The sequence below is a fragment of the Pseudomonas sp. PA-6-3C genome (genome assembly GCF_021605825.1).
GTDB lineage: Bacteria > Pseudomonadota > Gammaproteobacteria > Pseudomonadales > Pseudomonadaceae > Aquipseudomonas > Aquipseudomonas edaphica.
Genome location: NZ_WKDV01000042.1, coordinates 1 through 56,535, shown reverse-complemented (window position 1 = coordinate 56,535; position 56,535 = coordinate 1). Strand labels below are relative to the sequence as shown.

53 protein-coding genes and 2 pseudogenes (1 of these 55 only partly in view) are annotated in these 56,535 nt (G+C 59.0%); 24 read left to right on the top strand and 31 right to left on the bottom strand.

Going from position 1 to position 56,535, the window contains the following annotated elements; all coding sequences use genetic code 11:
- A protein-coding gene (locus GIW48_RS23905; protein ID WP_169985094.1) for a gluconokinase crosses the window boundary here: on the bottom strand, window positions 1-417 show its 5' portion. The gene continues 117 nt to the left of window position 1, outside the view; the window shows 417 of its 534 coding nt (coding positions 1-417); the start codon lies at window positions 415-417; the stop codon falls past the left edge of the window.
- Window positions 418-628: 211 nt separating this feature from the next.
- Here GIW48_RS23905 and GIW48_RS23900 point away from each other — a divergent pair, with 211 nt between their 5' ends.
- The 6 genes from GIW48_RS23900 to GIW48_RS23875 all read left to right on the top strand — a co-directional run bounded on the left by GIW48_RS23900 (window position 629) and on the right by GIW48_RS23875 (window position 5,987).
- Window positions 629-1,660 carry a LacI family DNA-binding transcriptional regulator gene (locus GIW48_RS23900; protein WP_170039861.1) on the top strand — a complete coding sequence of 344 codons (1,032 nt, stop codon included), beginning with the start codon at window positions 629-631 and terminating at the stop codon, window positions 1,658-1,660.
- A 457-nt stretch (window positions 1,661-2,117) separates the two neighbouring features.
- Window positions 2,118-2,351: a DUF6124 family protein gene (locus GIW48_RS23895; protein ID WP_099486528.1), complete on the top strand. Its 234-nt coding sequence runs from the start codon at window positions 2,118-2,120 to the stop codon at window positions 2,349-2,351.
- 189 nt (window positions 2,352-2,540) lie between these two features.
- The gene (locus tag GIW48_RS23890; protein ID WP_236460919.1) at window positions 2,541-3,173 is read left to right on the top strand and encodes a glutathione S-transferase family protein; all 633 of its coding nucleotides are present in this window, start codon (window positions 2,541-2,543) and stop codon (window positions 3,171-3,173) included.
- A gap of 14 nt (window positions 3,174-3,187) precedes the next feature.
- The gene (locus GIW48_RS23885; RefSeq protein ID WP_017139212.1) at window positions 3,188-3,925 is read left to right on the top strand and encodes an NAD-dependent epimerase/dehydratase family protein; all 738 of its coding nucleotides are present in this window, start codon (window positions 3,188-3,190) and stop codon (window positions 3,923-3,925) included.
- 9 nt (window positions 3,926-3,934) lie between these two features.
- Window positions 3,935-5,344 carry an MFS transporter gene (locus GIW48_RS23880; protein WP_176991476.1) on the top strand — a complete coding sequence of 470 codons (1,410 nt, stop codon included), beginning with the start codon at window positions 3,935-3,937 and terminating at the stop codon, window positions 5,342-5,344.
- 133 nt (window positions 5,345-5,477) lie between these two features.
- Window positions 5,478-5,987: a hypothetical protein gene (locus tag GIW48_RS23875; protein WP_017139210.1), complete on the top strand. Its 510-nt coding sequence runs from the start codon at window positions 5,478-5,480 to the stop codon at window positions 5,985-5,987.
- A 133-nt stretch (window positions 5,988-6,120) separates the two neighbouring features.
- Here GIW48_RS23875 and GIW48_RS30000 read toward each other — a convergent pair.
- From GIW48_RS30000 to GIW48_RS23865, 3 genes and pseudogenes are all read right to left on the bottom strand, one after another.
- Window positions 6,121-6,537, bottom strand: a pseudogene (locus GIW48_RS30000) (methyl-accepting chemotaxis protein); the annotation flags it as partial.
- Window positions 6,538-6,663: 126 nt separating this feature from the next.
- Window positions 6,664-7,440: pseudogene (locus GIW48_RS29995) on the bottom strand (PAS domain-containing protein); the annotation flags it as partial.
- Between the two features lie 167 nt (window positions 7,441-7,607).
- On the bottom strand, window positions 7,608-8,477 hold the full coding sequence (locus GIW48_RS23865; RefSeq protein ID WP_169985101.1) for a LysR family transcriptional regulator: 870 nt from the start codon (window positions 8,475-8,477) through the stop codon (window positions 7,608-7,610).
- A gap of 96 nt (window positions 8,478-8,573) precedes the next feature.
- On the opposite strand from GIW48_RS23865, the gene gstA reads away from it, so the two are divergent.
- Complete coding sequence (gstA, locus tag GIW48_RS23860) at window positions 8,574-9,176, top strand: glutathione transferase GstA (RefSeq protein WP_176991477.1); 603 nt, start codon at window positions 8,574-8,576, stop codon at window positions 9,174-9,176.
- 114 nt (window positions 9,177-9,290) lie between these two features.
- On the opposite strand, the gene GIW48_RS23855 is transcribed toward gstA, so the two are convergent.
- From GIW48_RS23855 to GIW48_RS23835, 5 genes are all read right to left on the bottom strand, one after another.
- The gene (locus tag GIW48_RS23855; RefSeq protein WP_017139207.1) at window positions 9,291-10,226 is read right to left on the bottom strand and encodes an aliphatic sulfonate ABC transporter substrate-binding protein; all 936 of its coding nucleotides are present in this window, start codon (window positions 10,224-10,226) and stop codon (window positions 9,291-9,293) included.
- Window positions 10,227-10,354: 128 nt separating this feature from the next.
- Window positions 10,355-11,368: an ABC transporter substrate-binding protein gene (locus tag GIW48_RS23850; RefSeq protein ID WP_099550461.1), complete on the bottom strand. Its 1,014-nt coding sequence runs from the start codon at window positions 11,366-11,368 to the stop codon at window positions 10,355-10,357.
- Between the two features lie 133 nt (window positions 11,369-11,501).
- Window positions 11,502-12,047, bottom strand: a complete 546-nt coding sequence (locus GIW48_RS23845) for a sigma-70 family RNA polymerase sigma factor (protein ID WP_017139205.1) — start codon at window positions 12,045-12,047, stop codon at window positions 11,502-11,504.
- A 132-nt stretch (window positions 12,048-12,179) separates the two neighbouring features.
- Window positions 12,180-12,971, bottom strand: coding sequence for a phosphate/phosphite/phosphonate ABC transporter substrate-binding protein (locus tag GIW48_RS23840; protein ID WP_236460917.1), 792 nt, complete (start codon window positions 12,969-12,971; stop codon window positions 12,180-12,182).
- Between the two features lie 9 nt (window positions 12,972-12,980).
- The gene (locus tag GIW48_RS23835) at window positions 12,981-13,910 is read right to left on the bottom strand and encodes a fatty acid desaturase (protein WP_236460915.1); all 930 of its coding nucleotides are present in this window, start codon (window positions 13,908-13,910) and stop codon (window positions 12,981-12,983) included.
- A gap of 301 nt (window positions 13,911-14,211) precedes the next feature.
- Between GIW48_RS23835 and GIW48_RS23830 the strand changes: the two genes are divergently transcribed.
- Together GIW48_RS23830 and GIW48_RS23825 are read left to right on the top strand one after the other, a co-directional pair.
- Window positions 14,212-14,649, top strand: a complete 438-nt coding sequence (locus GIW48_RS23830) for a GNAT family N-acetyltransferase (RefSeq protein ID WP_138452722.1) — start codon at window positions 14,212-14,214, stop codon at window positions 14,647-14,649.
- A gap of 59 nt (window positions 14,650-14,708) precedes the next feature.
- Complete coding sequence (locus tag GIW48_RS23825; RefSeq protein WP_138452724.1) at window positions 14,709-15,527, top strand: class I SAM-dependent methyltransferase; 819 nt, start codon at window positions 14,709-14,711, stop codon at window positions 15,525-15,527.
- Between the two features lie 166 nt (window positions 15,528-15,693).
- Here GIW48_RS23825 and def read toward each other — a convergent pair whose 3' ends face one another.
- The 3 genes from def to GIW48_RS23810 all read right to left on the bottom strand — a co-directional run bounded on the left by def (window position 15,694) and on the right by GIW48_RS23810 (window position 17,552).
- Complete coding sequence (gene def, locus GIW48_RS23820) at window positions 15,694-16,233, bottom strand: peptide deformylase (RefSeq protein WP_138452726.1); 540 nt, start codon at window positions 16,231-16,233, stop codon at window positions 15,694-15,696.
- Between the two features lie 3 nt (window positions 16,234-16,236).
- Entirely contained in the window at window positions 16,237-17,187 is a 951-nt protein-coding gene (locus GIW48_RS23815; RefSeq protein ID WP_017139198.1) for a YihY/virulence factor BrkB family protein, read from the bottom strand.
- Window positions 17,188-17,366: 179 nt separating this feature from the next.
- Window positions 17,367-17,552, bottom strand: coding sequence for a CsbD family protein (locus tag GIW48_RS23810; RefSeq protein WP_017139197.1), 186 nt, complete (start codon window positions 17,550-17,552; stop codon window positions 17,367-17,369).
- 199 nt (window positions 17,553-17,751) lie between these two features.
- On the opposite strand from GIW48_RS23810, the gene GIW48_RS23805 reads away from it, so the two are divergent.
- On the top strand, window positions 17,752-18,129 hold the full coding sequence (locus GIW48_RS23805) for a hypothetical protein (protein WP_017139196.1): 378 nt from the start codon (window positions 17,752-17,754) through the stop codon (window positions 18,127-18,129).
- A gap of 164 nt (window positions 18,130-18,293) precedes the next feature.
- Here GIW48_RS23805 and fadD1 read toward each other — a convergent pair whose 3' ends face one another.
- Together fadD1 and fadD2 are read right to left on the bottom strand one after the other, a co-directional pair.
- Window positions 18,294-19,985 carry a long-chain-fatty-acid--CoA ligase FadD1 gene (gene fadD1, locus GIW48_RS23800; RefSeq protein WP_170039766.1) on the bottom strand — a complete coding sequence of 564 codons (1,692 nt, stop codon included), beginning with the start codon at window positions 19,983-19,985 and terminating at the stop codon, window positions 18,294-18,296.
- 383 nt (window positions 19,986-20,368) lie between these two features.
- Window positions 20,369-22,057, bottom strand: a complete 1,689-nt coding sequence (gene fadD2 / locus GIW48_RS23795; protein WP_236460914.1) for a long-chain-fatty-acid--CoA ligase FadD2 — start codon at window positions 22,055-22,057, stop codon at window positions 20,369-20,371.
- Window positions 22,058-22,267: 210 nt separating this feature from the next.
- Here fadD2 and GIW48_RS23790 point away from each other — a divergent pair, with 210 nt between their 5' ends.
- Together GIW48_RS23790 and GIW48_RS23785 are read left to right on the top strand one after the other, a co-directional pair.
- Window positions 22,268-23,212 (top strand): alpha/beta hydrolase, encoded by a 945-nt coding sequence (locus tag GIW48_RS23790; protein WP_099550453.1) that lies wholly within the window; start codon window positions 22,268-22,270, stop codon window positions 23,210-23,212.
- A gap of 58 nt (window positions 23,213-23,270) precedes the next feature.
- Window positions 23,271-23,741, top strand: coding sequence for a MaoC family dehydratase (locus GIW48_RS23785; RefSeq protein WP_003175719.1), 471 nt, complete (start codon window positions 23,271-23,273; stop codon window positions 23,739-23,741).
- Between the two features lie 148 nt (window positions 23,742-23,889).
- Here the strand turns inward: GIW48_RS23785 and GIW48_RS23780 are convergent, their stop codons facing one another.
- Complete coding sequence (locus tag GIW48_RS23780) at window positions 23,890-24,357, bottom strand: ferritin-like domain-containing protein (protein WP_017139192.1); 468 nt, start codon at window positions 24,355-24,357, stop codon at window positions 23,890-23,892.
- 204 nt (window positions 24,358-24,561) lie between these two features.
- Here GIW48_RS23780 and GIW48_RS23775 point away from each other — a divergent pair, with 204 nt between their 5' ends.
- The gene (locus tag GIW48_RS23775; RefSeq protein WP_017139191.1) at window positions 24,562-24,798 is read left to right on the top strand and encodes a DUF3820 family protein; all 237 of its coding nucleotides are present in this window, start codon (window positions 24,562-24,564) and stop codon (window positions 24,796-24,798) included.
- An 11-nt stretch (window positions 24,799-24,809) separates the two neighbouring features.
- On the top strand, window positions 24,810-25,985 hold the full coding sequence (locus GIW48_RS23770; protein ID WP_017139190.1) for an aminotransferase class V-fold PLP-dependent enzyme: 1,176 nt from the start codon (window positions 24,810-24,812) through the stop codon (window positions 25,983-25,985).
- Between the two features lie 202 nt (window positions 25,986-26,187).
- Here GIW48_RS23770 and GIW48_RS23765 read toward each other — a convergent pair whose 3' ends face one another.
- From GIW48_RS23765 to zwf, 3 genes are read right to left on the bottom strand one after another with little or no spacing between them, the layout of a single operon-like run.
- On the bottom strand, window positions 26,188-26,853 hold the full coding sequence (locus tag GIW48_RS23765; protein WP_026013852.1) for a bifunctional 4-hydroxy-2-oxoglutarate aldolase/2-dehydro-3-deoxy-phosphogluconate aldolase: 666 nt from the start codon (window positions 26,851-26,853) through the stop codon (window positions 26,188-26,190).
- Window positions 26,854-26,870: 17 nt separating this feature from the next.
- Window positions 26,871-27,584 (bottom strand): 6-phosphogluconolactonase, encoded by a 714-nt coding sequence (gene pgl, locus GIW48_RS23760; protein ID WP_170039760.1) that lies wholly within the window; start codon window positions 27,582-27,584, stop codon window positions 26,871-26,873.
- Window positions 27,571-29,037 carry a glucose-6-phosphate dehydrogenase gene (gene zwf / locus GIW48_RS23755; protein WP_236460913.1) on the bottom strand — a complete coding sequence of 489 codons (1,467 nt, stop codon included), beginning with the start codon at window positions 29,035-29,037 and terminating at the stop codon, window positions 27,571-27,573. Before zwf ends, pgl begins: the two co-directional genes overlap by 14 nt.
- A gap of 219 nt (window positions 29,038-29,256) precedes the next feature.
- Between zwf and GIW48_RS23750 the strand changes: the two genes are divergently transcribed.
- Entirely contained in the window at window positions 29,257-30,117 is an 861-nt protein-coding gene (locus tag GIW48_RS23750) for a MurR/RpiR family transcriptional regulator (RefSeq protein ID WP_169985276.1), read from the top strand.
- Window positions 30,118-30,247: 130 nt separating this feature from the next.
- Here the strand turns inward: GIW48_RS23750 and GIW48_RS23745 are convergent, their stop codons facing one another.
- The 10 genes from GIW48_RS23745 to GIW48_RS23700 all read right to left on the bottom strand — a co-directional run bounded on the left by GIW48_RS23745 (window position 30,248) and on the right by GIW48_RS23700 (window position 41,536).
- Entirely contained in the window at window positions 30,248-31,093 is an 846-nt protein-coding gene (locus GIW48_RS23745) for a D-hexose-6-phosphate mutarotase (protein ID WP_017139187.1), read from the bottom strand.
- Between the two features lie 218 nt (window positions 31,094-31,311).
- Window positions 31,312-32,658, bottom strand: a complete 1,347-nt coding sequence (locus GIW48_RS23740) for a carbohydrate porin (protein WP_017139186.1) — start codon at window positions 32,656-32,658, stop codon at window positions 31,312-31,314.
- A gap of 85 nt (window positions 32,659-32,743) precedes the next feature.
- The gene (locus tag GIW48_RS23735; RefSeq protein WP_017139185.1) at window positions 32,744-33,904 is read right to left on the bottom strand and encodes an ABC transporter ATP-binding protein; all 1,161 of its coding nucleotides are present in this window, start codon (window positions 33,902-33,904) and stop codon (window positions 32,744-32,746) included.
- A gap of 2 nt (window positions 33,905-33,906) precedes the next feature.
- Entirely contained in the window at window positions 33,907-34,752 is an 846-nt protein-coding gene (locus GIW48_RS23730; protein ID WP_017139184.1) for a carbohydrate ABC transporter permease, read from the bottom strand.
- Window positions 34,745-35,653: a carbohydrate ABC transporter permease gene (locus GIW48_RS23725; RefSeq protein WP_017139183.1), complete on the bottom strand. Its 909-nt coding sequence runs from the start codon at window positions 35,651-35,653 to the stop codon at window positions 34,745-34,747. Before GIW48_RS23725 ends, GIW48_RS23730 begins: the two co-directional genes overlap by 8 nt.
- A 92-nt stretch (window positions 35,654-35,745) precedes the next feature.
- Complete coding sequence (locus GIW48_RS23720) at window positions 35,746-37,032, bottom strand: ABC transporter substrate-binding protein (protein ID WP_017139182.1); 1,287 nt, start codon at window positions 37,030-37,032, stop codon at window positions 35,746-35,748.
- 104 nt (window positions 37,033-37,136) lie between these two features.
- Window positions 37,137-38,396, bottom strand: coding sequence for a D-mannose isomerase (locus GIW48_RS23715; RefSeq protein ID WP_236447101.1), 1,260 nt, complete (start codon window positions 38,394-38,396; stop codon window positions 37,137-37,139).
- A gap of 246 nt (window positions 38,397-38,642) precedes the next feature.
- Window positions 38,643-39,464 carry an ATPase gene (locus tag GIW48_RS23710; RefSeq protein ID WP_236460912.1) on the bottom strand — a complete coding sequence of 274 codons (822 nt, stop codon included), beginning with the start codon at window positions 39,462-39,464 and terminating at the stop codon, window positions 38,643-38,645.
- Window positions 39,465-39,591: 127 nt separating this feature from the next.
- Window positions 39,592-40,590 carry an NAD-dependent epimerase/dehydratase family protein gene (locus GIW48_RS23705; RefSeq protein ID WP_236460911.1) on the bottom strand — a complete coding sequence of 333 codons (999 nt, stop codon included), beginning with the start codon at window positions 40,588-40,590 and terminating at the stop codon, window positions 39,592-39,594.
- A 52-nt stretch (window positions 40,591-40,642) separates the two neighbouring features.
- On the bottom strand, window positions 40,643-41,536 hold the full coding sequence (locus GIW48_RS23700) for a LysR family transcriptional regulator ArgP (RefSeq protein WP_017139179.1): 894 nt from the start codon (window positions 41,534-41,536) through the stop codon (window positions 40,643-40,645).
- 99 nt (window positions 41,537-41,635) lie between these two features.
- Between GIW48_RS23700 and GIW48_RS23695 the strand changes: the two genes are divergently transcribed.
- From GIW48_RS23695 to GIW48_RS23675, 5 genes are all read left to right on the top strand, one after another.
- Window positions 41,636-42,037 carry an ACT domain-containing protein gene (locus GIW48_RS23695; protein WP_017139178.1) on the top strand — a complete coding sequence of 134 codons (402 nt, stop codon included), beginning with the start codon at window positions 41,636-41,638 and terminating at the stop codon, window positions 42,035-42,037.
- A gap of 5 nt (window positions 42,038-42,042) precedes the next feature.
- A complete protein-coding gene (locus GIW48_RS23690; protein WP_026013850.1) occupies window positions 42,043-42,645 on the top strand; it encodes a LysE/ArgO family amino acid transporter in 603 nt (200 codons plus the stop codon).
- A 175-nt stretch (window positions 42,646-42,820) separates the two neighbouring features.
- A complete protein-coding gene (locus GIW48_RS23685) occupies window positions 42,821-43,417 on the top strand; it encodes a superoxide dismutase (protein ID WP_003212997.1) in 597 nt (198 codons plus the stop codon).
- A 250-nt stretch (window positions 43,418-43,667) separates the two neighbouring features.
- The gene (locus GIW48_RS23680) at window positions 43,668-48,356 is read left to right on the top strand and encodes an RHS repeat domain-containing protein (RefSeq protein ID WP_236460910.1); all 4,689 of its coding nucleotides are present in this window, start codon (window positions 43,668-43,670) and stop codon (window positions 48,354-48,356) included.
- A gap of 182 nt (window positions 48,357-48,538) precedes the next feature.
- A complete protein-coding gene (locus GIW48_RS23675) occupies window positions 48,539-48,763 on the top strand; it encodes a hypothetical protein (protein ID WP_236460909.1) in 225 nt (74 codons plus the stop codon).
- 120 nt (window positions 48,764-48,883) lie between these two features.
- Here GIW48_RS23675 and GIW48_RS23670 read toward each other — a convergent pair whose 3' ends face one another.
- Complete coding sequence (locus tag GIW48_RS23670) at window positions 48,884-49,063, bottom strand: hypothetical protein (protein ID WP_236460908.1); 180 nt, start codon at window positions 49,061-49,063, stop codon at window positions 48,884-48,886.
- A gap of 185 nt (window positions 49,064-49,248) precedes the next feature.
- Here GIW48_RS23670 and GIW48_RS23665 point away from each other — a divergent pair, with 185 nt between their 5' ends.
- The 3 genes from GIW48_RS23665 (at window position 49,249) to GIW48_RS23655 (ending at window position 54,464) form a co-directional block, all read left to right on the top strand.
- Window positions 49,249-51,300, top strand: a complete 2,052-nt coding sequence (locus tag GIW48_RS23665) for a putative bifunctional diguanylate cyclase/phosphodiesterase (RefSeq protein ID WP_236460907.1) — start codon at window positions 49,249-49,251, stop codon at window positions 51,298-51,300.
- A 127-nt stretch (window positions 51,301-51,427) separates the two neighbouring features.
- Window positions 51,428-52,762 carry an imelysin family protein gene (locus GIW48_RS23660; protein ID WP_236460906.1) on the top strand — a complete coding sequence of 445 codons (1,335 nt, stop codon included), beginning with the start codon at window positions 51,428-51,430 and terminating at the stop codon, window positions 52,760-52,762.
- A gap of 247 nt (window positions 52,763-53,009) precedes the next feature.
- The gene (locus GIW48_RS23655) at window positions 53,010-54,464 is read left to right on the top strand and encodes a TrkH family potassium uptake protein (RefSeq protein ID WP_017139173.1); all 1,455 of its coding nucleotides are present in this window, start codon (window positions 53,010-53,012) and stop codon (window positions 54,462-54,464) included.
- On the opposite strand, the gene GIW48_RS23650 is transcribed toward GIW48_RS23655, so the two are convergent.
- Window positions 54,421-55,479: an AraC family transcriptional regulator gene (locus GIW48_RS23650; protein WP_017139172.1), complete on the bottom strand. Its 1,059-nt coding sequence runs from the start codon at window positions 55,477-55,479 to the stop codon at window positions 54,421-54,423. The two genes, GIW48_RS23655 and GIW48_RS23650, sit on opposite strands and share 44 nt — an antisense overlap.
- A gap of 161 nt (window positions 55,480-55,640) precedes the next feature.
- Here GIW48_RS23650 and GIW48_RS23645 point away from each other — a divergent pair, with 161 nt between their 5' ends.
- Window positions 55,641-55,952, top strand: coding sequence for an Mpo1-like protein (locus tag GIW48_RS23645; protein ID WP_236460923.1), 312 nt, complete (start codon window positions 55,641-55,643; stop codon window positions 55,950-55,952).
- Window positions 55,953-55,996: 44 nt separating this feature from the next.
- Here GIW48_RS23645 and GIW48_RS23640 read toward each other — a convergent pair whose 3' ends face one another.
- Window positions 55,997-56,341 (bottom strand): hypothetical protein, encoded by a 345-nt coding sequence (locus tag GIW48_RS23640; protein ID WP_217858167.1) that lies wholly within the window; start codon window positions 56,339-56,341, stop codon window positions 55,997-55,999.
- Between the last annotated feature and the right edge of the window lie 194 nt (window positions 56,342-56,535).

Sequence of the window (56,535 nt, the reverse complement as noted above, 5' to 3'; positions counted from 1 at the left end):
TTCGAGGGTGGCGAACTGGCTGTCGATCAGGCTTGCCGGCATGAAATGGCCGGGGCGATGGGACACGCGGTCAGCAGCCACGGCGCGGGTCAGCTCCAGGAACACAAACCCCAGGCCCGGCGCGGCTTCGCGCAGGTGGTCACGGTATTTCTTTTTGAGGGCTGAGCAGGTGAGCACCGGATGCTCGCCCGCTTTGAGCGAGCGGCGCAGTTCATCGCAGAGGATATCGAGCCAGCCGGCGCGGTCGTCGTCGTTAAGGGGGTGGCCGGCGCTCATCTTTTCGATATTGGCGGCGGGGTGAAAGCTGTCGCCTTCAATGGCGGTGGCGCCGTTCAGGCGGCACAGGGCTTCGCTGACGCTGGACTTGCCACAGCCGGAAACACCCATGATGACCAGGGCGGTAACAGGTTGACTCATGAAACACCTCAGGACGCAGATAGCGCTACCTTTGCACGCTGTAAGGCTAGTGCAAAAACAGGCTTTTCCCGCGCCGACTTGTCATTTTTATGGAGTGACGCGTGCATCCTCTCCAACTGTTTGAACAGGATCAGGCAACCCAACGTTCAATAATTTGCAGCCATTTGGAGACAGCGCTACCTTAGTGCCTCGATTTTTGTTTGGCAACAGCCTGATGACCTCCAAGAACGATAAAAAATTGCGCACCACCGGTCGCCCGACCCTCAATGAAGTGGCCCGCCTGGCGGGTGTCAGCCCCATTACCGCCTCCCGCGCACTGCGTGGCGTCAGCACGGTTGCTACCGAGCTGGTGGAAAAAGTGCAACTGGCCGCTGCCGAACTGAATTACGTCGTCAACCCCGCCGCTCGCGCCCTGGCCTCGGCGCAAAGCCATTCGGTGGTGGTCATCGTGCCGTCGCTGTCCAACCTGTTGTTTATCGAAACCCTCGAAGCCATCCACGCAGTGCTGCGGCCCAAGGGCTTTGAAGTACTGATCGGCAACTCGCACTATTCGCGTGATGAAGAAGAAAACCTGCTGCGCAACTACATGGCCTACCAGCCACGCGGTTTGCTGCTGACCGGGTTTGATCGCACCGAAAGCGCACGACGGATGGTCGAGGCCAGCAATGTGCCCTGTGTGTACATGATGGATCTGGACCCGAACGCGGGCGTGAATTGCGTGGGGTTTTCGCAATTGAGCGCAGGCGAAACAGCCGCAGCGCATTTGCTCTCCCGTGGGCGCAAGCGCCTGGCGTATATCGGCGCGCAGTTGGACCAGCGCACGTTGCTGCGCGGTGAAGGGTTCCGCCGTGCCCTGCAGCAGGCGGGTATGTACGACCCGGCGCTGGAACTGCTGACGCCACGCCCCTCCTCCGTGGGCTTGGGTGGTGAGTTGTTTTTGCAGCTGCTGGCGGCGCATCCGGACGTGGATGCGATTTTCTTCGGTAACGACGACCTGGCCCAGGGTGCACTGCTGGAGGCCATGCGCCACGGCATCAACGTGCCGGAGCGCGTGGCAGTGCTGGGCTTTAACGATTTGCCGGCATCGTCTTTTATGGTGCCGCGTTTGAGCAGCATCAGCACGCCACGGGAAGCGATCGGGCGGCGCTCGGCGGAGCATTTGTTGACGATCATGGCGGGCAACAAGATTGCCAAGCCGGTGGTGGACATGGGGTTTGCGTTGCAGGTGCGCGAAAGTACTTAACCTTTCAAAGCCCAAACACAATCAAACTGTGGGAGCTGGCTTGCCTGCGATGGCGGTAGACCTGTCGGCACATCGTTGCCTGACACACCGCTATCGCAGGCAAGCCAGCTCCCACATTTTTTTACCGTGCTCGCTTGAGATGTGGGACGCCTGTAGGACGCGGCTGACATTGCCGTAAGCGCCTTGCCCGGTTGCCTACGCTTACGTCAGAATCCGCCGGCTTGTGCGCTTGGGGGGTGGTCTCTAAGGTGGGTCGGTCACTGAATTTCTCGGTGATCGGGTTTAGTAGCCCGAACTTCCCAACACAATATGCACAAGCCAATTATGGCGGCTGTGCGTAGGGCGCCTTCGGGCGCGCCGGGTTTGTGTGGGATTACCGGTCTACTAACCTGCGCACAGCTGCCACCCAACTTGTTTAGTAGCGATGCGGGTGTGGCACAAACCAGGTACTTCAACCATGCAAAGCGTCAATCCCCCAACTACGCTCTTCACTCTCACACCCGACACACCCCTCGAATCCCTACTGATCAACAGCTACGAAACCGTGTGCTCCGTCAGCACCTTGCTGCTCGACCTGTCCAATGACCTCACCGGCAAACACCGCGACGTGGCCCTCGCCATTCATCAACTGAGCGAGTTGTCAGTGCTGATGGTCGGCAAAGCCATGGACCAGCAAACACCACGCACCTAAAGCCTAACTCGGTTAACCCTGTGGGAGCTGGCTTGCCTGCGATGGCGGTAGACCTGTCGGCACATCATTGCCTGACACACCGCTATCGCAGGCAAGCCAGCTCCCACATGTTGTCCGTGCCCACTTAAGATATCGCCGTAAAGTCCTGCCCCTGCTAGATTGACCGCTCGCCATCGTCAGGGAAGCACCATGGGACACTCACTGAAAATCCTCGGCCGCACGTCCTCCATCAACGTGCGCAAAGTGCTCTGGACCTGCCAGGAACTGGGCATCGACTACGTGCGTGAAGACTGGGGCATCGGCTTCAAGCCCACCCAGTCAGCCGAATTCCTGGCCCTGAACCCCAACGCCCAGGTACCAGTGCTGATCGACGACCACGGTGTGTTGTGGGAATCCAACACCATCTGCCGCTACCTGATCGGCCTCTACCAACGCACCGACCTGCTACCCGCCGAACCCGCGCCACGTGCGCGGGTCGAGCAATGGGTGGACTGGCAAGCCGTGGAACTCAACCGCGCCTGGGGCGATGCCTTCACCGCGCTGGTGCGCAATAACCCCGACAACCTCGACACGGCGCAGATTGCCGCCGCCGTGCAGGTGTGGAATGACAAGATGGGCCTGCTGGAACAACAGCTGGCTAAAACCTGCGCCTATGTGGCCGGAGATGAATTCACTCTCGCCGATATTCTGATCGGCCTTTCGGTGCACCGTTGGCAGAACACGCCCATGCAGCGCCCGCCCTACCCTGCCATTGCGGCGTATTACCAACGCCTGAGCCAACGCCAGGGCTTCAAGACCTTCGCCCTCGACGGCCATCACTAAAACAAGGACTCACTGTGAAAGGACTCAACGTACTGCTTACCGGCGCCTGCGGCAGAATCGGCAAGACATTTTTCGAAGCCTCGAAAGACCGCTACCGCTTCACCCTCACAGACCGCATCGCGCCGGCGTTCGACCTGGGCGAGCACCGTTTCGTCCACGCTGACCTGAGTGACAAAGCCAGCCTGGCCGCGCTGCTCGACGGCATCGATGTAGTCGTGCACCTGTCGGGCATCCCCCACGCCAGCGCGTCGTTCGACGAATTGCTGCCGAACAATATCCTCGCCACCACTTACCTGTTCGAAGCCGCCGTAGCCGCCGGCGTGAAACGTTTGGTGTTCGCCAGCAGCGCACAGACGATTGAAGGCTACCCGGTGGACCGGCAGATCACGCCCGGCATGCAGGTAATGCCCGCCAACCTGTATGGCGTGAGCAAATGCTACGGCGAGGCGTTGTGCGGCTACTACGCAGCCAAGACGCCACTGTCGACCATTGCCCTGCGCATCGGCGCCTTTGAGTTCCCCGAAACCCACGACCTCAACAACGCCCGCGACCTCAGCGCCTGGCTCAGCCCACGGGACGCGGTGCAATTGCTGCAACGCTCGGTGGAGGCCGAGGGCGTGAAGCACCTGATCGCCCATGGCATTTCCAATAACCGTTTCAAGCGCCTGGACCTGAGCGAAACCACGCGGGTGTTGGGTTACCATCCGGTCGATGATGCATTCCAAGCATTTGAAATCCCGATTACTTATTGAGTTCTGCCCATGCCTGCACTCTCCACCGCCGACGGCATCGACCCGATCCGTGCTGCCCACATCAGCGCGCGCATTGACCGCCTGCCCGCCGTCGCCACCGTCTGGCGCCTGGTGGCGCTGCTGTCGATCGGTGGTTTTTTTGAGCTGTATGACCTGTTCCAGACCGCCTATATCAGCCCCGGCTTGATCAGCGACGGTATTTTCCACACCGGCAGCGAGGGCGTGTTCGGCTTCTCGGACCAGGCCGCGTTCGCCTCGGCAACCTTTCTGGGCCTATTCCTCGGCGCCAGCCTGCTCAGCCCTATCGCCGACCGTTTCGGGCGCCGGGCGATCTTTACCTTTGCGTTGATCTGGTACACGGTCGCCACGGTGTTGATGGGCATTCAAACCTCGGCGCTGGGCATTATCGGCATGCGTTTTCTGGTGGGCATTGGCCTGGGGATCGAGCTGGTAACCATCGACGCCTACCTGTCGGAACTGGTGCCCAAGCGCATGCGCAGTTCAGCGTTCGCCTTTGCGTTTTTCATCCAGTTTCTGTCGGTGCCGGCGGTAGCATTGATGTCGTGGTGGCTGGTGCCCCAGGCGCCATTCGGGGTCTCTGGCTGGCGCTGGGTGGTGCTCAGCAGTGCAGTGTTTGCGCTGTTTATCTGGCAACTGCGCAAGCGCCTGCCGGAATCACCGCGCTGGCTGGCGCAAAAAGGTCGCTTTGATGAAGCCGGGCAGATCATGGACAACCTGGAGGCGCGCTGCCAAAAGGATCACGGCAAACCGCTGGATGAACCCGAACTGCAGGCCGTCGGCGTGCAAGGCAGCGGCCGTTTTGCCGATATCTGGCAACCGCCGTACCGGCGTCGCGCACTGATGCTGATTGTGTTTCACGTGTTCCAGGCCATCGGCTTTTTCGGCTTCGGCAATTGGTTGCCGGCGTTGCTGTCGGGTCAGGGCGTGAGCGTGACCCACAGCCTGATGTACGCCTTCATCATCACCCTCGCCTACCCGCTGGGGCCGTTGCTGTTTGTAAAAGTGGCCAATCGCTTTGAAAACAAATGGCAGATTGTCGGCTCAGCCATGGGCGCGATGATCTTCGGCAGCCTGTTTGCCCTGCAAACCACGGCCGTGGGGCTGGTGATCTGCGGGGTGATGATCACCTTCTGCAACGCCTGGCTGAGCTTCAGTTATCACTCGTACCAGAGCGAGTTGTTCCCGACCAATATCCGCGCACGGGCGGTGGGGTTCTGCTATTCGTTCAGCCGCTTGTCCACAGTGTTCAGCAGCTTGTTGATCGGTTTTATTCTGGAGCACCTGGGCACGCCGGGCGTGCTGGCGTTTATTGCCAGCAGCATGTTGATTGTGATGATCACCATCAGCTGGTTCGGGCCGCGCACGCGCAATTTGGCGTTGGAGAATATTGCGCACTGACGGCAACAGTTGGCCGCCTGCGGGACAATGATTGCCGCGACGCCCGCGCCATCCCCAACAAAACCGGGGGTGGTGCACTCGGCATGCTATTTGCTCCAGCTGTCGCACCGAACATTTCCACAGGTGACCGATCATGCTGGTTAATAACAACGCCCAAGCCGTATCGACCGTGCAACAGCTCAAGCGTCCCGACATGGACCCGGCCAACGCTGCCGCCAGCACGCTGTACAGCGGCGCCCTGCAAGCGGCGCAACAAAGCGTGACCGTGCCGGCCGCGCAAAAGGATTTGGACAAGGCCAACGATCGCATCGACGAAGCCTTCGCCAAGACCCGTGTGCAGCTGCAAGCCACCACCGCCGCCCCTACCGCATCGACGGATGTGCCGGCAGCCGGTTCGAGCACCAGCACCGCACGCGCCGACTTCACCGACTACATGAACAAGTCCCCCGCCGAACGCATCCGCGAGCAGTTGCTCAAGGAACAGGGTTTGACCGAGGCGCAAGTGCAAGCAATGCCGCAGGAAAAACAGGACGCGATTGCCAAGCAAGTGGCTGAACGCGTGAAGCAGCAGCAAGATCAGCAGGTAGCGGCGAAGGCCACTGATCCGGCGCAGGCGGTTAAAGAAACCCTGGCCGCGATCTGACCGACACCGCTGATGATCGGATGATCGTTCCCACGCTCCGCAGCCAAGGACGCTCCGCGTCCCAAGAGCGGACGCGGAGAGTCCAGTGAGGCATTCCCACGCGGAGCGTGGGAACGATCTTGAGCCCCCAGCCTTACTGCAGTTGCAACGTCGAATTGAACTGGCTGATCGCATCCACCACATGCCGCGAGCCTTCCTGAATCTCCAGGATCACCTGCCCCGCTTCATTCGCCAATTCCACACCCAGCCCCGTACGGCTCAGGCTCGACTGCATGCTCGACACCGCACTCAGCGACAGGTCGTGGTTCTTGCGCACTACATCCACAATCTCCACTGTCGCCTGACTGGTGCGTGCGGCAAGGCTGCGCACTTCATCGGCCACCACCGCAAAACCACGCCCATGCTCACCCGCCCGCGCCGCTTCAATGGCTGCGTTAAGCGCGAGCATATTGGTCTGCTCGGCAATGCTGCGGATGGTCTGCACGATGGAGCCGATGATGTCCGATTGCTTGCTCACCGCATCGATACTCTGGGCCGCCTGATTCAAGTCGCTGGAAATCTCTTCAATGATCTGCACGGTTTGCTGCACCACCTCCGAACCTTTGCGCGCACAGGCATCGTTTTGTACCGAGGTGGCATGCGCCGAATCGGCGGCGGTGCGCAGGGTGGTGACCTGGTCGGTGATGTCACTGGCGAATTTCACCACTTTGTACAGGCGCCCGTTGGTGTCGAAAATCGGGTTGTAGGACGCTTCCAGAAACAGGGTCTTGCCGTATTTGTTCTTACGCTCGAAGCGATGGGAATGATATTCCCCACGGTTGAGCGAGGCCCAGAACGCCTTGTAGGCCGGCGACTCAACCTCGGCACGGTGGCAGAACATGCTGTGGTGCTGGCCGATGATTTCTTCGCGTGAGTACTGCACGGTGCGCAGGAAATTGTCGTTGGCGTTGAGAATCTGGCCCTGGGGCGTGAACTCGATCACCGCCATTGAACGGCTGATGGCGTCGATCAGGCTCTGGTTCTCATGTTCATGGTGGACCCGCGCCGAAATATCCGAAGCCACTTTGATCACGCTCTGCACCTGGTTGTTGCTGTCGAGCACCGGCATATAACTGGCTTCGAGCCACACTTCTTCGCCACGCTTGTTCAGGCGCATAAAGGTGCCGCTGAGGGCTTCGCCCCGCGCCAGGTCACGCCATAGCTTGGTGTAGGCCTCGGTGTGGGTGTAGGCATCCTCGCAAAAAATGCGGTGATGCTTGCCGCGAATTTCCTCCACGTTGTAGCCCATGGCTTGGCAGAAGTTGTCGTTGGCATCGAGGATGATGCCGTTGCGGTCGAACTCGATCATTGCCATGGAACGGCTGATGGCGGCGAGTTTGGCGTTGGCTTCGGTGAGGGCACAGGAGAAACGTTCGATTTCTTGCAGGTCGGATTTGTGATGGCGGTTGAACATGGTCAGATCACCCTTGATTCCCGGCGCCTGAAAGGCGCATTCCATTCATTTTTTGGATAGTGCTGGCTAACCTTCATGGGGAAATAACCATCCGAAACGCTTTATATGCCAAACGTCATCAACGGTTCTGGGTGAGCATAGACAGGGCTTGGCGCTATGCAAGGCCACTAGTCAGCCAGCATTTTTAACAATGCGCTTGCCGCGGCTGAAGGCGGCCGGGCGGGCGAGCCGACCAAGGCAAATTCGCGATACAGCGGGACGGTCAGCGGCATCACGCGCAAGCCATTGCGCTTTACCGGCAAGGCCATTTCAGGTACCAGCGTGACGCCGACGCCTTCGCGTACCAGGCTGTAGGCGCTGTTCCACTCGCGTACTTCCACGCGAATATCGCGCAGGGTAAGCCCCGCAGCGCCCGCCAAGCTGCGGGCACTGGCGGTGCAACCGCCGGTGGCAAGTACAAAGGGTTGCTCCAGCAGTTCCTCAAACGACACGCTGGCGTTGGCCGGGCGCTGCGCCAAGGGATGATCGGTCGGCAACACGGCCATCCAGCAATCTCGCCCCAATACGCTGGCGTTGCGCTCGGGCCTGGGGTTGAGCACCACGCCCAGGTCGATCAGGCCGGCGTCAAGCAAGGTGAGCACTTCACTGTCCGTGACATCCAGCGTGGTCACTTCAATACCGGGGTTCAGCTGACGAAAACGCTGCAGCAGCGGCGTCAGAAAAGTCGCCATCACCATCGGGAAACTGGCGATGCGAATACTCCCACGCAGCAGCGGCCGAGCGTCGTCGACCGTTGTACGAATCGCCTGCAACGCCCCCATCATCACGCGCGCTTGTTCGATCACACTCAACCCGAGCGCGGTGGGCAAGGTCTTGCGCGGCTCGCGCGTGAACAATTGCGCACCCAAAGTCGCCTCCATGTTGGCCATGGCCTGGCTGGCGGCGGACTGGGTCATGCCCACCTGCTCGGCAGCCGCCGTAATGCTGCCTTGATCGGCCACGGCCACCAGCAAGCGCCAGTGCATCAGGTTCATCATGGCAGTAGCTGTCCTTATGGGTGGGGTCTGAAGGTTTAATTTTACCCACGGTGCCATGCCCGCGAGACTGGCGCAAATTCAACCGAGTAGCCCCACATGAAATTGTATTTCTCCCCGAATGCCTGTTCCCTCGCCCCCCATATCGTGCTGCGCGAATTGGCGCTGCCGTTCGACTTGGTAAGGGTCGATAACAAGGCCAAAACCACTGCCGATGGCGCAGACTTCCTGCAAATAAACCCCAAGGGCTATGTGGCGGCGCTGCAACTGGATAACGGCCAGGTGCTGACCGAAGCCAGTGCGATCCTGCAATACCTGGCCGACCTGAAACCCGCCGTCCAGTTGGCCCCGGCCAATGGCAGTTGGGAGCGTGTGCGTTTGCAGGAATGGCTGAATTTCATCGCCAGCGAGATTCACGGCGGGCTGGGGATTTTCTTCAACCCGGCGATCCAAGGCGAAGTGCGAGCCACGTTTGTGGCCAAGTTGTTCAAGCGCTTTGAGTTTCTGGTGCAGACGCTGGAGCGTCAGGATTATTTGCTGGGCGAGCAGTACTCGGTAGCGGATGCGTATTTGTTTGTGCTGCTGCGCTGGGCGGCGGTTCATGACATTGATCTGCAGCCGTGGCCGGCACTGACGGCGTTTCAACAACGCGTTGGCGCACGGCCTGCCGTGACTGCGGCGCTGGCTGCTGAAAATCCATGACCTGAAATGCAATCCACCGTGGGAGCTGGCTTGCCTGCGATGACTGTGTGTCAGGCAATGATGTGCTGTCTGGGCCAGCGCTATCGCAGGCAAGCCAGCTCCCACAGTTGATGTTCATTGGTTTAGAGCCTTGAAGACTATTTGCTGCACATCGACCTTTTTCGGGATCAGGCCGTTGGCGAAGAACAGGTCGGCGGTGCGCTGCTGATTGGCGATGTCGATGGCCTGCAGCGGCCGAATCGGCTCCGGCGAGCGGTGTTCGAAGTAGCTTTTGACCACCGCCGGCTGCAGGCCCAGGGTCTTGGCCATCAAGGCGATGCTTTCTTCGGGCTGGTCCAGGGACAGGCGCTGGGCCTTGCCGAGCGTCTTGATGATGGTGGCGACGGCGTGCGGGTACTGTTTGGCAAATGGGCTGTTGACCACAAAGAAACTGCCGGCCGGGTTAAGGCCCTGGCCGTCGCCCAATACGCGGGCGGAGCCATCGACCACAGCCGCCGAGTAGTACGGGTCCCACACCACCCAGGCGTCGACTTTGCCTTGTTCAAACGCGGCGCGGCCGTCGGACGGCGACAGGTACACCACATTCACATCCTTCCACTGCAAGCCCGCGCGCAGCAGGCTTTTGAGGAACAGGTTGTGTGCGCTGGAGCCCTTGAGCAGCGCCACGCGCTTGCCCTTGAGTTCGGCCACGCTTTGGATGCTGCTGGCTGTGGGCACCAGCACCGCTTCGGTTTTGCCTTCATTGGGCTCGACAGCGAAGTACTGCAAGTCGATGCCGGCGGCCTGGGCGAAGATCGGCGGGATGTCGCCGATATTGCCAATGTCCAGGCTGCCGGCGTTCAGCGCTTCGATCAGTGGCGGGCCGCCGAGGAATTCAGTCCACTGCACCTGGGTGCCGGGCAGCGCCTCTTCGAACAGTTTGTGCTCACGGGCCAGTACCATGCTCACCGAGCTTTTCTGGTAGCCGATGCGCAAGGTGGACGGTTCGGCCGCAGACACCGCTGCCGAAAACACAAGTGAAGCCAGAACCACACTGAAAAACTTAACCATCATTGTTACCTCCGATCGTTCCCACGCTCTGCGTGGGAATGCCGCCAGGGACGCTCCGCGCCCCGCTCTAAAATCGTGACGCAGAGCGTCACGGGATGCACTCCCACGCGGAGCGTGGGAACGATCAGCTACAGGCCAGCTTTGACCTTGGCCGCGACATCCGCAGGCACCCATTGCTGCCACACTTGCGGCTGCTCTTTAAGGAACGCCAGCGCGACCTGGCGCGGCTGTTCACGTTTCTCGCTCATTTGCGCAAGGATGCCGTTGAGCAGGTCGATCGGCAGGTCGACTTTTTCAAAGAAGGTGACTAACTGTGGGTACTGCGCCTTGAACGGCGCCGACACACCAATCGCCAAGTGTGCAGGCATCGAACGGGTGCCAATGGGGTGCGGGTTGTTGGCGTCGGCCAGGGTTTTCCAGGCGTCGGCGTTGAACGGCGGTTCTTCGAGCTTGATCAGCTTGAAGCGGCCCAGCAGTGGCGTCGGCGACCAGTAGTAGAACAACACCGGTTTGCCACGGCGGATCGAGGAGGCCACTTCAGCATCCAGCGCCGCGCCGGAACCGGTGCGGAAGTTGACGAAGGTATCGGTCAGGCCATAGGCCTTGAGCTTCTGGCTGTTGACGATTTCCGAGGTCCAGCCGGTGGGGCTGTTGAGGAAGCGGCCTTTGCTCGGGTCCTCAGGGTCGCGAAATACGTCCTTGTAGCGCGCCAGGTCAGCCACTGACTTAAGCTGCGGCGCCAGCGGTTTGATGCCGCGCTCGGCCTCACCCTTGATCACGTATTCGGGCACCCACCAGCCTTCGGTGGCACCTTTGACCGTGTCGCCCAGGCCGAACACTTTGCCTTCGGCCTCGGCCTTGACCCACGCCGGACTGCGCCCGGCCCATTCTTCGCCGATCACCTGAATGTCGTCCTTGGCAAGGGCGGCTTCCAGGCTCACGGTGCTGCCTGGCAAGGTGTCGGTGGGCAGGCCGTAACCTTTCTCGACGATCAGGCGCAGCACTTCGGTGATAAGGCTGCCGCTTTCCCAGGTGATGTCGCCGAAGTGGATGGGTTTGATGGCCTCGGCGGCCTGGGTTGGCTGCGTCAGGACAGCAAGTGCCAGCAGCGAGCCACCGAGCAGGTTTTTAATTGTTTTCATGCAGAACCTCATTTTCCGGAACACAGGAGATCAACGGTGGGAGCTGGCTTGCCTGCGATGGCAATGGTGGCTTCAACATCGCTATCGCAGGCAAGCCAGCTCCCACACTGGATCGGTGTGCCACTCAAGTTGTTTAAAAGTCATAACTGAGCCGCGTGTAGCTGTATGGCTGGCCGGGCGTCTGGCGCAGGCAACGGTTGAGGGCGCGGGCCATGTAGCCGCTGACCGAGCGTTGGGAAATCCCCAGTTTGGCGGCGATCTCGGGATACGTCAGGCCATTGAGCTGCGAAAGCAAAAAGGTCGCCCTGACCTTGGCCGGCAAGCCGTCGAGCAATTGGTCGAGGGCCTGCAGGGCTTCGAGCATTTGCGCGAGGTCTTCAGGCGACGGTGCGTTGCAGGTTTCGTCGTTGTCCAGGGCGCCGAGATAAGCGCGTTCCAGGTCACGGCGACGCCACAGTTGGTACATCAAACGCTGAGCGATGGTGGTGAGCAAGGCGCGGGGCTGACGAATCGGCAGCACGCCGGGCGAACTCAGCAGTTGGACGAAGGTGTCGGCGGCGATGTCTTCGGCGTGTGCGCGGGAATCGAGGTGGCGGTGCAAACGGCTGCACAGCCAGTCGTAATGACTGCGGAACAATCCGCCCACGTAATCGCTGTGAGAAGTGTCGGCGCCGGACATAGTGGCTCCATCTGAGAAGGTTGCGCGTTATGTCCGGTGTTCCGGTGGAGCGATCCTAGCAAGGCCGCTTATTCTTTAATAATATTTAAAATTCATTCTTATATAGCCGATCGTTCGCACGATCAGCGTCGATCAGCGTAGGTGCGGGTAGCCGGCAGTGGCGGCGGCTTGTTGATAGTTCAGCAGGACTTGATAGTCGTCTTCGCTGGCAGGCAGAACTGCCTGGATGCCCAGGGTTGCGACCACGTGCGGTAAATCCTGCAACGCCTGATTCATCACCTCACGAATGTGCGCCACTTGCTCATCGCTCAAGTGCAGCGGGCCGATAAAGGGCAAGGTCGGGCTCGGCGCGCTGCGGGTGACGATGCGCAGCCCCGCCACTTCTTCGGGGGCGAAACGGGCGAGGTAGTCGTAGGTCACGCTGTCGACGGCGGCAAGGTCGGCGCGGCCTTCGCGCAGCCAGCGCAGGCTTTCGCGGTGGGCGCCGCTGATGCCGACGCTGGCGAAGAAACGGCCGTCGCGTTGCAGCGGTGCAAGGCGTTCGCGCAGCAGGTTCATGCCGCTGTTGGAGTCGTGGCCGTTGATCACGCCGCGACTGTCGTAGAAGTCCGCCAGTTCGTTAAGCGAGCTGTCCTCGCGGGTCAGCAGCAGGCTGCAATGTTCGCCCTGGCTGCTGTGGGCCAGCTCATAGCGCGGGCGGCCGATCACGCGCACTTTGCCGCGCAGTTGGGTCATCAGCGGGTAGCCACAGGTTTGCGTCACCAGCAGCTCGGGCGCGAGCCACAGGCCGTGCAGGTCGAGGTGGTCAGCGTTACGGCGCGTCAGGTTCAGGCGCTCAAAAATACGCGTCAGCCACGCTTGGTTGGCCTGTTGCACCGCTGCGGGCGCGACGTACATCCGCAGCTCGGCGTAGTGGTCACTCATGGTCGTCTCTCACGCAAAAGGGTGCCTTGGGCTGTCGATGGCCTTGAGGCCGTGGCGGCTGATCAACTGGCCATAACCCTGCACCAGAAAGCCGCCACTGCGCGCGACCCATTGTTCACGTCGCGCCCGGTAGACCGTTGGCAGCAGATACCAGGGCAACTGGGGCAAGTCGTGGTGCACCAGGTGCAGGTTGTTATTGAGGAACAGCCAGGTCCACGGCCAGGACGCTTCGTTGAGCACCGTACGCTGTTCCGGCTGCGGGTGCGGGCGGTGTTCATAGTAGGAACGGATCGACGCCAGGGACAAGGCTGGCGCGGTCACCAGCAGCAGGTAATGCCATACCGGGATGGCGCTGGAGTGGGCGATAACGCCGAGCATCAGGATTGTCACGCCGCCGTGGGCCAGCCACATTGGCCACACCTGGGGCAGGCATCGGAGTTGATGACGCGCCAATCGGGCGATGGCCAGCGGCGATGCCAGCAGAAAACGCCCCAGTAGGGTTTTGGTCAGCCAGTGAACGCCGCGCTTGAGAAACGAGCTGTTATCCCACTGGTGTTGATTGAGGTAGCGGCTTTCCGGGTCGATGCCCGGCAGGGTCAGGTCTTCGTCGTTATGGTGCAACAGGTGACTGTCGCGGTACAGCGTGTAGGGATACCACACGGCAAACGGCGCGTAGCCGAGCAGTTTGTTGATCAGGGGCGAACGGGTGGGATGGCCATGCAGCAATTCGTGTTGCACCGACAGCCAGAGTGTCACCAACGGGATCAGCAACACCGTGCTCAGCCACAGGCCCAGCCAGTGGCTGGCGAGGATCACGGCGAACCAGCCGGTATATACGCCGATCAGCAACAGCCAGGTCGGCCATTCGGTGACTGCGGTAAAACTGCGTGCCAGGGCTTCGATTTCCCGGCGTTGGGTCAGATCAAGGTAGTTGGCCATCGGTAGCTCAGAGCAGGTGTTTCCTGCTCTGTGCAGTGAGGCGCAAAAATCTTGCAGATCGTTTGGTTCTAAGCTTGTAACTCAGTGACCGAACAGGCCGGTTTCAGTCTTTTTGGCTTTTTTGTCGGCGCGTTTTTCATCGGCGGTCTTTGCCGGCTTTTTCTTCGCGGCTTTCTTTGAATCCATACCTTTGGCCATGATGCATGCTCCACGTGAAGGGGATGTAACACTGGGTATACCACCTATTGCCCGGCAGAAGGCGCTTATAATCGGCGGCCCTTGATTACGTTGCTCAAACACCATGCCCGAACTGCACATCCAACTGCTGGCAGAGCCACTGTGGCCGCTGCTGAACAAGTTTTACCGCCGCCATAATTCGCCGATGAAGGCCCTCAAGGGCGGCCGCTTGTGGGTGGCGCGTGACAGCGAGATTGTCGCCGGGTTGTGCCTTACGCCTGTGGTGGGAGGGCAATGGCTGACCGGCGTGTTTGTTGACCCGGCCTATCGCGGCCACGGGCTGGCGGCGCGGTTGATTGCTGCGGCAGTGGCCGATGTGGAAGGCACGGTGTGGTTGCTGTGTCATCCGCAGCTGGAAGGGCTCTATCAACATATGGGTTTCACCCAGGAAACCACCCTGCCCCAATCGCTGGGTGAGCGCCTGGCGCGCTACAAACGCAACAAGCCAATGATCGCCATGGGCTTAGACCTTTTAGTGAGGTCCACTGCGGATAATGTGTGATCGGCCCGTGCAAGGCCCGTGCTAGCCTCGACAGCACAGTGGCCCCTTACAGGATGATCATGAAAAACACGCTTGCAGTGCTGTCTCTTACCGCCCTCCTCGCTCCGGCTTTAAGCCAGGCAGCGAATGCGCCGATTACCGCCGAGCAATACGCCAGCGTGCTGGCCGGCAGTTGGCGCGACCCGGCCAATAGCGCGCGTGACGGTTACCGCCACCCGCAGCAAACCCTGGAGTTCTTCGGCCTGAGCGCCACACAGAGCGTGATCGAAATCACCCCGGGTGGCGGTTGGTTCAGCGAAATTCTCGCGCCGCTGCTCAAGGACCACGGGCATTACATCGCCGCCGTGCAAGCTGCCAGCAGCAGTGCTTATGCTGCGACGTCCGAACAGAACCTGAAAAACAAATTCGCCGCCGACCCTGCGCGCTATGCCAAGGCCGAAGTCGTCGAGTTCAACCCCAAGGCCCCGGTGCTCGGCAAACCGGCTTCGGTGGACGCCGTGCTGACCTTTCGCAATGTGCATAACTGGGTAGACGCAGGCACCGCGCCAGCGACCTTCAGCGCGTTCTACACCGTGCTCAAACCAGGCGGTGTGCTGGGCGTGGAAGATCACCGGGCCAAAGACGGCGCGGACCTGGAAGCGATCAAGGACAGCGGCTACCTGACCACGGCGCAAGTGGTGAAGCTGGCGACGGACGCCGGGTTCAAGCTGGCCGGGCAGAGCGAGGTGAATGCCAACCCCAAGGACACCAAGGATTACCCGGGTGGCGTGTGGACGTTGCCGCCATCGCTGCGCTATGGGGAGCAGGATAAGGCCAGGTATGTCGCGATTGGCGAGTCGGATCGGATGACGTTGCGGTTCGTTAAACCCGCCCGATAACTCTGTTTGGAATGCATTCCAAATGTGGGAGCTGGCTTGTGTGGGAGCTGGCTTGCCTGCGATGCAGGCACCTCGGTTTATCAGTGTCACCGAGGCGATGCTATCGCAGGCAAGCCAGCTCCCACATAAGCGCGCTCCGACATTTAGATATGAGCGTTCCTAAGGGTTACTCGTCAGCGTTTGGATCCATATCCGGGAACATCACTTCGATAAACCCGAACTTGCTGAAGTCGGTAATCCGCGAGGGATACAGCCGGCCGATCAGGTGATCGCATTCATGCTGCACCACCCGTGCATGGAAGCCGTCGGCAACGCGCACGATCGGCTCGCCCTTGGGATCGAAACCCTCGTAGCGAATCTGCTGGTAACGATCCACCGCGCCACGCAGGCCGGGCACCGACAGGCAACCTTCGTAACCTTCTTCGAGCAACGGGCTGAGCGGCGTGATCAGCGGGTTGATCAGGATGGTCTGCGGCACCGGCGGCGCATCCGGGTAGCGTTCGCTGGCCTCGAAACCAAAGATAACAAGCTGCAGGTCCACACCAATCTGCGGCGCGGCCAGGCCGACACCGCCGACGTGTTCCATGGTCTGGAACATGTCATCAATCAACTGCCACAGCTCAGGGCTGTCGAACATTTCCGGCGGAACCGGTGGCGCGATGCGCAGCAGGCGCTCGTCGCCCATTTTCAGGATTTCACGGATCATCGATCAGACTTCATCGGTAGTGGGCTTGGAGTGGTCCCGGCCCAGGCCTGAGACGTGCTGTTTTTCATTCGTGTGGCTGTCTTCATCAAATTCCTTTTCACCTGGGTCCTTGCCTTCGGCCGACATGTGCTCGATCACGGCATTCATCTCCGCGCCGAGCAACAACACAGCGGCGGAAATATAGAAGTACAGAAGCAGGACGATGATCGCACCGATACTGCCATACATCGCGTTGTAGTCAGCAAAGGTTTTGACGTAATAACCAAAGCCCAGCGAGGCGATGATCCACACCACCACGGCCAGCACTGAGCCTGGGGTGATAAAGCGGAATTTTTGCTCAACATCGGGCATCACGTAGTACATGAGGGCCACGGCGAACATCAGCAGAATCACGATCAAGGGCCAGCGCAGGATGGTCCATAAGGTGACCACGAATTCCTGCATGCCGATCTGCCCGGCGAGCCATTCCATGACTTGCGGGCCGAGCACCATCAGTGCGGCAGCAGCGAGCAACATGCCGGCGATGCCGACAGTGTAGAAAATCGACAGCGGGAAGCGCTTCCAGATCGGCCGGCCTTCGACCACGTCATAGGCGGCGTTCATCGCGCTCATCATCAGGCGCACGCCGGCCGAGGCGGTCCACAGCGCGATCACGATACCCACCGAGAGCAAACCGCCCTTGGACTGCTGCAACTGGTCGATCACCGGGTTGACCTGCTCCAGCGCCTGGGGCGGCAACACCAGTTCCGACTGCATGCGCAGCCAGGTGAAAAAGTCCGGCAGGTGCAGGAAGCCGATCAGGGCAATGAGGAACAGCAGGAAGGGAAACAGCGAGAACAGCATCTGGTAGGCCAGTGCCGAGGCGTAGGTGGGCATTTCGTCATCGACGAATTCCTTGACGGTGCGCAGCAGCACTTTGTGGAGCTTGAGGCCGTCTAGTACCGGAAAAATCATAGCGTCTCCTTTCGCCGCAAAAGGGTGAGGTCGTGGGCGACTCAGGGGCCGTTTTCTACATCAAAGTAGCCCATTTGGCGACTTTGAAACAATTTCCAAACTTTAGTTGCACGCTTCACATAAAAACGGCCATCCGTAGATGGCCGTCGGGCTGCATGAATCCAGCCGGCGATTCAGTGTTACTTGACGGCTTTTTTTACCGCATCTTTGGTGTCGCCGACGGCTTTTTCGACCTGACCTTTCTTCTCCTGCAAAACGCCTTCAGCGTGCAGCTTGTCATTGCCGGTGACTTTGCCGACACCTTGCTTGATGTTGCCGACAAGTTCATCTTTCAAACCTTTTGCCTTATCCGATGTGCTGCTCATGGTATTTCTCCGAAAGAACAATCAAGGGTTTTGGTCATTACCTAAAGATTGACCCGAGGCCGTTCGGCAGAGTTTCAATTATTTTCAGCGCGCATTTCATCGCCGGCGACAGGTTTGGCTTTATGTTTTGCCGCCAACCCACGAGAATGCCCGGCACATTCAGGCTATAACGCTGAATAACAGATCCCGTAGGAAGGTTATGAAACTCAATAAAGCACAGGCCATCGCCCGCAGAAACCAGGAACTGGGCGGTGCCGTACTCGGCGTCAACAACTGCCACTTCACCGACCTGGACAGCAAACGCAACATCTGGTGGTTCGACCTGCCGCTGGTGCGCATTGGTGTGGGCCAGTACGAGTGGGTTCACTTGTTGATGCACAACGCCGAGACTGACCAGTTGCTGCACCTGAAGGTGCCGACGGCGTTCCTGCGCGAACACATCGAAGGGTTGGTGGTGCGCAACGCGGGCAAGCGCAAGCCGGAGATTACCCTGGAGCTGAGCGCGGATAAGGATTCGTTCTTGAAGGATGTGCGCCCGGCAGGTGCTGGCGTGGGCTTCGCGCAGTTCGCCTTGTAACAACTCGATTAAAACATGTGGGAGCTGGCTTGCCTGCGATGGCGGTATACCCGTCACAGTTGGGCTAGCTGATCCACCGCTATCGCAGGCAAGCCAGCTCCCACATTGGACTGCATTCCAGTTCGGGCCAAAAAAAACCCCGCATCAGCGGGGTTTTTTATCGGTTACTTTTTAAGGCCCAGCTTCTTCAGCTCTTCATCGCGCAACTCACGGCGCAGGATCTTGCCCACGTTGGTGGTCGGCAATGCATCACGGAACTCCACGGCCCTGGGCACCTTATAGCCGGTGACGTTGGCGCGCATGTGTTCCATCACCTGGTCCTTGGTCAGGGTCGCCCCTGGCTTGACCACAATAAAGATCTTGATGTGCTCACCGGATTTTTCATCCGGCACACCGATGGCCGCACATTGCAGCACGCCCGGCAGGCTTGTCAGCACGTCTTCCAGTTCGTTGGGGTAGACGTTGAAACCGGAGACCAGAATCATGTCTTTCTTGCGGTCGACAATGCGGATGTAGCCGTCTTGCTGGATGATCGCGATGTCACCGGTCTTCAACCAGCCTTCGTTGTCGAGCATTTCGGCGGTGGAGTCGTCGCGCAACCAGTAGCCCTTCATCACCTGCGGGCCTTTCACACACAGCTCGCCGGTTTCGCCCAGCGCCAACTCGGTGCCATCGTCGGCGATGACTTTGCACAGGGTGGAAGGCACCGGAATGCCGATGGTGCCGATCTGGATATGCTGGATCGGGTTGACGGTGGCCACCGGGCTGGTTTCGGTCATGCCGTAACCTTCACAGATGCCACAGCCGGTCACGGCTTTCCAGCGCTCAGCCGCAGCCAGTTGCAGGGCCATGCCGCCCGACAAGGTCACTTTGAGTGCGGAGAAGTCCAGCTTGCGGAACGCCTCGTTATTGCACAGCGCCACGAACAGCGTGTTCAAGCCGACAAAGCCGCTGAACTTCCACTTCGACAGTTCCTTGACCATCGCCGGCAGGTCGCGCGGGTTGCTGATCAGGATGTTGTGGTTGCCGATCAGCATCATCGCCATGCAATGAAAGGTGAACGCATAGATGTGGTACAGCGGCAGCGGTGTGATCAGGATCTCGCAGCCTTCGTTGAGGTTGGAGCCCATCAGCGCCTTGCACTGCAACATGTTGGCAACCAGGTTGCGGTGGGTGAGCATCGCGCCCTTGGCCACGCCGGTGGTGCCACCGGTGTATTGCAGCACGGCCACATCGCCGCTGGCCGGGCTGGCGTCGTTAACCGGTTGACCGTGCCCCTTGGCCAGCACGTCGTTGAACTTGATCGCCTTGGGCAAGTGATAGGCCGGGACCATTTTCTTCACGTACTTGATGACGCTGTTGATCAGCAGGCGCTTGAACGGCGACAGCAAGTCAGCGACTTCGGTGACGATCACGTGCTTGACGGCAGTCTTGGGCACGACTTTTTCAGCCAGGTGCGCCATGTTTGCCAGGCAGACCAGGGCCTTGGCCCCGGAATCATTGAATTGGTGTTCCATTTCCCGCGCGGTGTACAGCGGGTTGGTGTTGACCACGATCAGCCCGGCACGGATGGCACCGAACACGGCCACCGGGTATTGCAGGACGTTGGGCAGTTGCACGGCGATTCGATCGCCGGGCTTCAAATCGGTATGCTGTTGCAGGTAGGCGGCGAAGGCGCCGGACAATTCGTACAGTTCACCGTAGGTGATGGTCTTGCCCAGGTTGCTGAAAGCCGGTTTGTCGGCGAAGCGCTGGCAGGACTGTTTCAGTACCGCCTGAATATTCTGATACTCGTCTGGATTGATGTCTGCAGCAATCCCGGCGGGGTACTTATCCTTCCAAAAGTCTTCGTTCATGGAAGCCCACTCCTCAGCGACGCGAATTCATCATCGCATTTGATGCGATTATTATTGGTGTATGTTTTTTTAGGTGAATCTGGCGCTTTCAAGCAGGCCGAGAAGTCACAAAGCGCGCCGAGAGTAGCAGCTTTGCCAAGGGCCGCCTAGAGCCAAAAGAAGGCCCCACAGTCATAAACATGACTCAAGAATATCTAATGGTCATTTTTAGAGCAAAGATTCTATAAGCCAGGAAATCGCTCTGGAATGGGCTTTACGGAGCGATAAATAGCAATGTGGGAGCTGGCTTGCCTGCGATAGCGGTGAATCAGTCGATAAATCGGGTGACTGATATATCGCTATCGCAGGCAAGCCAGCTCCCACATTTTTTATTGCATTTCACATCAGGCGATGTCGCGCAGCTCCCTGCGCAAAATCTTGCCCACCGGCGTCATCGGCAACGACTCACGCAACACAATGTGCTTGGGCACCTTGTACCCGGTGAAGTTGGTCTTGCAGTACGCCTTCAACTCATCAACGCTCACACCTTGGGCGCGCGCCACCACAAACAGCTTCACCGCCTCGCCGGTGCGTTCGTCCGGTACGCCGATCACCGCGCAGTTGGCCACTGCTGGATGCGCCATCACCACGTCTTCGATCTCGTTGGGGTACACATTGAAGCCCGAGACGATGATCAGGTCTTTCTTGCGATCGACGATGCTGACAAAACCATCGGTGTCGATCACCGCAATATCACCGGTTTTGAGCCAACCTTCGGCGTCCAGGGTCTCGGCGGTGGCCACGGGTTGCTGCCAGTAACCCTTCATCACCTGCGGGCCTTTGATGCACAGCTCGCCGCGCTCGCCCAGGGGCAGCTCGCGGCCTTCATCATCAATCACTTTCATCGCCGTGCCCGGCACCGGAATGCCCACGGTGCCCAGCCGCGACTGGCTGCCGTAGGGGTTGGTGCTGGCCACCGGCGAGGTTTCGGTGAGGCCGTAACCTTCGCCGATGGAGCAACCGGTGAGTGCCTTCCAGCGCTCGGCGGTGGCCTTGACCAGCGCAGTGCCACCCGAATTGGTGATCTTGAGATGGGAGAAATCCAGGGTCTTGAAGTCGGGGTGATCCATGAGCGCCACGAACAGCGTGTTCAACCCGAGCAAGCAGGAGAACCGCCACTTTTTCAGCTCCTTGATAAACCCGCCGATGTCACGCGGGTTGGTGATCAGCACGTTGTGGTTGCCGGTCACCATCATGCACATGCAGTTCGCGGTAAAAGCATAGATGTGGTACAGCGGCAGCGGCGCAATCATCACCTCCTGCCCTTCTTTCACCAGCGGCTGGCCGTCATCGGTGACCTGGGACATGCACGCCCGCGCCTGCTGCATATTCGCCACCAGGTTGCCGTGGGTGAGCATCGCGCCCTTGGCCAGGCCGGTGGTGCCGCCGGTGTATTGCAGCACGGCGATATCATCCAGCGTCACCGGGTGGCGAACCACCGCCTGGCCCGCGCCCATGCGCAAGGCGCGCTTGAACGACACCGCACGTGGCAGGCTGTAGGCCGGGACCATTTTCTTGACCTTGTCGACCACGGTGTTGACCAGCCAGCCTTTGGCGGCGGGCATGAGGTCGCCCATCCTGGCTTCGATCAGGTAGTCGATCTCGGTGTCGGTGCACACGTCCTGCACCCGCGAACCGAACAGGTTGAGATAGACCAGCGCGCGCACGCCGGCATCCTTGAACTGGTGGCGCATCTCACGCGGGGTGTACAGCGGGTTGGTGTTGACCACGATCAACCCGGCGCGCAGCGCGCCGAACACCGCAATCGGGTAATGCAGCACGTTGGGCATCTGCACCGCGATGCGCTCGCCAGGCTTGAGGTCGGTGTGGTTTTGCAGGTAGCCGGCGAACGCGGCACTCTGGCGCTCAAGCTCGGCGTAGGTCAGGGTGATGCCCATGTTGCTGAACGCCGGACGGTCGGCAAAGGCCTTGCAGGAGCGTTCAAAGACTTCGATCACCGATTTGTAGGTAGTGAGGTCGATATCATTGGGAACGCCCGCCGCGCGTTTGTCATTCCAGAAATCAGGTTGCATTATTCTTGTCCTCGTACCTGAGTGTGTCCGGCCGCTTTCTCATTGGTATAAAAAGCGGAGCTTTGGGGACGTTAGCAGCTATGGCCAAACAGGCAAATACGCGCAACTGTGTCATTTATTGTATGAATCTTGCCCCTAACGTGTAGGCAGATACACCAGCCCCGGCCAGATGAGCTATACACTGCAACGACCCTGAGCAAAGGAAGCGCTATGAATCACAGCACCTTCTGGCTGACCGCGAATGACCGCAGCCGCCTGTACGTCAATCAATGGCTGCCGGACGGGCCCGCCAAGGCCATGATCATGCTGTCCCACGGCATGGCCGAACACAGCGGGCGCTATGCACGCCTGGCCGAAGCGCTGTGCGCAGCCGGCTACGGCCTGTACGCGCCGGACCAGCGTGGCCATGGCCGCACCGCCGATGAAGGCACGCTGGGCCTGTACGCCGAAAAGGATGGCTGGAATAAAGTGGTGGGCGACCTCGCCAGCCTCAACCAGCACATCGGCCAGCAGCAGCCGGGCCTGCCGATCATCTTGCTGGGCCACAGCATGGGCAGCTATATCGCCCAGGCGTACCTGTTGCACCATAGCGCGAGCCTGAACGGGGCGATTCTCAGCGGTTCGAATTACCAGCCGGTGGCGCTGTACCGCGCCGCCGGCGTCATTGCCCGACTGGAGCGCGCACGCCAAGGCCTGCGCGGGCGCAGTGCATTGATCGACTTTTTGTCGTTCGGCTCATTCAACAAGGCATTCAAGCCCAACCGCACCGCGTTTGACTGGCTAAGCCGCGACCCGCTGGAGGTGGACAAGTACATCAATGACCCGCTGTGCGGCTTTCGCTGTACCAACCAGTTGTGGATCGACTTGCTCGGCGGCTTGCAGCAAATCAGCAAAGCGTCCAACCTCGCACAGATCGATCCGGGCCTGCCAATTATGATAATGGGCGGCGAATGTGATCCGGTAAGTGAAGGCAAACGTCTCAAAAGCCTGGCCCATGCACTGCGTGAGGCTGGTTGCCAGAACCTGCAATTGAATATCTACCCGCAGGCGCGTCATGAAGTGTTCAACGAAACCAACCGCGATGACGTGACAGCGGATGTTCTGAAGTGGCTCGACCAGGCCTTGACGTTACGCAGGCCGGCGCGCTGCGAATAACTTTTTCCTTTAAAATCAATCTATTAAATTACCGATTAGCCACAGGATGCACCTTTAGATGACCCAGGTTACCAACACCCCATACGAAGCCCTCGAAGTCGGCCAGACCGCCAGCTACAGCAAGACCGTCGAAGAGCGCGATATCCAGCTGTTCGCGGCGATGTCCGGCGACCACAACCCGGTGCACCTGGATGCCGAGTACGCCAAGGCGACCATGTTCAAGGAGCGTATCGCCCACGGCATGTTCAGCGGCGCGTTGATCAGTGCAGCGGTAGCGTGCGAGCTGCCTGGGCCGGGCACTATCTACATCGGCCAGCAGATGAGCTTCCAGAAGCCGGTAAAAATCGGCGACACCTTGACCGTGCGCCTGGAGATCCTGGAGAAGTTGCCCAAGTTTCGTGTGCGCATCGCCACGCGCGTCTTCAACCAGCGCGATGAGCTGGTGGTGGACGGTGAGGCTGAAATTCTTGCGCCGCGCAAGCAACAGGTTGTTACGTTGACTGAGCTGCCGCCGATCAGCATTGGCTGATAGAAATCTCAAAATCAATACAAAGCAAATGTGGGAGCTGGCTAGCCTGCGATACACACCTCGGCGTATCAGTTACACCGGGGTGATGCTATCGCAGGCAAGCCAGCTCCCACATTCAGTTACAGCTTAGGCAGTTACAACACAGGGCTTACGAGTTAGCGCGAGCCTGGTTACGCAGGGCTTTCACCTGGTCGTGGTTACGTTGTGCGCCGTGGAACTGACGCTCAACCAGGTCACGAATACCCAGCAGGTTGTGCTTGTTGATTTTCTCGATCGCTTCCTTGTAAGCCTTCAGGGCGTGGTCTTCACCGCGCTCGGCTTCGTTCAGTACTGCCTCTTCATCTTTACCGGTGACCAGCGACTTCACGTCGACCCAGCCACGGTGCAGAGCGCCGGCAACCGAACCGGATTCTTCCGGATCGCCACCCAGGGCACGCACGGCGGTTTGCAGCTCGGCTGCGGCAGTGGCGCAATCGGCGGAGCGTTTCTGGAACAGCGCCTTGAGCTCAGGATGCTTGATGTCTTCAGCACAAGTCGCGAAGCCTTTCTGGCCGTCTTTGCTGGTTTCGATCAGGTCGTTGAGTACGGAGATCGATTCTTTGTTGATGTCAGTCATTTTTCAATTCCTTGTGCAGGTTAGAAGGTTGTCTTAATGATTGCAGCGCCCGTGCCAGGTTTTGAAAAATTAATTTATTGATATATATCAGCCACTTACAAAATACTGAACCATCTGTATGTACGTTATTTGCATGATCTGTCATTTGGCCTTCATGCAGAATGCCTGTATTTTCCAAGGACTCGACGCCAACCCTTGAAGCCCATGAACCCCGAAAAACTCGAATTGCTGATCACCCGCGAAATGCCCTTCGGCAAGTACAAGGGACGCATCATCGCCGACCTGCCCGGCCCCTACCTGAACTGGTTTGCCCGTGAGGGTTTTCCTCACGGCGAGCTGGGCGGTTTGCTCGCTTTGATGCAGGAAATCGACCACAACGGCCTGTCAGAACTGCTGGAGCCGCTGCGCGTAAAGCACGGCAAACCCGCCCCCCGCCATTAAGAGCCCACGCTATGCCAAGGAATGCAGACAACGAATGTCACTGGCACGCCATCGCCCAGCGCTATGAGCTGGAGCCTGGCCCGATCAATCTGGAAAACGGCTACTTCGGGCGCATGAGCCGTGCTGTGCAGGCGCAGTATCTGGAGCATGTGGCCTTTATTAACCGCAGCAACTCGCTGTATGTGCGTCAGCGCTTCGAGCAAGGTGAAAATGTCGAGATCCGTCAGCAACTGGCCGGGCTGATCGATGCCGACCCGGAGGCGATCGCTTTCACCCGCAACGCCACCGAGGCTTTGCAATCGCTGATCCGCAACTACAACAGCCTGCAACCAGGCGATCAGGTGCTGATCAGTGATCTGGAGTACGACACGGTCAAAGGCGCCATGCGCTGGTTGGCCGGTGTTCGCGGCGTGGAAGTCGTCGAACTTGCCCACGCCCACCCAGCCAGTTTCGACAGCCTGGTGCAGACCTATCGCAATGCGTTCGTGCAGTACCCGCGCCTCAAGCTGATGGCGCTGACCCATGTCACCCACCGCACCGGCCTGGTGATGCCGGTCGCAGCCATCGCTAAAGCGGCCCGTGAGCATGGCGTGGACGTGATTCTTGATGGCGCCCATGCGTTGGGCCAGATTGACTTCAACCTCGCCGAACTGGGCATTCAGTTCGCCGGGTTCAACCTGCATAAATGGATCGGCGCGCCGCTGACCCTGGGTTTTCTGTACATCGCCCCGGAGCGCCTGGCCGATATCGACCCGGACATGGGTGAGTTTCACTACCCCGCCAGCGACGTGCGTGCGCGCACCTCCTACAGCACGCCGAATTTTCCGGCGTTGATGACCTTGCCGTTGGTGCTGGAGGAACATCGCAACCTCGGCGGCTCGGCGGCCAAGGGTGCGCGCGTCAATTACCTGCGTGATCGCTGGGTCAGCCAGGTGCGCGGGTTGCCGGGGATTGAGGTGCTGACACCGGATGATCCGCGGCTGTATTGCGCGATTACGGCGTTCAAGTTTACTGGGCGGGATCAGACGGCGATGGCGGATCGGTTGCTCAAGGAGTACGACCTGTTTACCACCACGCGCACAGGTGCGGCGTTTGGAACCTGTATTCGGGTGACGCCTGGGCTAGTGACGTCGGCGGCAGACATCGATGTGTTGGTCAACGCAATAACTGAGTTAAGCACGGACTAAAACTGTGGGAGCTGGCTTGCCTGCGATGGCGGTGTATCAGTAGAAACATCCTAACCTGACCCACCGCTATCGCAGGCAAGCCAGCTCCCACAGTTGATCGGAGTTGAATGTGAGTTTTTTGCAGGCAAAAAAAAGCGGTACACCGACCAAGTGCACCGCAAAAATGCCGTTAAGCACAGCAACAACGATTCGGTAAATCAGATCAGTCCAGCAGTGCCAGCGCCTGTGCGGTGACTTCCTGGATACGGGCCCAGTCGCCGTTCTTGACCCATTCAGGGTCCAGCATCCAGCTACCGCCCACGCACATCACGTTTTTCAACGCCATGTAGTTTTTGATGTTGGCCGGGCCAACGCCGCCGGTTGGGCAGAATTTAACTTCGCCGAACGGGCCGCCCAGGGCCTTGATTGCAGCCACGCCGCCGCTGACTTCGGCCGGGAACAGCTTGAAGCGGCGATAACCCAGGCCATAGCCTTCCATGATGCCGGAAGCATTGCTGATGCCAGGCAACAGCGGAATCGGGCTGTGCACCGAGGCTTCCAGCAGGTCACGGGTAATGCCGGGGGTGACGATGAACTGCGAACCGGCAACCTCGGCCGCTTCGAGCATGTGGCGGTCGAGTACGGTGCCGGCACCGGTGCACAGTTCAGGGCGTTGCTCGCGCAGTACCTGAATGGCCTTGAGGCCGAACTCGGAGCGCAGGGTCACTTCCAATGCGGTCAAACCGCCGGCTGCCAGGGCATCGGCCAGCGGCAGGATGTCCTGTTCGCGGGCGATGGTGATCACCGGCAGGATCCGCGCCTTGGCGCAGAGGCTGTCGATCAGGGCAACTTTGTCCGCCATGGACACGGTCGGTTGAGGGCTTTTCATAGCGGCTGATCCTTGGCTCATGGGCACCAGTAAATCTCTAAAGTAGGTTGCAAAAACGCGCGAATCGGCATGGCAGCAACGTCGTCACTGGCCAGCGCGGCGCTCAAGGTGGTCAATTTCGAACTGCCGGAAATCGACAGCACGGTGTAATGGGCCGTGGCCAGCAGCGCGCGACTCATGGTCAGGCGTTGGTGCGGCACAGTCGGCGCCAGCATCGGCCAGCAACGGCGCGTGCCTTCAGGCTTGAGCGCCTCGCCCAGGTTGGGGCTGTTGGGGAACAGCGATGCGGTGTGGCCGTCATCGCCCATGCCGAGTACCAGCACATCGATCGCGGGTAGCTCTGCCAACTGGCGATCGGCCAGTTCGGCGGCGTCTTCCAGGTTCGCGGCAACGTTGTACAGGCTGAGGAACTTGGCCTTGGCCGCCGGGCCCTGGAGCAAATACTTTTTCAACAGGCCGGCATTGCTGTCGGCATGTTCCACCGGCACCCAGCGCTCGTCGGCCAGGGTGATGGTGACCTTGGACCAGTCCAGGCCTTGTTTGGCCAGGTTCTGAAAAAACGCCACGGGGCTGCGGCCACCGGACACGACCAGGGTCGCTTCGCCACGGGCACTGATGGCCGCGCGCAGTTGCTCGGCCACGTCAGTGGCCAGACCATCGGCCAGCAACACCGGCGTGCGGTACTCATGGGCAGTCACGCCCTGAGGCAGTTTCAATTCAGATATCGCCATACCACGACCTCCCATCCCGCGTGATCAGTGCAATTGAGCTCATCGGCCCCCAGGACCCCGCCGCATACGGCTTGGGCGCATCACCGGATTTTTTCCACCCGGCGATCAACTGGTCACACCACTTCCACGCGGCTTCGATTTCATCTTTGCGAACAAACAGGTTCTGATTGCCGCGCATTACTTCCAGCAACAGCCGCTCGTAGGCATCGGGAATCCGTGCACTGCGATAGGTGTCGGAAAAATTCAGTTGCAGCGGGCCGCTGCGCAGTTGCATGCCCTTGTCCAGGCCTTGCTCTTTGGTCATCACGCGCAAGGAAATACCTTCGTCCGGCTGCAGGCGGATGATCAGTTTGTTGCTGATCTGCAGGCGCTGCTCGGGGGCGAAGATATAGTGGGACGGTTCCTTGAAGTGAATGACGATCTGCGACAGCTTTTGCGGCATGCGTTTGCCAGTACGCAGGTAGAACGGCACGCCAGCCCAACGCCAGTTGCGGATATCGGCACGCAGGGCGACGAACGTCTCGGTGTCGCTCTGGGTGTTGGAGTTCTCTTCTTCCAGGTAGCCTGGCACCGGCTTGCCGGCGCTGTAGCCGGCGATGTACTGGCCGCGCACCACTTGGGTGGTCAGGCCTTCCGGGCTGATCGGCGCCAGGGCCTTGAGCACCTTGACCTTCTCGTCACGGATGCTGTCGGCGGACAGGTCGGCCGGTGGGTCCATGGCGATCAGGCACAGCAGCTGCAGCAAGTGATTCTGGATCATGTCACGCAGTTGGCCGGCCTTGTCGAAGTAACCCCAACGGCCTTCGATACCGACCTGCTCGGCCACGGTGATTTCCACGTGGGAAATGTAGTGCTGGTTCCACTGGGTTTCGAACAGGCTGTTGGCGAAACGCAGCGCAATCAGGTTCTGTACGGTTTCTTTGCCCAGGTAGTGGTCGATGCGGTAGGTGCGGTTTTCCGGGAAAAACTGCGCCACGGCGTCGTTGACCTTGCGCGAGGATTCCAGGTCCGAACCGATGGGTTTTTCCAGCACCACGCGGGTGTTGTCCGCCAGGCCGACCTTGGCGAGGTTCTCGCAGATCGCGCCATACACCGCCGCCGGGGTGGCGAAATAGGCGATCAGGCGTTTCTCGCTGCCGACTTTTTCGGCCAGAGCGACGTAGTCATCGGCTTTCATGAAGTCGACGTGCACGTAGGCCAGACGCGCCAGGAAGCGCGCGGCCACAGCTTCGTCGAGTTCCTTGCCGACGTAGTTACGCAGTTCTTTTTCGATATGGGCCAGGTGCTCCTGCTCGGAACCGGCTTCACGGGCCAGGCCCAGGATGCGCGTATCGTCGTGCAGCAGCCCGGCGCCATCGAGTTGGTAGAGGGCAGGAAATAACTTGCGCAGCGCCAGATCACCCAAGGCGCCAAACAGGGCAAAGGTGCAGGGTTCTACGGTTATCGAAGGCATGATGTTTGTTCTTTTATCAAGTTAAGCTACAAATACCTTTTTTCAAGGCATCACTCAAGGAAAAATGTAGTAATAACCACAACATTTTCCCGAAATACGCATTCCGAGTGGTGGTGTTCAGCTACCCTCAGTAGGATAGGCCACCGCAAAGGGCCACTCGTCGATGGGTTACCGCCCTTTATTTGCATCGTCGCCCGAAGGAAAGACTGAATGGACCGCGTGCGAAATCTTCTGGAACAGATCCGGAACCGCCTCGAAGAATTGAACAAGGCCGAGAAAAAAGTCGCCGAGGTCATCCTGCAAAACCCTCAGCAGGCGACCCGCTTCTCGATCGCCGCCCTCGCCCAAGCCGCCTCGGTCAGTGAACCGACGGTCAACCGTTTCTGCCGTTCGTTCGGCGTCAGCGGTTACCCTGAACTTAAATTGCAGCTGGCGCAAAGTCTGGCCAGTGGTGCGGCGTATGTGAGCCGCGCCGTGGAGGCCGATGATAACCCTGAGGCCTACACCCAGAAGATCTTTGGCAGCGCCATTGCCTCTCTGGACAGCGCCTGCCAGGCCCTCGACCCGGCGCTGATCAGCAAGGCCGTGGATTTGTTGATCCAGGCGCGGCAGATCCACTTCTTTGGCCTGGGCGCTTCGGCACCGGTGGCCATGGATGCGCTGCACAAGTTCTTCCGTTTCAACCTGGCCGTGACCGCCCATGCCGACGTGCTGATGCAGCGCATGATCGCGTCTGTGGCGCATACCGGCGAGCTGTTTGTGATCATTTCCTACACCGGGCGTACGCGGGAGCTGGTGGAAGTGGCGCGTATCGCCCGGGAAAACGGTGCGTCGGTACTGGGCGTGACTGCCGAGAACTCGCCCTTGGCCAAGGCCAGTACGGTGAGCTTGAACATTCCATTGCCGGAAGACACTGACATCTACATGCCGATGACGTCGCGGATCATTCAGTTAACGGTGCTGGACGTGCTGGCAACCGGCATGACCTTGCGCCGCGGGGTGGATTTCCAGCCGCATCTGCGCAAGATCAAAGAGAGCTTGAATGACAGCCGGTATCCGGTGGGGGATGAGTTTAACTAGCAGCAATCTCCACCAGCAGTACCGACCCTATCGCAGGCAAGCCAGCTCCCACAGTGGACCGAGCTGCCCATTTGGAATGCATTCCCCTGTGGGAGCTGGCTTGCCTGCGATAGCGCCATAAGCTCCACCACTAAACCCCGGCCCGCGCCTGCAAACTCAGGTGCGCCCGCTCCCCCGGCGCCAGACTGGCTGCCGCCATCGCCGACTCCACACACACAAACCCCGACGCCTCGTTAAAGCTCACGCCCAACAACGGCCGGCTGCCTGGATGCCACACCACGGTGTCAGCGCTGTCGCCGGTGTCGATGCACAGCTCACGTTGCCAGGCGTGGTCCTTGAGCTGCAGTTCACCCTCATGCTGGAACACCCGCTGGCATCCACCATCCACCCTTAGCTCGCCTTCCTGCTGGCAAACCTGGCGACTGAGCTGGTCATAACCTTGCGCGCCATCGAGCCCAGACAGCGCTATCTCGTCGACGTGACCAATACGCCAGTAAGCGTGCAACGCATGGCTCAGCTGGCACGGCAATTCGTCCTGGTGCTCGGTGCTCAAGCGCAACTCAAGGGTTTCGCCCAGGTGCGCGTGCAGGTCGACCTGCCAGTCGCACAGCTGCAATTGCCAGTGCAGGCGCACGCCGTCGTCGTCGGTGCTGCTGTCGAGCAGTTTCCAGTCGATCAGCCGCGCCCAGCCATGGGACGGCCAGGCGTTTTCGCTCGGATGGCGCCCATACCAGGGCCAGCACACCGGCACGCCACCACGGATGGCGCCGACTTGTGGCCACTTGGCTGCGCACCACAGCCAGGGTTTCTGGCCTGTGGGCTGAAAGTGCAGCAATTGCGCACCCTGGCGGCTGAACACCGCCTGGCACAGCGGATGGTCGATCACCAATACATCGCGCATCTGAAAGCGCTCCCAGGCGAACACCGGTTGTTCACGCAGGGATTTGAAAAAGCGTTGCAGCGGATGCTCATGCATGTGCCACGGTCCTGGAGTTCATGGTTGCTCAAGCTTGGTTACCCTGTGGGAGCTGGCTTGCCTGCGATGGCATCGCCTCGGCCATCCAGGCAGACCGCGTCGTTTGCATCGCAGGCAAGCCAGCTCCCACATGGGTAGTGCAGCGCGCCCCAAAAAAAGCGGGTAGCCATGGCTACCCGCAAAATGCGCACAGAGAGAAGGAGCTTATCGCAACAGCGTTAGAACGTAGACTGAATTTTCAGGCCGGCTACCAACGCGTTGTCGACTTTATCGACGCCACCTGGGTGGGTAACGTATTGCAGGTTAGGACGCACGGTCAGCCAGTTGGTGACGTGGAAGCCGTAGTTGATTTCAGTGTTGTACTCGGTGTCACGCAGCGGCGCGTAGCCCACCTGATCGTAGTCGGTGAAACCACCGGCTGCGTTCAGCAACTCTGCGTTTTTCCTCACGTCCTGGTTGACATGGATGCGGGAGAAACCGATACCGACGTCATCTTTTGGACGCGCATCGAACGGGCCTTTGTAGACCAGCATCAACGACTGATAGTTGTCGACGAGGTTGGTGTCCTTGTCGTGGAAGGTGGCGTTGGCCGCGATGTTCAGGCCGCGCGACGCGTCGCCGTTATGGGTGGTAAGTTGCTGCTGCACAACGCCCCAATAGCCGCTTTTGCTGCTACGGGTACGGTAAGCCAAGCCTGAGGTGGCGGCATCGTTGCCGTTAACGTCTTCACGTACGTCGCTGGCATCCGCGGCGCTCTTGTAGTAACCCACGCGGTATTCGCCCGGCAGGCCATTGACCTTCGGCGACCAGACCAACTCCACCGGAATCACGGTGCCCTTGGTGCCGCTGCCGCTGAGTTTGAAGCCATTGCCGTGCTCAAGCTGCGACGGGTTCTGGTTGTACGCACCGATCTGCGCATACAGCTCAGGCGTGATGTTGTACTTCACGCGGATAGCGGCCTGGGCGACCGGCCAGTTGTACCAGGTGTTTACATAGTTACCCACCTGCGAGCCGCAGAACGACAGGTTCTGGAAGTCGCATGGGAAGGTGTTGAAGTCTTCGCCTTCACCGAAGTAACCGAGTTTCACGTCCAGCTTGTTATCGAACATCTGGTGCTGAATCCAGAACTGGGTCAGACGCACCATGTGGCCACGACCATAGACTTCCATCGACGAACTCAGCGTGCCGGCACGCGGGTCACCGATACGGTCGTTGGAGATGTTTTGGCCATTACGGTTGGTCAACTGGATCTTGGCCTGGGTGTTGTCCCAGCCCCACAGCTTTTGCAGATCGAGCGCTACGCCCAACCCAAACTGGTCGGAGTAACGGCCGGTCTTGTCGTCGTTATAGCCGCCGTGCAGGTTGGCGCCCATTTCCCCTACGTAGTCAGCCTTGATGTCGATACCTTGCTCGATCAGCTTGGTACGCTCGCCACCCCAATCGCCGGTCATCCACTTGGAATCGGCGCTGAATGCATCGGCCGCCATCGCATTGGCGGACAATACCAGGGCTGCTGCTGCTGACAGTTGGCAGATCAGCCGAGTGTTGTTGTGTTGCTTTTTCATCCCTACATCCTCGTCTTTATTGTTATTTAACTGTTTTTATCTAACGCGGGTTACTTTTTTTAACCAAAACAACAAGTTATCTGCTTCAGCGGCCTTTGAATTGGGCCACGTTGTCGGCATGCCCGTGTGCAGGCAATGAGGCAGCAGTGCCCAAGCGTTCGCCGGTTTTGGCGTCGAACAGCAATACCTTGGCCGGGTCGAATTGCAGGGTCAGGGTCTCACCGACCTGCGGTGCAACGTCCGGCGCGAGGCGGCAGCAGACTTTGGTGTCGTTGAGTTGCACAAACACCAACGTGTCCGGACCGGTTGGCTCAGTGACCTGGACTTCGGCACGAATGCTCGACGACCCATTCGCTTCACCCGTGGCCAGAACAATTTGCTCCGGGCGCAGACCCAGGATCACATCGCGATCTTCAAGCCCAGCATCACTCATACCCAGCGGCAGCTCGCAACGGGCCTGGCCGCTGTCGAGCAGTGCCACCAGGCGACCGTCCTTGCGTTGCAGGCGCAAAGGTATGAAGTTCATTGGAGGTGAACCGATAAAGCTTGCCACAAACAGGTTGGCCGGGTCGTTATAGATTTCTTTCGGCGTGCCAAATTGTTGAATGATGCCGTCCTTCATCACCGCCACTTTATCGCCCAGGGTCATTGCTTCGATCTGGTCGTGGGTGACGTACACGGTGGTGGTTTTCAGGCGCTGGTGCATCAGTTTCATTTCGGTGCGCATCTCGACACGCAGCTTGGCGTCGAGGTTGGACAGCGGTTCGTCGAACAGGTAGATCTTCGGCCGACGTGCCAGGGCGCGGCCCATGGCCACACGCTGTTGCTGGCCACCGGACAACTGACCTGGCTTGCGGTTAAGCAGGTGCTCGATCTGCAGCAGCTTGGCCACGCGCGCCACTTCGGCGTCGATATCCGCCTGGGGCATCTTGCGGATCTTGAGGCCGAACTCGATGTTCTCGCGCACGCTCATGGTCGGGTACAGCGCGTAGGACTGAAACACCATGGCGATGTCACGGTCCTTGGGGCTCATGCCGCTCACGTCCTGGTCGCCGATCATGATCGCGCCGCCGGTGATGGTCTCAAGGCCGGCGATGCAGTTCATCAGCGTGGATTTACCGCACCCCGAAGGGCCGACCAGAATCAGGAACTCACCCTCTTTGATCGACAGTTCGATGTTCTTCAAGGTGTCGGGCAGGCCGGCGCCATAGGTCTTGTTTACATTGCGAAGTTCGAGCGTAGCCATGATTACCCCTTGACCGCGCCGGCCGTGAGGCCGCGCACGAAATACTTGCCTGCGATCACATAGACCAGCAGGGTCGGCAGCCCGGCGATCATCGCCGCCGCCATATCCACGTTATATTCCTTGGCCCCGGTGCTGGTGTTGACCAGGTTGTTCAGCGCCACCGTAATGGGCTGCGAGTCGCCGCTGGAGAACACCACGCCAAACAGGAAGTCGTTCCAGATCTGGGTGAACTGCCAGATCAGGCAGACCATGATGATCGGCGTCGACATCGGCAGAATGATCAGCCGGAAGATGGTGAAGAAACCTGCACCGTCCAGTCGCGCCGCCTTGATCAGAGCATCTGGAATGCTCACGTAGTAATTACGGAAGAACAGCGTAGTAAACGCCAACCCGTAGACCACGTGCACAAACACCAGGCCCGTGGTGGTACTGGCCAGGCCCATCTTGCCGAGGGTGAACGAGGCCGGCAGCAGCACGGTCTGGAACGGCAGGAAGCAGCCGAACAGCAGCAAGCCGAAGAACAGCTGCGAACCTTTGAAGCGCCAGAACGACAGCACATAGCCGTTCAACGCGCCGATGGCGGTGGAGATCAGTACGGCCGGAACGGTGATCTTGATCGAGTTCCAGAAGTAACCGTCAACGGTGGCCCAGGCCTTGACCCAGCCGATGCCGGTCACGACGGTCGGCCAGCTCAGCAGGTTGCCGGTACTGATGTCTTCGGGGGTTTTGAAGCTGGTCAGCAGCATCACCACCAGCGGCACCAGGTACAGCAGCACGGCGAGGATCAGCACCGCGTAGATCGCGATGCGACTCAGGCTGATGGCAGGTTTGGAGGCGAGACTAGTCATTGCGCTTGGTCCTCAGCTCGGAATACAGGTAAGGCACGATGATCGCGAGGATCGCGCCGAGCATCAGGATTGCACTGGCCGAGCCCATGCCCATCTGGCCACGGCTGAAGGTGAACGAGTACATGAACATCGCAGGCAGGTCGGACGAGTAGCCCGGGCCGCCGGCGGTCATGGCCGCTACCAGGTCGAAGCTCTTGATCGCGATGTGCGCGAGGATCATCACCGCACTGAAGAACACCGGGCGCAGGCTTGGCAGCACCACGCTCCAGTAGATGCGCGGCAGGCTGGCGCCATCGATTTGCGCGGCGCGCACGATCGACTGATCAACGCCACGCAGGCCGGCCAGGAACATCGCCATGATGAAGCCCGAGGCTTGCCACACGGCGGCAATCACCAGGCAGTACACCACGCGGTCGGGGTCGATCAGCCAGTCGAGACGGAAGCCTTCCCAGCCCCAGTCACGCAGAAGTTTGTCCAGGCCCATGCCCGGGTTGAGCAGCCATTTCCAGGCCGTACCGGTCACGATCATCGAGAGCGCCATCGGGTACAGGTAAATGGTGCGGATAAAGCCTTCGCGGCGGATTTTCTGGTCGAGGAAAATCGCCAGTGTCACGCCGATCACCAAGGTGATGCCGATAAACATCCCGCCGAACAGCGCCAGGTTCTTGCTCGCCACCCACCAACGGTCGTTGTCGAACAACCGCGCGTATTGTGCAAGACCGGCCCATTTGTAGCTGGGCAGAAACGTGGACGTGGTGAACGACAGCACGAATGTCCACAGGATGTAGCCGTAGAAGCCCACCAGCACGATGAACATGCTCGGCGCCAGCACCAGCTTAGGGAGCCAGCGCTGCAGCGCATCGAACGGCGAGGCCTTGCTGAACACAGCAACAGAACTCATGGGAAAATCCAGTACAGGGAAAAAGGACTACAGGAGCAAGCCTTGTGAGGGGTCAGGGGGTTTCCCCTCACAAGGACCAGCCGTGCTAACCGTTACTTGGCAGACTTGATCGCAGCGCCGAGTTTCTTGGCGGTGTCGGCCGGGTCGGCTTTCGGGTCGTTGATGTAGTTGGTCACGACATCAAAGAACGCACCTTGTACCGCCAGGGTAGTGGCCATGTTGTGGGCCATACTTGGCTGCAGGCCACCGGTCTTGGCGTCCGCCAGGAAGTCTTTGGCAGCGGTCTGGGCGCAGGAGTCGAAACCGAGCTTGTCCATTTCATTGAGCATGTCGGTACGAACCGGGATCGAGCCTTTGTTGATGCTGAAGACTTTCTGGAAGTTTTCACCCAGTACCACTTTGGCGATGTCCTTCTGACCTTCCTGAGTGCCCTTGTCTTTAACCTTGAACACCGCCAGGGAGTCGATGTTGTAGGTAAAGGCTTTGTCGGTACCCGGGAAGGCTACGCACTCGTAGTCTTTGCCGGCGACTTTCTTGGCGGCAGTCCACTCGGACTTGGCCCAGTCACCCATGATCTGCATGCCGGCCTTGCCGTTGATGACTTTGCCGGCTTCCAGGTTCCAGTCCTGGCCTTTGCCGTCGACGTCCATATAGGTCGCGACCTTTTTAAGCTCAGTCAGGGCCTTGACCATTTGCGGGCCGGTCAGCGCGTCGTTATCCAGGTCAACCAGGGCTTTCTTGTAGCCGTCGGCACCCATCACCGACAGTACGACCGCTTCAAATACGGTGCTGTCCTGCCAAGGCTGGCCACCGTGGGCGAGCGGGATGAAGCCTGCGGCCTTGAGTTTGTCGCCGGCTGCGTAGAATTCTTCGAGGGTGGTCGGGTTCTTGGTGATACCGGCTTTCTTGAAGACTTCCGGATTGATCCACAGCCAGTTTACGCGGTGAATGTTGACCGGCACGGCAACGTAGTTACCTTCGTACTTCACGGTATCGGAGACTTTCTTGTCGAGCAGCGAGTCCCACTTTTCTTCTTTGGCGACGTCTTTAAGCACGTCGGTGTCGAGCAAGCCAGTGGACGCCCATTCCTGAATGTCCGGGCCTTTGATCTGGGCAACGCCTGGCGGGTTGCCAGCGACTGCGCGGCTTTTCAGCACAGTCATTGCAGTGGCGCCACCGCCACCGGCTACGGCGCCGTCTTTCCAGACGAAGCCATCTTTCTCAACTTGAGCCTTCAGTACGTCTACTGCTGCTTTTTCACCGCCTGAGGTCCACCAATGCACAACTTCAACCGTCCCTTTCGAGTCGGCGGCAAATGCACTGAGGGGAAACAACGAGGCAATGGAAATAGCAACGGCGAGGCGATTAATCGCGTTCATCTGAATACCTTTTCTTGTTGTTATGCATGCAAGTCTAGAGCTTGCGCTGCACGGAGTTTAAACATGGATTTTTAGCGCGCAGGTAACAAAGGGACGCACAAATGTCACCACTTGGTGACATAGCATCCTTGACCCAATGCGCTGGTCATACTCGGTGACAAGGGTAGTACAGGCAGTACGACCGCTTGCCAGGCATGGTACAGGTCCGGCTTGCCACCCCAGATCTTGCTGCTGGGCTGGTTGTGCGGGCTGAGTTCGTGGTGCCAGCTGCCGTTGATACGGTCGATAAAGTGGCTTTCGCAGAACTCCCAAAAGCGCCGATACCAGGTTTCGTAATGCAGCTCGCCAGTGCGTTTGAGCAAAGCCTGGGCCGCCGCGCTGGCTTCGGCATGGGTCCAGTGCAGGCGCTCGCGCACCACTGGCTGGTGCTTCCAGTCCAGGGTGTAGACGATGCCGGGAGCGCCGTCCACGGCCCAGGCGTATTCGCAGGCGCTGGCGAACAGGCCGCGGGCGTCGCTCACCAGCCAGTCCGGCGTGGCCAGCCCGGCTTGCAGGCGTGCGGCTTCCAGGTGCAGCACCAAACGTGCCCATTCGAAACCGTGGCCGGGGGTGATGCCATACGGGCGGAAGCCATCGGCAGGGTTGTCTTCGTTGTAGCCGAGCAAGGGTTGCCAGTGCGTGTCGAAATGCTCGATCACCATGAACTGGTTGCCGGCAGCGTGAGTGTGGATAACGCGCTCGACAATGCGCAGCGCGCGGTCCAGCCAGCGTGTTTCACCGGTGACATCGGCCAGTGCCAGGAAGGCTTCGGTGGCGTGCATGTTGCTGTTGGCGCCGCGATAGGCTTCGACGCCGCTCCAGTCCTGGGCGAAGGACTCGAGCATCACGCCCTCCTCCTCGCTCCAGAAGAACTGGTCGATGATATGCACGGCGTCGTGGAGCAGGTTCTGCGCACCGGGTGCGCCGGCCACTACGGCAGAGCTGGCAGCCAGGGCAACGAACGCGTGCAGGTAAGCGGCTTTGCCACGGTTGCCATCCAATGCGTTGGGCGCGGCGAACCAGCCGCCGTGTTCGCTATCGCGCAAGGGGCCACTGAGGGCGGCAACGCCATGGGCAACCAGGTCGGCATAACCCGGCACCCCCATGGCATGGGCCATGGCAAAGCTGTGGGTCATGCGCGCCGTGTTCATGGTTTCGGCGTGGGCGTCGGCCGGCAGTTGGCCGTTGCCGTCAAGGTTGCCAAAGCCGTCTGGCAGGCGTGAGGCTTTGGCGAACGCCAGCAGACGTTGGCCTTCGCTGGCGAGCCAGGCGTGATGGGCAGGTGCGTTCAGCCAACTGCTGGCAGGCAGTGGTTGCATGGTCATGGGTAGCCCTTTTTATTTTTTATGGGATGACCGGAGTCTAAACAAGGGCGCGATGGGGGCAAGTAACGAAGGGGATGGGAAATGTCACCACCTGGTGACATTTGATCGTTCCCACGCAGAGCCCGTCGATCGTTCCCACGCTCCGCGTGGGAATGCAGCCCGTGGCGCTCTGCGCCACCCCTGCACAACCCGGCAGCGGGACGCGGAGCGTCCATGGCGGCATTCCCACGCAGAGCGTGGGAACGATCATTGGCCCAGTGGGGTGACCCGCGCTGGCGCGTTGAGCTGTTGGTTAAGGTTCTGCACCTGGCTCTGCAAGGTAGTGATGTTGCGCGTGGTCTGGATGCGGAACACGTCAAACTCTTTATTGGTTGGCGCATCACTATTGGCGGGCTGGTTCTCCTGCGCGCTTTTGAGCACCACCAGGTCCTGTTCCAGGCGGGCGATGGCCGCCGGGTTGCCTTGCTTTTTAAGGGCCGCCACGTCGGCGGACAGATCCTTGACCTCACCCTGCGCCGCCTTAAGTGTGGCCACGGCATCGGTCAGCGCCTGCACCTGGCCTTGCAGCTTGGCATTCGCGCTCGACAGTTCAGTGGTGCTGGCACTCATCTGGGCCAGGCGCTGGTCGAGTTCGGTTGCCTGCCCGGCCACGCCGACTTGCTGCTTGCCTTGCTCCAGCAATTGGGTTTCCAACTGCTTGATCTGCAACTTGAGGGCTTCGCTGCCGTTGTTGACGTTGGCCTCGCTGGCCACCACCTTGCCGGAAATGTCTTGCAGGCGCCCCGCCGCTTCTTCGCTGATGCGTGCAAAGCTTTCCTGGGTGGCGACCAACTGCTGGCCCATCAGGGAAATCTGCTGGAAGCTCCACCAGGCAAGCCCGGCGAAGGCGATCAGCAGCGCGCCGACCAAGGCCCACAGGGGGCCGGTGCTGGCGCTCTTGACCTTGACCACCTTGGTTGTGCGCGAGCGCACGGAGGTGGCGGGAGTCGGCTCGAAATCATCATCGTCCCCGATGTCAGCCCGCAGGCTGGGAACGTTGTCGAAATCGTCTTTGGCATCGTTACGCATGAATCAACCCTGAATCGGTGAGATGGCGACCGGAAAAGCCGAGCGAGCGGAGTATAAACCCCGTTGGCGCCGCATTGATCGACCCGGAAGCCTGAATTCGGTTCCCGATGTGTTGCTGGTTGTGAGCTTATTTCAGCCCCGGCTCCTGAGCTTTCCACCAACTGCAGAACTCATCGAGCGCCGTCCACAGGCTGACCTTGGGCTCGTAGTCGAGATAATGCCTGGCACGGCTGATGTCCAGGGTGAAATCTTTGTTCATGACCTGCATGCCCAGGCGCGACAACGACGGCTCCGGGCGGCCCGGCCACATTGCGCAGAATGCCTCGTTCAACGCCGCCACGCTGTAGGACAAACCGTACGACCGATACCGGGTGACCTGGGGCATGTCCATCTGGCGCATTACATAATTGACCACATCCCACACTGGCACCGGCGCGCCATTACTGATGTTGTAGGCCTTGCCCAACGCCGAGCCGGTGGCGAGCAAGCTGCTGAGCAGTGCCTCATTGAGGTTGTGCACACTGGTGAAGTCGACCTTGTTCAAACCATCACCGACGATAGCCAGGCAGTTCTTGCGCTGCATTTTAAGCAGGCGCGGGAAGATGCTCATGTCGCCGGCCCCGGTGACAAAACGCGGGCGAAGCGCAAGTACTTCGAGGCCGAACTCCTGGGCGCCAAACACCTTCTGCTCCGCCAGGTATTTGGTGGCGGCGTAGGGATGCTTGAAGCGCTTGGGCACTTGCTCCTCGGTCAGCCCCAGGTGGTCGCGGCCATCAAAGTAGATCGACGGCGACGACAAGTGCACCAAGCGCCCGACACGCTCCTTGAGGCAGGCCTCGACGACGTTTTCGGTGACCAGCACATTGCCCTGGTGGAAGTCCTGGTACTTGCCCCACAACCCGACGGCGCCGGCGCAATGCACCACGGCTTCGACATCGCGGCACAGCTCGCGCACCAGGTCGGCATCATTGAGATCACCCTGGATAAACTCGGCGCCGCGCCTTACCAGGTGCTCCACACCTTCGGCACGCCGCCCGTTGACCCGCACGTCCAGGCCCTGCTCCAGGGCGAAACGTGCAAAACGCCCGCCGATGAAGCCGCTTGCGCCGGTGACCAGAATTTTCATTTGTTACCCCATGCTCTTTCGTTTTTCATCGCTGTTGCCTTGACGCACGCCATCAGTCCAACGGCACCAACCATTGGCCACAGGCCTGGGCCAAGTGATCGGTCAGCAGCCCCAACAATTGCCCACCACTGCGCCAATGATGCCAGTACAACGGCACGTCGATGGGCTTATCTGGCAACAACTCGACTAAAGCGCCGCTTTGCAACTGGTCGCGCACCTGTAATTCCGGCACCAGGCCCCAACCCAGTCCGGCTTCGGTCAGGCGAATAAAACCTTCGGAGGACGGGCACAAATGGTGCTCGAAACCGCCGTCCACGCCCAGCGATGCCAGGTAGCGGTGCTGCAGGAAATCGTCCGGGCCGAACACCAGCGCCGGCGTGCGTGCCAACTGATCGGCACGCACGCCCTCGGGAAAATGCCGCGTTATAAATGCAGGGCTGGCCAACGCACGGTAGCGCATGGCACCGAGCAACAGACTGCGCGCCCCGGCCACCGGGCGTTCGCTGGCGCAGATACAGGCCGCCACTTCACCGGCGCGCATGCGCTTGAGGCCCACGGTCTGGTCTTCCACCACCAGGTCCAGCAACAAATGCTGCTCGGCGCAAAAGTCGCTGACGGCCTCGGCCCACCAGGTGGCGAGGCTGTCGGCGTTCAAGGCGATGCGCAGGCGCTCGGGCATGCCCTCCTCGTCCAGCGCTGGCACCTGGCTTTGCAGGTCGCGCTCGAGCAAGCGCACCTGTTGCACATGGTTGAGCAAACGTCGCCCGATGTCGGTGGGTGTAGGTGGCGTGGCCCGCACCAGCACCGGTTGGCCAATACGCGCCTCCAGTAACTTGATGCGCTGGGAAATCGCTGACTGAGAAAGCCCCAGTACCTGCGCGCCACGCTCGAAGCCGGCCTGCTCCACCACCGCCGCCAGGGCGGAAAGCAATTTATAGTCGAACATCAGTTTCTCTAATGAGCGATCAGCAATATTGGTTTTTCTTATACAGCGTGGGCCGGGAGAATGACCAGCATTGCTTCTCTTTATTAAAGGAATCCACACATGGCTGGCGAAACCGCCCTGGCAACCCTGCTGCGCAGCATGAGCCCTCATCTAAACGAAGGCGACTACGTGTTCTGCACTCTGCCCGACTCACGTATCCCGGCAGGTTGCGAGATCATCGGCAGCTTTCGCGAGCAGGAAGGTTTGACCCTGATTGTGGAGCGTGAGCAGGCGGAACACGCCGGGCTGGCCTTCGACTATGTGGCCGCCTGGATCACCCTGAATGTGCATTCGGCCCTTGAAGCCGTGGGCCTGACGGCGGCGTTTGCCAGCGCGCTGGGCAGCGCCGGTATCAGTTGCAACGTGATTGCCGGGTTTTATCACGACCACTTGTTCGTAGGCCGCGCCGATGCCGAGCGGGCCATGGATGTATTGCGCCAACTGGCAGCAAACGCGGAGTAATGGCTATGTGGCAAAGCTACGTAAACGGGCTGCTGGTGGCTCTCGGCCTGATCATGGCGATCGGCACCCAGAACGCGTTTGTATTGGCGCAAAGCCTGCGCCGTGAACATCACTTGCCGGTGGCGGCGCTGTGCATCGTGTGTGATGCAATTCTGGTCGCACTCGGGGTATTTGGCCTGGCTACCGTGCTGGCGCAAAACCCGCTGCTGCTGGCCGTTGCCCGCTGGGGTGGTGCGGCATTCCTGTTGTGGTACGGCACCTTGGCGTTGCGTCGAGCGTGTTCCCGACAAAGCCTGGAACAGGGGGCACACCTCAAAGTGCGTTCATTGCGCGCCGTGTTGCTCAGTGCCTTGGCAGTAACGCTGCTCAATCCCCATGTGTACCTGGACACCGTGCTGCTGATCGGCTCATTGGGCGCGCAACAAACCGAGCCCGGCGCCTATGTGGCCGGCGCTGCCAGCGCCTCGTTCCTGTGGTTCGCCACCCTGGCACTCGGCGCGGCGTGGTTGGCACCTTGGCTGGCGCGCCCGGCGACCTGGCGCCTGCTCGACCTTCTGGTCGCGGTGATGATGTTCAGCGTGGCCTACCAATTGATCAGTGCCGGATGAATATTCCAAAACGCTCTGGAACCTCTATCCCACACAGTTGTTGCGTGGTTTTGCCGCACCCCCGGTGCTATGATCCGGACCCTGCGCCGCAAAGAGTACAAACTCCCCGGCGCTTGTTTGGCCGCCCGTGATCGGCCTTGCGCTCACCGCAACTGACCTGATTAGGAGAATCATCATGGCTTTCGAATTGCCGCCGCTGCCCTACGCACACGATGCCCTGCAGCCGCACATCTCCAAGGAAACCCTGGAGTACCACCACGACAAGCACCACAACACCTATGTCGTGAACCTGAACAACCTGGTGCCTGGCACCGAGTTCGAAGGCAAGACCCTGGAAGAAATCGTCAAGTCTTCTTCGGGCGGCATCTTCAACAACGCCGCTCAGGTCTGGAACCACACTTTCTACTGGAACTGCCTGGCGCCAAACGCCGGTGGCCAACCGACCGGCGCACTGGCTGAAGCCATCAACGCAGCCTTCGGTTCGTTCGACAAGTTCAAGGAAGAGTTCACCAAGACGTCCGTCGGCACCTTCGGTTCCGGTTGGGGCTGGCTGGTGAAAAAAGCTGACGGTTCCCTGGCCCTGGCCAGCACCATCGGCGCCGGCAACCCGCTGACCAGCGGCGACACCCCGCTGCTGACCTGCGACGTGTGGGAACACGCCTACTACATCGACTACCGCAACGTGCGTCCAAAGTATGTGGAAGCGTTCTGGAATCTGGTCAACTGGAAATTCGTGGCTGAGCAGTTCGAAGGCAAAACCTTTACTGCCTAAGCACGGCTTGCCGTACAGCGGCTCACTTAGCTGAACTGCTAAAAAACCGGATCCCTCTTCAGGGGGGGCCGGTTTTTTTATGCCTGCTTCAAAGCCCGACTCTGAAGTATAAAAACATCATTATTCATAGCGAAAAATCATAAAGCACTGTCAGAATTCACAGGTTTTGAACAGAGAAACTTTGCATATCCTCTGATCTCCCTATCCGTCCTGAAGGCTCAGGACTGGCCAAGTAATAAGGAGATTAACCATGGCACACAACCCAATGGGCAAAGATCCGGCCGACTACGAAAGCCAGCCGATTTTTAATGCGACCACCCAGAAATACAACATGATCAACACCCGCACCGGGCTGTTCGAAGCGTGTATAAACATGCCAACAGTGACCGGCAACTCTGGATGCGGCCCGGTGTTCGACCCAAGTCTCTTTTATTCCCCAACGACAAACAATCTGAATGCGATCGGCGATGGTTGGGAGTTTTGTTTTACCCTCTTCAGTGAAGCCTATAAGGTCTTGACACTCCACACAGGAGAAACCCTGAAGTTGGAAAAAGGCAAGAACCTGAAACAACCGGCCGTCATTGTTGAATGGGGTAACGATGACACTTTAACCGTTTACCGCAAGGGCGGCAGAACAGAAGTATTGTTCAAGCTGGGAGACACATCATTTTACGTACCTCAATCACTGACCACCGACGGCTATAATTACTTATACTTCAGCTGGATTGCCACGCCCCATATCATAGACGGAAAAACCTATTATCAAATCAAGTTACAGACAGTCAAGGACAAGCTCCGCACCCTGATCAACATTGACTATACGCTTGCCGAAGAAGGTGCCCAACCGGCGAAAACACCTGCTACCCTAACTTACTGGCCAGACGATTCCGTTGAAACACTGCGTTATGTACTGACGATTGAGGACTATGCCCTTAAATCCGTCAAGCTTGCCGACGGTATCGAAACCAAGCTTGAGTACTTGGACCACAAGACTGCCGGCTGGCTGTTGATTACATACACCAGTCCTGACAATCAGGTTGAAGAGATTGAATACAGTGACAATGGTCTTTACTTTCCGGACAACCCTCAATTATCAGCACTGCCCTGTGCGGTCGACCACCATTTGCGGCCTAACGGTGGCGGGGAAATGGTCCCGACTTTTTTAAAGTACGAGAAGGAGTCAAATCATAAAACCTACACAACGACAAAGTTTAGTCTTGACCGCATAATCGCATACAAATACGACGCTATTACTAACGAGATTCTTTCCGAGACCGTCACCAGAACCTACGAGGGCAAGCCCGCCATTACCACTACGAAATACACGCTCTCGGCCGAGCCCAATGCAATAAAAAATGAACAGTCGGTGACCTATTCTAAAGACGGTAAAAGCCGAACAGCGAATATGCACACTCGCTTTGACAAAGATGCAGCGCTGATTTCGAACACACAATCTGGCAAAACCACTTCCTATCAATACTATGATGAGGGTAAGTTCCTCTCGAACAAACTAATATCCGAAACGCTATCACGCTCCGCCCTTCTGAACTTTCCTATCCACGAAAAAAAATATCTATACACCTCCATTTCCGACATGAGTGAAACACCACTTTTTCACGTGCAGGAAAACTACTACTCCGTATCAATCCCACTCTCAAAAACAACCTTCCAAACCTATGACTATTTTGAGGACAATGACTTTCGCAAAGGAAAACCAAAAAGTATCAATCTGGGAGGCGACCTATATAAGGCCATCACGCGCAACTTTGAATACACGCTAGGTGGCGTAAACGGTACAGAACTGACGACCATCGAGACGCTGGTGGACGAGACCGAAGAGTTGAAACCCGAGCGCAAGTCTTCAACGACCCAGAGCACCCTCAGCGGGCGCCTCATTCGTCAAGTGGACACCGATGGCAATCACGCCGAATACACTTATGATGCATTTGGACGGTTGGCGAGCCTCACACTGTGTGCACAAAGCCCAACCTATAAACAAACCACGACTTATGCCTATCCGGCCCCAGGCCAAGTGAAAAGCACCGAACCCAATGGGCGGGTGCGACTGAGCGAATACGATGGTCAAGATCGCCTGGTCAGGGAGTACGAATACACCACAGCGACTACAAAACGCTTGCTCAAGGAAATCAGCTATAACGATAAAGGGCAGGAGTTGCGCACCACTGAATACGATTATGTGGCAGACGGCACAGCGATCAGCGAATGGAGCCAGAACGTCTACGATGCCTGGGGTGAAATCGGCGGACAGCTCCACAGCGACGGTCGGCAAACGTTCAAACTGTATGACCCCGTCGCGTTGACACTGACGGAGTGGGCCGGCAAAGCCACCGATAAACATCGCAAGGTAACGACCTATAAGCCGGACGAGACGATCGAAAAAATCGAGTTTCTGGACCAGGCGGGCGCCATATTCCAAACCCAAAATGCAACCTACACCCTTAACAATCAAGTCCAACAACTAAGAACTCATAACGAGTTCGGCGTCAACACTGTCGACTACACGTATGACCACTACGGACGCGTTCTGACAGAGGCCCATGTCGAAGACGACAAAGGCCTGCTTCCCTTATTAAACCTTGCCTACACCTACCACTACACTTATCAACCGTTTTCGCCGAGCGACGAACCCGCGACCCTGGAGATCAGCTTCGGGATCGGCCTCCAGAAACATAGATTGGGGACACGAGAATTTGATAATTGGGAGCGTGTTACTTCCTTGGTGCGAGGCACCCTCGAAGAAACCTACACCTATGATGGCACCAGCCCGGCACCCGCTACCAAAAAAACCGCAGATGGCACCATCCTGGAGTACGAGTACATCAAGGAACTGGGCAATAAACCGAGTAAAGTCAGTAAAGCGCAATCCAGCCTGCAAAAGACATTCAGCTATGCCTACGCCGGGCAAAGCGCTTCAAGAGCCGTTGAGGGAGAGAGTGTTCTTGAAAACAGTCATAACCGCGATTTACTCGTGACCAGACAGCAGGTGCAAACTAAAGACGGCCAATCCAAAGCAGTGTCTTACAGCTACTCACCTGCAGGACGTCTGCTGCGTGAGACCGACGTGTTCGGTACCTCGACGGAGTTTCTCTACAGCCCAGGCGGGCAACGTATACGTAGCACAAACCAATTCTTCACCCGACACGAATACGACGACCAAGGGCAACTAAAACAAGAAGTGGTGGAGACCAGAAGTGGTGCAACACAGAGGGTGGAGGTCACTTACACCTATGACGCTCAGCAGCGTGAAATCAGCCGCCGTTTCGTTCCCATGGAAAACACACCGGTGGGCGTGGAAATAGCCACCACCTACTATGCCGACGGTAAATTCAAACAGGTCCAGCTGAAACGGGGCAGTACGGTCCTCGGCTCCCGCAACTTCACCTACACCGCAGGTGGACGGCTGAAATCATGCGAGACAGCAGGGGTGTGGAGGCCGAAAAATCCGAAAGGGGCCTTGATCGACAAGCAACAATTCACCTACGACGGGATGGGCAATGTACTCACCTGCGTCAGCACGTTCGCCGGCGCACACAATACCGCGACCTACACCTACAACAACTCGATGAGCTTTCGCCTCGAGGGAATCAAGAACACCCATGCGGACTACACAAAATCTGCGACCATAACGTATGACACCGCTGGCCGAGTCTCTCAAGACCTGAACGGTAGAAAGTACACCTATGACGGCTTGGGCCGGCTGGTACAAGCAGGGAGCACTCGCTACCGCTACGACCCCGACGATCGCCTAATGACGCGCAACGAGGGGGCCGACGAACGTCAAGTCATCTATAACGACCTCAAAGCCAGTGGCGAGTACGCTACAGAGAACAACGCCAGCTACCGGCATCTGTCTCCGGGCAGTGCTGCCTGCTACGCCCAAAGAACAAAGATGTCAGGTGCACAAAGAATCATCTACCAATGGTGCGACCAAAACGGCACGCCTCTTGTCAGCTTTGACGCAGTGGCCGACACCACGAAATTTCACGCCTATGACCCGTATGGCGGGCAATTCCCTGGAGATTCCGACTCATTACTCGGTAATAACGGCGAACTCTACGACAACACTACCGGACAATCCCCCATGGGCTGCGGTTATCGCTACTTGACCCCTGAAGCCCACCAGTTCCATGCCCCGGACAGCGAAAGCCCCTTCGGCAACGGCGGCCCCCACGCTTACGGTTACTGTACCGATAACGACCCCATTAACTTTCATGATCCCAGTGGTCACTTTTCAGTCAGCGAAAGACTGAGGAAGATTTGGGGAGACAACCTTCCTCAGCCACTCAGTCTCGGCAAACATGGAAGTCTGATTTCCACAATCATTTTTACCGGTATTGGAATACTCACCGCAATCTTGACCGGAGGAACGTCGCTGCTGTTTCACTCGATCGTCATCATATTGGCCGTTGCCTCATCTATCACCGCTATTACATCGGTACTTATTGCCGACATCGCGCCGGAACTGTCTAAAGGATTGGCCTGGGCTTCGCTGTTCTATGGGGTGCTCAGTGGAGGATTGTCACTGGGCTATAAAATTGCACAGCGGGCAGCGGTGTTTATGCGCTATTTGGGGAATACGGCCCGTAGTATCGGCAAAATCGTCGTTCAAAAGACGGCGGCCATTACACCAGCGCCGACCATGGTACGAGGACTCGACCGGCTATCCGATAACTTCAGTGCGCAAGCCTTCCTGCGTCGAGTAGAGCCATTTCCAATCTATGGCAAGCCTTTGGCAGTACTCGAAAAATTTGAAGTGTTAGGGGACACCAACACTGTGCTTTTCGCTATCACTGGCATCATTAGCAATTTGGGCACCTTAGAAGATTGGAAGCGTGCCGATGGTGTTAACACAGTCCTCGGTAACGGCAGCTGGCTGCCAAATGGCAGTTGGACGAAATTGCTCAAAATGGCCCGATAAACTTGTTCAACGGCAGCGGTAGCTACCGCCTTGAACAAACCTGAGCCTTTCGGCCCGACAGCCATTGCCGGGCTTTTTTCTAAAAAACACAATGTCATTGCTTGCGCGGGAACCCACTCGCGCTTTTTCTCCACGTAATCATTGAGAGGAATTGACCTCTTCCAGCTGTCGGAGAAATTACAATGAACATAAGTCCACTGACCGCCCTTCCTGTCGTTGGCGATCTGTTAAAAACTGCACTCCCCGTGGTAGGTGATGCGATCAAAGCAGTCGCACCGCTGATCCAACCGTTCGCGGATGCCATCGCGAAGAAAATCGGCGCAGGAAAAGCACAGGCCACAAGCCAAACCATCGAGTTTTCCAGCGACGCAAACGCGCAAAAGCTGTCGATCAAGTTCACCCAGTAACAACGGCTTACGCCTTCCTCGCCCCTGGCGTGGTTTTGGAGGTGGCAGGCGCAAAAACAGAGAGAGGGCGGGCATAACGCACCGTCCCTCTCTTCGATATGGGCAATTAAACCTTATCGATCAGAACTTGATCTGCTGCTGTTGCTTCGAAGCGTCGCCGGCAAAATTAATTGCAGTACCAGCCACGTTCCTGGCGACATCGGCAGCCATGCCCACGGCCTTGCCTACCATTGGCAATACCACGGGAGCCAAGGCTGCCGCTGCGGCTACTGCCGTACCCACGCCTGCTGCTGCGATCATCAGTAAATCCTCCAAAATTGAATGAAAGGTGTATTCCTCTCATGGCCTGGGTGGTGAGTTCCGAGGGTTTGGTTCCGGTTTTTGTAACTTTTTGCGGTTGCAGCAATGTCCCTTTGACTGCCATCCCGAGATTGCCAATACTCATGGCATATTGAGGCTACCCGCACGGAACAAGGAATGACCCTTTGAAGCTGGAACTCAAAAACAGCTTGTCGGTGAAGTTGCTACGGGTTGTGCTGCTCTCGGCATTGATCGTGGGCGTGACGCTGAGCGTGGCGCAGATCGTGTTTGATGCCTACAAGACGCGTCAGGCCGTGGCCGGTGACGCGCAGCGGATCCTCGACATGTTTCGCGACCCCTCGACCCAGGCTGTCTACAGCCTGGACCGCGAGATGGGCATGCAGGTGATCGAGGGCCTGTTTCAGGACGACGCCGTGCGCATGGCCTCCATCGGCCACCCCAACGAAACCATGCTGGCGGAAAAAAGCCGCGCCTTGCAGCAATCACCCACCCGCTGGTTGACCGACCTGATTCTTGGCCAGGAACGCACCTTTACGACTGCACTGGTTGGCAAAGGCCCCTATAGCGAGTACTACGGCGACCTGAGCATTACCCTCGACACAGCCACCTACGGCAAAGGTTTTATTGTCAGCTCGGTGATCATCTTTATTTCCGGCGTGCTGCGCGCCCTGGCCATGGGCCTGGTGCTGTACCTGGTGTATCACTGGCTGCTGACCAAGCCGTTGTCGCGGATTATCGAGCACTTGACCTCAATCAACCCCGACCGCCCCAGCGAACACAAGATCCCCCAGCTCAAGGGCCATGAACGCAACGAGCTGGGGCTGTGGATCAACACTGCCAACCAGTTGCTCGAGTCCATCGAGCGCAATACGCACTTGCGGCATGAGGCGGAATCGAGCCTGTTGCGCATGGCCCAGTACGACTTCCTGACCGGGCTGCCGAACCGTCAGAAGCTGCAGGAGCAGTTGGACAAGATCCTCACCGATGCCGGCCGCCGACAGCGCCGGGTGGCGGTGCTGTGCGTGGGGCTGGATGACTTCAAAAGCGTCAACGAACAGTTCACCTACCAGGCCGGCGACAAATTACTGCTGGCCCTGGCCGACCGCCTGCGCGCCCACAGCGGCCGCCTCGGCGCCCTCGCCCGCTTGGGCGGCGACCAATTTGCACTGGTGCAGGCCGATATCGACCAGCCTTACGAGGCCGCCGAGCTGGCGCAAAGTATCCTCGACGACCTGGAAGCCGAATTCGCCCTCGACCAGGACCAGATTCGCCTGCGCGCCACCATCGGCATCACCCTGTTCCCGGAGGACGGCGACAGCACCGAGAAGCTGCTGCAAAAAGCCGAACAGACCATGACCCTGGCCAAGAGCCGCTCGCGCAACCGCTATCAGTTCTATATCGCCAGTGTCGACAGCGAAATGCGCCGGCGCCGCGAACTGGAAAAAGACCTGCGCGATGCCCTGGGTCGCGAGCAGTTCCACTTGGTCTACCAACCGCAGATCAGCTACCGCGACCACCGTGTGGTGGGCGTAGAGGCGTTGCTTCGCTGGCAGCACCCGGAACACGGCCTGGTGCCGCCGGACTTGTTTATCCCGCTGGCGGAACAGAACGGCTCCATTATTCCGATTGGTGAATGGGTGCTGGACCAGGCTTGCCGGCAGTTGCGCGAATGGCATGACCTGGGCTTCACCGAACTGCGCATGGCGGTCAACCTGTCCACCGTGCAGTTGCACCACACCGAGTTGCCACGGGTGGTCAACAACCTGATGCAGATCTATCGCCTGCCGCCACGCAGCCTGGAGCTGGAAGTGACCGAGACCGGCCTGATGGAAGACATCAGCACCGCCGCCCAGCACCTGCTGAGCCTGCGCCGCTCCGGTGCCTTGATCGCGATTGATGACTTCGGCACCGGCTATTCATCCTTGAGCTACCTCAAGAGCCTGCCACTGGACAAGATCAAGATCGACAAGAGCTTCGTCCAGGACCTGCTGGATGACGACGACGATGCAACCATCGTGCGCGCCATTATCCAACTGGGCAAAAGCCTGGGCATGCAGGTGATTGCCGAAGGCGTGGAAACTGCCGAGCAGGAGGCCTATATCATTTCCGAAGGGTGCCATGAGGGCCAGGGCTACCACTACAGCAAACCGCTGCAGGCCCGTGAGCTGGCGGCGTTTTTGAAACAGTCCGAGCGCAACAACGCGGCGATTCTCTGAACCGACAAATCGATACCAAATATTTCCCTCGCATAAACCTTTACACAAAATGCAAATCTTTCGCATTATGTCGCAGTTTTTGCGCTTCCCCGCGCGCCCTATCAACAACCGAAGCAGGATGTTCGCCATGATTCGTATGCCCCTGGCCACCGCCAGTCTGCTGGCCATTGCCATTTCTCTCGCCGGTTGCGGCGAAGGTAAAGACAAGGCCGCCGCGCCGACCCCGGCAGTCAGCACCACCGCTCCAGCGGCTGCCACGCCTGCCGGCCAGGTCGACGAAGCAGCCGCCAAGGCCGTTGTCGCGCATTACGCCGACATGGTGTTCGCGGTGTACAGCGACGCCGAATCCACCGCGAAGACCCTGCAAACCGCAATCGACACCTTCCTCGCCAACCCGAGCGACGACACCCTGAAAGCAGCCCGCACCGCCTGGGTCGCCGCCCGTGTGCCGTACTTGCAAAGTGAAGTGTTCCGCTTCGGCAACACCATCATCGACGACTGGGAAGGCCAAGTGAACGCCTGGCCCCTGGACGAAGGCCTGATCGACTACGTAGACAAATCCTACGAGCACGCGCTGGGTAACCCGGGCGCCAACGCCAACATCATCGCCAACACAGAGATCCAGGTGGGCGAAGACAAGGTCGACGTCAAGGAAATCACCCCGGAAAAACTCGCCAGCCTCAATGAACTGGGCGGTTCCGAAGCCAACGTCGCCACCGGCTACCACGCCATCGAGTTCCTGCTCTGGGGCCAGGACCTCAACGGCACCGGCCCAGGCGCAGGCAACCGCCCGGCATCCGACTACATGACCGGCGACGGTGCCACCGGCGGTAACAACGAGCGCCGTCGCACTTACCTGCGCGCTGTGACCCAACTGCTGGTCAGCGACCTGGAAGAAATGGTCGGCAACTGGAAACCCAAGGTCGACGACAACTACCGCGCCACCCTGGAAGCAGAACCTGCCACCGACGGCCTGCGCAAAATGCTGTTCGGCATGGGCAGCCTGTCCCTGGGCGAACTGGCCGGTGAGCGCATGAAGGTTTCCCTGGAAGCCAACTCGCCGGAAGACGAACAGGATTGCTTCAGCGACAACACCCACAACTCGCACTTCTACGACGCCAAGGGCATCCGCAACGTCTACCTGGGCGAGTACACCCGCACCGACGGCACCAAAATGACCGGCGCAAGCCTCTCGTCGCTGGTGGCCAAGGCCGATCCAGCCGCCGACTCGGCGCTCAAGGCCGACCTGGCGTCGACCGAAGCGAAGATCCAGGTCATGGTTGACCAGGCCAACGCCGGTGAGCACTACGACCAACTGATCGCGGCCGGTAACGACAAGGGCAACCAGATCGTGCGTGACGCGATTGCGGCACTGGTCAAGCAGACCGCCGCGATCGAAACCGCCGCGGGCAAGCTGGGCATCAGTGATTTGAACCCGGATAACGCTGATCACGAGTTCTGATTGATCCTGCGCTGAATAAGGCGACCTTCGGGTCGCCTTTTTTGTGCGCGTTCCCCCCTTCCCATACCCACTGTGGGAGCTGGCTTGCCTGCGATAGCGATGGGTCTGCTACAGATGGGTGGCTGACAGGTCGCCATCGCAGGCAAGCCAGCTCCCACAGTCGAACTGCTTCGCCTCGTACACCCCGGTTTACAAGACCCGCACCGCAGGTAGAATGGCGCCACTCTCTCAAACCCGAGCTTTCTTCATGGCGTTGCCGACCCTGCGTATCATCGGTTTCATCATCGGCATCTTCCTGATCACCCTCGCGATCGCCATGGTCATCCCGATGGCCACCCTGGTGATCTTCGAACGCACCAGCGACCTGCCCTCGTTCCTGTGGGCCAGCATGATCACCTTCCTTGCGGGTTTGGCCCTGGTTATCCCCGGCCGCCCCGAACACGTGCACCTGCGCCCCCGGGACATGTACCTGCTGACCGTCACCAGCTGGCTGGTGGTGTGCATCTTCGCCGCGCTGCCGTTTCTGCTGACCCAGCACATCAGCTACACCGATTCGTTCTTTGAAAGCATGTCGGGCATCACCGCCACCGGCTCCACCGTCCTGAGCGGTTTGGACAGCATGTCCCCTGGCATCCTGATGTGGCGTTCAATGTTGCACTGGCTGGGCGGCATCGGCTTTATCGGCATGGCGGTGGCGATCCTGCCGCTGCTGCGCATTGGTGGCATGCGCCTGTTCCAGACCGAATCCTCGGACCGCTCAGAAAAAGTCATGCCGCGCTCGCACATGGTGGCGCGCCTGATCGTGGCAGCGTATGTGGGCATCACCATCCTGGGCAGCCTGGCGTTCTGGTGGGCCGGCATGGGCTTGTTTGATGCGATCAACCACGCGATGTCAGCAATTTCCACCGGCGGGTTTTCCACCTCCGATGAATCCCTGGCCCACTGGAAACAACCGGCGGTGCACTGGGTAGCGGTGGTGGTGATGATCCTCGGCAGCTTGCCGTTCACCCTGTATGTGGCCACATTGCGCGGCAACCGCCGGGCGCTGATCAAGGATCAGCAAGTGCAAGGCTTGCTCGGTTTGCTGATCGTGACGTGGCTGGTACTCGGCACCTGGTACTGGTGGACGACCAACCTGCACTGGCTGGATGCCCTGCGCCATGTTGCCCTGAACGTTACGTCGGTGGTGACCACGACCGGCTTTGCGCTGGGGGACTACAGCCTGTGGGGCAATTTCTCGCTGATGCTGTTCTTCTACCTGGGTTTTATCGGCGGCTGTTCGGGCTCGACGGCGGGCGGGATCAAGATCTTCCGCTTCCAGGTCGCCTACATCCTGCTCAAGGCCAACCTGAACCAACTGATCCACCCACGCGCAGTGATCAAGCAGAAGTACAACGGCCACCGTCTCGACGAAGAGATCGTGCGCTCGATCCTGACCTTTTCGTTTTTCTTCGCTATCACCATCTGCGCCATCGCCCTGGCCCTGTCACTGCTGGGTCTGGACTGGATGACCGCACTGACCGGTGCCGCCAGCACCGTGTCCGGTGTTGGCCCGGGCCTGGGCGAAACCATCGGCCCGGCCGGTAACTTCGCCAGCCTGCCGGATGCGGCCAAGTGGATCTTGTCATTCGGCATGCTGCTGGGAAGGCTGGAGATTATTACCGTGTTTGTTCTGTGCATTCCGGCGTTTTGGCGCCACTGACCGTCGATGCCTGCAGCAGCCGCACCCGATACTCGCCGGGCGTGACGTCGAACCAGCGGCGGAACGCGCGGAAGAAATTACTCGGGTCGGCAAAGCCCAACAGGTAGGCGATTTCCAGCAAGGTCATACTCGGCTGCGCCAGGTACTGTTCGGCAAGCTCGCGACGCGTATCGTCGAGCAACGTCTGGAAACTGGTGCCCTCCTCCTGCAAACGCCGCTGTAACGTGCGCTGAGACAAGTGCAGGGTCTGTGCCACCACTTCGCGCTTGGGCTCACCCTGGGGCAACAAGCGGCACAGCACCTGGCGCGCCTTGTGGGTCACGCGGCTCTCGGAAAACCGCGCCAGGTATTCACCGGCAAACCGATCATGCAGCAGCGCCATCGCCTCATTGGCGGTGGGCAACGGCGCATCCATGTCGGCCTGTTCGAAAATCAGCGCATCGTAGGGCGCATTGAACTCCATAGGCGCATGGAATGCTTGCTTATAGGGCGCCAGATCGGCCGGTTGGTCACCTTGCAACATTACCTTGCGTGGCTGCAGGGTGCGGCCAGTCAGCCAGCCACATAATGCCAGGGCACTGGCCAACGAGGCTTCAGCGCTTTGCCGGGTCGGCGGCAGGTGATCGCCATGTACCGTCAGAATCAGCGCATAGCCTTCAGGTAACAGGCGAAAACTCAAGTCGGCGCTTTCGGCGATGATGCGTTGGTAACGCACCAGGCGCATAAAACCTTCGGCCAGGGTGTTGCTGGACATCAAGGCGTAACCCGCCACATGAAACGACGCCGGGCGCACCACCTTGCCCATGTTCAAGCCGATCGCGGGGTTGCCTGACAGCTCGACAGCGCGCTGCCACAGCCGGGTCATGGAGTCTTGCGCAAAACGTGCATCAGGGTCACTGAGCGCGGCGTAGTCCAGGCCCAGTTGCTTGAACAGGACGCGGCAATCCAGGCCGTCCATTTCCAACGCTTTGACGATGCCCATTGCCCAGCTTGCAGAAGTTGTTCGTTCGCTCATGGCGTCTTCTTGAAAAAAGCAGGCTTAAACGGCAGCCAGGAAGCCAAGGATACTAAAGTGGCATCTATTGTCACTGGCTGTTACCACTGATCACTCTAGACTCAAATAAGCTCCCCGCCGAACATCTGTTGGGCGGCATCACCAGCCCAGGGCCGATCACTGTGGAAAACGTCAAGCAATTCAACAGCTTCGCTGAGTTCTACCCTTATTACCTGAGCGAGCACGCCAACAGCACCTGCCGGCGCCTGCACTTTATTGGCACCACCCTGGTGATTGGGATTCTGGCTTATGCCATTGGCCGTGGCTCGTTGGGGTTACTGCTCGCATTACCGGTCGCCGGCTACACCTTTGCCTGGATCGGGCACTTCTTCTTCGAAAAGAACCGGCCTGCAACGATTCAACATCCCTTCTACAGTTTGCTGGGGGATTTTGTGATGTATCGCGACATGATTTTGGGGAAGGTGCCTTTTTGAGGTGTCTCTTTACGGCAGCCTAGTAGCCGACCTGAGTGGTTGGATCAAAAGCGAAAAGCGGATTTGCATACACCTGAGATCTGCTTTTCTGTGGGAGCTGGCTTGCCTGCGATGCAGGCACCTCGGTGTGTCAGGTACACCGAGGTGCCTGCATCGCAGGCAAGCCAGCTCCCACCTTTGACCGAGTATGGCTTCGCTGTTGCTGTTGCTCCGGCCCTTACCCAGCCTGCGACCCCATGCCACTTGCGCAAAAAAATAAAAATTCGCACATCCGCCGACATAAAATTCTTTTTGTCATTTTCAGTGCTGTATCCTGCCAAGGCTTTTTGAGAGCGCGGAATCACCTGCGATTGATAAAACAGATCTTGCGAGGAGCGACGACGATGCACGAGATACCTAATCTCCCCTTCCCAAGCCTGCACCCAACTGAGCAGCCAACACCGCAGCAGGCCAGTGACAAACAGCCTGAAGCCAAAGAAGCAAAACCAGTCGACAGCAAACGCCAGGACTGACGCCGTACCAGACCGTGTGGAAAGCGCACTTCAAGCGCTTTCCACACTGCCTGAATCATCGAGACCCCCGC

Excerpts from the sequence above, each read along its gene's own strand:
- GIW48_RS23895 (WP_099486528.1), top strand. The coding sequence starts at position 2,118 with ATGCAAAGCGTCAATCCCCCAACTACGCTCTTCACTCTCACACCCGAC.
- GIW48_RS23890 (WP_236460919.1), top strand. The coding sequence starts at position 2,541 with ATGGGACACTCACTGAAAATCCTCGGCCGCACGTCCTCCATCAACGTG.
- GIW48_RS23880 (WP_176991476.1), top strand. The coding sequence starts at position 3,935 with ATGCCTGCACTCTCCACCGCCGACGGCATCGACCCGATCCGTGCTGCC.
- GIW48_RS23875 (WP_017139210.1), top strand. The coding sequence starts at position 5,478 with ATGCTGGTTAATAACAACGCCCAAGCCGTATCGACCGTGCAACAGCTC.
- GIW48_RS23865 (WP_169985101.1), bottom strand. The coding sequence starts at position 8,477 with ATGATGAACCTGATGCACTGGCGCTTGCTGGTGGCCGTGGCCGATCAA.
- gstA (WP_176991477.1), top strand. The coding sequence starts at position 8,574 with ATGAAATTGTATTTCTCCCCGAATGCCTGTTCCCTCGCCCCCCATATC.
- GIW48_RS23855 (WP_017139207.1), bottom strand. The coding sequence starts at position 10,226 with ATGGTTAAGTTTTTCAGTGTGGTTCTGGCTTCACTTGTGTTTTCGGCA.
- GIW48_RS23850 (WP_099550461.1), bottom strand. The coding sequence starts at position 11,368 with ATGAAAACAATTAAAAACCTGCTCGGTGGCTCGCTGCTGGCACTTGCT.
- GIW48_RS23845 (WP_017139205.1), bottom strand. The coding sequence starts at position 12,047 with ATGTCCGGCGCCGACACTTCTCACAGCGATTACGTGGGCGGATTGTTC.
- GIW48_RS23840 (WP_236460917.1), bottom strand. The coding sequence starts at position 12,971 with ATGAGTGACCACTACGCCGAGCTGCGGATGTACGTCGCGCCCGCAGCG.
- GIW48_RS23835 (WP_236460915.1), bottom strand. The coding sequence starts at position 13,910 with ATGGCCAACTACCTTGATCTGACCCAACGCCGGGAAATCGAAGCCCTG.
- GIW48_RS23830 (WP_138452722.1), top strand. The coding sequence starts at position 14,212 with ATGCCCGAACTGCACATCCAACTGCTGGCAGAGCCACTGTGGCCGCTG.
- GIW48_RS23825 (WP_138452724.1), top strand. The coding sequence starts at position 14,709 with ATGAAAAACACGCTTGCAGTGCTGTCTCTTACCGCCCTCCTCGCTCCG.
- def (WP_138452726.1), bottom strand. The coding sequence starts at position 16,233 with ATGATCCGTGAAATCCTGAAAATGGGCGACGAGCGCCTGCTGCGCATC.
- GIW48_RS23815 (WP_017139198.1), bottom strand. The coding sequence starts at position 17,187 with ATGATTTTTCCGGTACTAGACGGCCTCAAGCTCCACAAAGTGCTGCTG.
- GIW48_RS23810 (WP_017139197.1), bottom strand. The coding sequence starts at position 17,552 with ATGAGCAGCACATCGGATAAGGCAAAAGGTTTGAAAGATGAACTTGTC.
- GIW48_RS23805 (WP_017139196.1), top strand. The coding sequence starts at position 17,752 with ATGAAACTCAATAAAGCACAGGCCATCGCCCGCAGAAACCAGGAACTG.
- fadD1 (WP_170039766.1), bottom strand. The coding sequence starts at position 19,985 with ATGAACGAAGACTTTTGGAAGGATAAGTACCCCGCCGGGATTGCTGCA.
- fadD2 (WP_236460914.1), bottom strand. The coding sequence starts at position 22,057 with ATGCAACCTGATTTCTGGAATGACAAACGCGCGGCGGGCGTTCCCAAT.
- GIW48_RS23790 (WP_099550453.1), top strand. The coding sequence starts at position 22,268 with ATGAATCACAGCACCTTCTGGCTGACCGCGAATGACCGCAGCCGCCTG.
- GIW48_RS23785 (WP_003175719.1), top strand. The coding sequence starts at position 23,271 with ATGACCCAGGTTACCAACACCCCATACGAAGCCCTCGAAGTCGGCCAG.
- GIW48_RS23780 (WP_017139192.1), bottom strand. The coding sequence starts at position 24,357 with ATGACTGACATCAACAAAGAATCGATCTCCGTACTCAACGACCTGATC.
- GIW48_RS23775 (WP_017139191.1), top strand. The coding sequence starts at position 24,562 with ATGAACCCCGAAAAACTCGAATTGCTGATCACCCGCGAAATGCCCTTC.
- GIW48_RS23770 (WP_017139190.1), top strand. The coding sequence starts at position 24,810 with ATGCCAAGGAATGCAGACAACGAATGTCACTGGCACGCCATCGCCCAG.
- GIW48_RS23765 (WP_026013852.1), bottom strand. The coding sequence starts at position 26,853 with ATGAAAAGCCCTCAACCGACCGTGTCCATGGCGGACAAAGTTGCCCTG.
- pgl (WP_170039760.1), bottom strand. The coding sequence starts at position 27,584 with ATGGCGATATCTGAATTGAAACTGCCTCAGGGCGTGACTGCCCATGAG.
- zwf (WP_236460913.1), bottom strand. The coding sequence starts at position 29,037 with ATGCCTTCGATAACCGTAGAACCCTGCACCTTTGCCCTGTTTGGCGCC.
- GIW48_RS23745 (WP_017139187.1), bottom strand. The coding sequence starts at position 31,093 with ATGCATGAGCATCCGCTGCAACGCTTTTTCAAATCCCTGCGTGAACAA.
- GIW48_RS23740 (WP_017139186.1), bottom strand. The coding sequence starts at position 32,658 with ATGAAAAAGCAACACAACAACACTCGGCTGATCTGCCAACTGTCAGCA.
- GIW48_RS23735 (WP_017139185.1), bottom strand. The coding sequence starts at position 33,904 with ATGGCTACGCTCGAACTTCGCAATGTAAACAAGACCTATGGCGCCGGC.
- GIW48_RS23730 (WP_017139184.1), bottom strand. The coding sequence starts at position 34,752 with ATGACTAGTCTCGCCTCCAAACCTGCCATCAGCCTGAGTCGCATCGCG.
- GIW48_RS23725 (WP_017139183.1), bottom strand. The coding sequence starts at position 35,653 with ATGAGTTCTGTTGCTGTGTTCAGCAAGGCCTCGCCGTTCGATGCGCTG.
- GIW48_RS23720 (WP_017139182.1), bottom strand. The coding sequence starts at position 37,032 with ATGAACGCGATTAATCGCCTCGCCGTTGCTATTTCCATTGCCTCGTTG.
- GIW48_RS23715 (WP_236447101.1), bottom strand. The coding sequence starts at position 38,396 with ATGACCATGCAACCACTGCCTGCCAGCAGTTGGCTGAACGCACCTGCC.
- GIW48_RS23710 (WP_236460912.1), bottom strand. The coding sequence starts at position 39,464 with ATGCGTAACGATGCCAAAGACGATTTCGACAACGTTCCCAGCCTGCGG.
- GIW48_RS23705 (WP_236460911.1), bottom strand. The coding sequence starts at position 40,590 with ATGAAAATTCTGGTCACCGGCGCAAGCGGCTTCATCGGCGGGCGTTTT.
- GIW48_RS23700 (WP_017139179.1), bottom strand. The coding sequence starts at position 41,536 with ATGTTCGACTATAAATTGCTTTCCGCCCTGGCGGCGGTGGTGGAGCAG.
- GIW48_RS23695 (WP_017139178.1), top strand. The coding sequence starts at position 41,636 with ATGGCTGGCGAAACCGCCCTGGCAACCCTGCTGCGCAGCATGAGCCCT.
- GIW48_RS23690 (WP_026013850.1), top strand. The coding sequence starts at position 42,043 with ATGTGGCAAAGCTACGTAAACGGGCTGCTGGTGGCTCTCGGCCTGATC.
- GIW48_RS23685 (WP_003212997.1), top strand. The coding sequence starts at position 42,821 with ATGGCTTTCGAATTGCCGCCGCTGCCCTACGCACACGATGCCCTGCAG.
- GIW48_RS23680 (WP_236460910.1), top strand. The coding sequence starts at position 43,668 with ATGGCACACAACCCAATGGGCAAAGATCCGGCCGACTACGAAAGCCAG.
- GIW48_RS23675 (WP_236460909.1), top strand. The coding sequence starts at position 48,539 with ATGAACATAAGTCCACTGACCGCCCTTCCTGTCGTTGGCGATCTGTTA.
- GIW48_RS23670 (WP_236460908.1), bottom strand. The coding sequence starts at position 49,063 with ATGATCGCAGCAGCAGGCGTGGGTACGGCAGTAGCCGCAGCGGCAGCC.
- GIW48_RS23660 (WP_236460906.1), top strand. The coding sequence starts at position 51,428 with ATGATTCGTATGCCCCTGGCCACCGCCAGTCTGCTGGCCATTGCCATT.
- GIW48_RS23655 (WP_017139173.1), top strand. The coding sequence starts at position 53,010 with ATGGCGTTGCCGACCCTGCGTATCATCGGTTTCATCATCGGCATCTTC.
- GIW48_RS23650 (WP_017139172.1), bottom strand. The coding sequence starts at position 55,479 with ATGAGCGAACGAACAACTTCTGCAAGCTGGGCAATGGGCATCGTCAAA.